Genomic DNA, 57,671 nt, shown 5'->3' with positions numbered 1-57,671 from the left:
ATCAAGGACATTTCTTTATCCACCTTTAACTTCTTGCACAGCCAGAAAGCAAAATACCAAACGGAAAGTACAACAAGCAAGGCTTGAATTAAACCCAAAGCACCAGCTTCTAAAATATCACCAAAAATTACGGAAGTACCCAGCAAGATTAGACCTATCTTTACATAAAACTCAGCGTTTAAAACAGCCTTGAACCAATCCGGTAATTTAAATAGATTACTGATCAGCAAACCAATGGCTAGGCTAAAGATGACCGCTTCCAAATTAAATTCCTTGACAACACTATTCCCCGCAAGAAACAAAGCAAAAAGCGAAAGGGTAAAGACAATAGGCACCACAATCAATGTTGCGCGTACACTTTTACCAAGCAGCAATGCTCCAATAACAGCCGTAAGAAGCACCAATAGAAATTGGAATCCTATAGCTTGTACGTTAGCTGCATGGATAACTGTGGACTGAAATTCGTCAACGTTACTCCAGTTGAAATTAGGTTTTGGCACAATGAGGCCTAGTAAACTTAAGAAGATGGTACCTAGCCCTAAAAGGACAACGACCCAGTCTTCTGGAAGGGTTATTTTTTGTGTAGACATGTTTTTAATGGTGTGTCGTATGTACAATGTGTATGTTATCTTGATTGCATTTCGGTATCGATCGCTATGGCTTTATTTCGAAATGGTCGTACAAGGCTGTCTTCGCTGCATGAAAACCGCACATGCCATGCACGCCACCTCCCGGAGGCGTTGACGAGGAACAGATGTATATGTTGTTCTTGGATGTGCGGTAGGGCGTTAAGCTAAGCGTCGGCCGGGTGTACAACTGCGCCAAATTCATTAAGCCGCCATTGATATCGCCGCCGATGTAATTTGGGTTATACACCTGAAGCTCTCTCGTATTGAATGTATGTGTAGCCAAGATGGTATCCTTAAAGCCTGGCGCAAATCGCTCGACTTGGCTTTCGATAGCCGCGGTCATATCTTGCGTTGATCCATGCGGTACATGGCAATATGCCCATCCCACGTGTTTGCCTTCCGGCGATCGACTGTGGTCGAACAGACTGGGCTGACTGAAGAGCACAAACGGCTGTTGAACATGCCGTCCTTTACTGCTCCGCCACTCGTTTTCGGCAATCTCTGCAAATGTATTGCCTAAATGCACCGTTCCGGCTTGTCGTGTATGCCCATTTTTAAATGGCGTTGGTTCCGCTAAGGCCCAATCCACCTTAAACACGCCCATGCCATACGTAAAGCGTTCCAGTTGTCTTCTATAGCTATTCGACCATTCTACTCCATTTAACGCTAGCAATTGCTTGGGTGTGAGATCCAGAATCAACACGTCATGCTTGGGCAATGCACGAACATCCTCCAACCAAAAGCCTGTTTGCACATCACCACCTAATGTGTTGTAGTAACTGAGCAATGCTTTGGCGATGGACTGCGACCCGCCTTTGGGTACGGGCCATCCATACCGGTGGCCTACGGCCGACAAGACGATGCCTATGGCGGCCGTAGTAAAGTTACTCAGCGGCTGTATACCGTGCGCCGCCATACCGCCCCACAATGCCTTTCCCTGTGCCGTAGAAAAACGTTTTGCGATCCACGATGCCGGTTGTAAAGCGTTTAGTCCAAATGAAGCTAGACCTAGCGGATCTTTAGGAAAACGTAATGGCCCCATGGTGGCATCGGCCAAGCTTTCCCAGTTGTCGACGACAGGCCGTATCAGTCGGCGGTAAGCACCGGCGTCTTTACCAAGGTGTTCTTGCGTTTTGGACCATTCTTGATACAGCAGGCCTGCACTTCCATCATCCAGCGGATGGGCGGCGGCTATTTCCGGAAAAAGCAATTCCAAACCATGGTCTTTTAAGGGCAAGGTGCGAAAAAAAGGAGAGGCCATAGCCATGGGATGAATGGCTGAACAAACGTCATGGCGATAGCCGGGCAAAGTTAGTTCCTTCGTGCGCAAGCCACCACCGATGTCTTCGGCGCCCTCGAGGAGCAGCGTTGACTTCCCGGCGCGTTGAAGCGTAATGGCCGCAGCCAAACCGTTAGGACCTGCCCCTACTACGATTGCATCATACTGTTTTTCTATTCCCATCAAAAATGTATCAATTTATGTCTTCTACCTTGGCCAAGTATGCGCTGCCATTTTTGTCAATATCCCAGCCCACTATCGGATTAAAATGGTAACCGCCCTTAGACTCCCGCGCTTCGACCAGCTCGTTGTATGTCGGCTGCACATATCCGGTTTCGTCGATGACCTTGCTTAATATCCGGGTCGGTTTGCCATCCCAATTCCACATAAACCGGAATGCGGTATGTGCTTTTTCCAAGACAGGTCCCTGGATATGTGCTTCATTCCAATGTACACCATTATCTGTACTCACCAATACCTGCTTCACCTTTCCGCGGCCGCTCCAGGCAATTCCGCGAATCTCCTGCCAGCCCTTCTCAATTGTTTTCGGATAAGCTGGATAGGTAATTATGGATCGCGCATCCATTACTAAACTAAACATTCTAATCTTACCATCTTTAATTTTTTCGGTATATTTTGATGTTTCCTCACGCGTCATGACAGGCTTATCGGTTAATTCAATGCGTCGTAACCATTTGATCTGCGTATTGCCTTCAAAGCCAGGAATCACTAAACGCATTGGATAGCCCTGTTGCGGGCGAATAGCTTCGCCGTTTTGTCCGTACGCAATAATAGCTTCGGGAAGGGCTTCTTCGAGCGGAACACTGCGGGCCATCAACGCGCCATCCGCGCCTTCGGCCAGAAACCATTTGGCCGAGGATTTCACACCCAAATCTTTCAATATGGTAGATAGTAGCACCCCCGTCCATTCACTTTGACTGGTCAAACCGCAAACTTCTTGCGGTGTCATCTCCCGTTTGCCATAGCGAAAATTTCCAGAGCATTCAATAAAGCAAATACGCGACACGGAGGGGTAGCGCTTGAGATCGGCTAAGGTCAACCGTATGGGCTTAGCCAACAAACCGTGAATCAGGAGTTCATGCTGCTCAGGATCGATTTCAGGTATTCCCGCATGATGCCGTTCGAAATGCAAATCTGCTGGCGTAATGGTGCCGTACAAATCTTGCAGCGGCGTCCGTGCCGAAGTTGTCGAAATCAGCTTTTTGGGCTTTTCGAAAGGCGATCGGTAACCCACTTCTGCCGTAGCCCGCCCCTGAACCTTACTGGGATCGACTACGATCTGCGAGGGTACATCAGGCTCGATGATCTGCTCGTGAGATTGTATATAAAAATAACCAGCAAAACCCATGCTTGCGAGCAAAATGATTCCTGCCACGATCTGTAAGCTACGTTTTGTTCGCGTTTGTATCCTTTCTTTCATTCGTTTTATCTAATTTCCTGGCCACCCTTCCGGTCGTCGATGACATATCGTTTTAGCGCCGGCATTTCAATTTGTGGAAGTGTTTCCGAATTGATCACGTCATCGGCTTTAATGATTTCATTGCTATAAAGGAGATAGGCCGTTATATCATATACCTCTTGATCGGTCAACGAACCCGGTGCATTAAAGGGCATCGCACGACGCACATAATCAAAAATAGTGCTGGCGTAAGGCCAATAATTGCCTATGGTATTTTTGCCGGTGCTATCGGTAACCAGCTTGTCGTAGGGTCCTTCATAACCATTTACACCATGACAAGCGGCACATTTTGCCTGGTAAAGCACGGCGCCTGATTTTACCGTTCCAGCACCTTCTTTGGGTAATCCTTTGCCGTCCGGACGCACGTCGATATCCCATTTTGCTATAAATTTGGCATCGGCCGGCTTTCCCATGTCGAACCGGCCTGGCCATGTCTTGCGGTAATCTTCTAAACCATCATCCCAGCTCGTATGATATGCATGCAAGCTATCTATTTCTACTGTTTCTTCTTTGTTGAAGGAGCAGCGCGCTAAAAAGAAGCTCGACAGGAACATCAGACCAAACGCGTATAAGCTAGTTAGTATATTGCCCTGCATCCAATTTTCCTGGAGATATTTTATAATCCTTCTTTACTTTATCCAGTACGACATACAACGAATCGCGATTTTCATCAATGCCGGTCAACACGACCCTATTTTGATTGTCTTGTATGTGGTAAGATACGATAAAACGTTGCCGAACTTCTTTTTCCGCCATTTCATCTGCCTTTCCAAACTCGCGTAAGCGCCGCGCTGTTCGTGCGGGTGGGGCTACGTAGGTAGCCTCGTCGCCTAGCCGTGCTTTTACATCGGCCGGAATCCAGTCTGCTAACGATAGCAACGGTGTATGTCCTTTTGTATCGTTTTTAAGACGGTCTAAATAATTTTTCACGCCTCCATCCCCGCCTTCACCCGCCGTCACATTACGTTGATCAGGAATTAACTTGTACTTGTCCTCTAAGTAAAGCGTTTGGGTTTGCGTATCAGCGTAATAATGAAACGCGCGTTGTCCGCCAGCAACACCGGAAATCTCAAATGTGCGGTTAACGTCACGCTTCGGATCTCCCCCGCCATTGGATAAGTCCAGTTGCAAAGGCCTGTTGACCTTGAACGTCATGGTAGACCATTTTTCGAACGTTACCGATTGCCAGCGTATGCTATCATATGGATTGTAGGGACGTGTTACACCATTGATCTTAAATTCGGATACCAGATAGTTTCCCCGCAGCGCGGCAACGCCGCTGCTTGAGGGCTGCTTGTAGGGGTCATATCGAAAATCTACATATTGCAGATAAAAGAAAACACCTAGGAATAGAAAAATTGCTAATCCTTTTAAGCCGAAGCGGAGCACTTGCCCACGCCTGTTAAATATGGGGAACGAAAGGTTGACGCGAGCAGGGAGTTCTCGGATAAAAACATCATAAAAAGGCTTGAAATAGGGTACCAATAGAAACAAACTAAGCAGCACAAAATAAGAGCTATAGACATGCACGCCGCCATCATAAGCGAAGTTAACAGCTACAATCGCTCCTAACGCCCCTACTAATAAGGTCGAACCAATAGCGACCGTCTTTCGGAAGAAAAGTAAGGTGCCCGCTCCAACTTCCACAATACCAGCAAAAACTTGATACCAGGGCACAATACCAAACGATAGCCAAAATATTTTTTGGGTTGTCAAGTCGCCGTAATCCGTATCCAAAATGCCAAGCGACGGATAAGGCATCTGCACCGGAAATAATTTGGTAAAGCCAAATCCAATAATACCGAGCCCAGCACGATAGCGCACCACCACGTTTAACCAATAATACAGCTTGTTGTATTCTTTCCGCTCTTTTTTTAATAACCGAGCGACAACGGTCCACAGCACACCCACAGCCGCAGCGAAGAACAGCGTATTTACCCAAATGCTATACCCTTCGAGCCTGGAGCCAAAGGTCGTTCGGCCAAACCAATTGACGCCAGAGCCAAAACGACATATGTCGTAAAGATCCCGATAGTCTAGGTTTAGCCAATCGATGGCCAGCACATGCTGGTACCAGAGTGGATTATTGGGAATCGATATAATGATAAAGAATACAAAGCTTATACGGAAAGCCAGTAGCTGCCAGGACGGCCAGCGCTTGGCTGATGGATGAACGGACTGTTCTTGAACAGCTTCAGTTCTTGTTTTTTCAAGTACAAACATAGCAATTAGTAATCAGCGTGTGAATAAATTATAACGTAAAACCTAGTTTCCGACGTCCTTCTTTTTTAATTTCCTCAAGAAGGTAACGCTTATCCGTCTTTCGAAGCTCAACAAAGAGCGAGTCGCCCTGCGCATTCTTCCCACGTAATGCAACGCGGCTGCTGTCTGGACGTGTCACGGAAAAGGTATATCGATCATTCGCGTAGTGCGGATTTGGATTCTGTAAAATGACCTGTTTCTGATCGCTAGAGGTATCATATCGGTAGTACAAGCGATCTCCTACTTGGGCGTACTCATAATCACGCTTGCCGTCCTCTCGCTTCAAAAAGCCTTTGGAAGTGGTCGTTTGTATGCTGTCGTTTACGCGCACACTTAAGGTATTCCACTTTTCAAACACCACGTCTTTCCAGCGCGATTTATGCGTCGGCGAAAAGTCGATACGATTCCCGTTCAACACGTAGCTTTCGACAATATATTTGCCGGCAATATTGCTGAGCCCGCTTTCTTCGGGGTAATACAAACTTGCGGTACGGCTGATATCGAAAGAGCGCACGCCGACGAGTAAGCCAAACAACACGACAAATAATAGCTTGGGAATCCACTTCCACTGCCCCCAACCAACTTGCTTCCAGTCGAACGCCCAACGTTCGGGAACAGTGGCTTGAAGGTCGATAACGAGCCGGGACAAACGGCCTATATCATAAAGAAATATAGGCAAAGTCAACAGCACAATGTAGGCCGAGGCAAGATAGTAAGCACCGCCGTAAGCAATGTCGGCTAGAAACACATTACCATAGAATGGGATGATAATGATCGTAGCTAGAAACGATGTACGACGGAATAGTAACAACACAGCGGCAAGTAATTCTACCGTGCCCAAAAAGACCAAATACGCCGGCGCGGCAGAAAGGCTTAGGTACAAATGTTTCCAATCCTCAAAATAACCATAGCCTGTATTAAGATGGCTTAGTGATAGTTCTGGCGCGAAAATGGCAAAAAACTTGGTGAAACCAGCCACAAACAAGATTGACGCTAAACGAAAGCGTACGAAAATGCGCAACACGTAAAAATATAAGGCATCCCGCTCCACATTTGGCGCTTCCCTTTTGATCCATAACAATGCGCCGATTAGCGCTATACCGAGGCCAAGTAACCAATCATAGATTTGCGGCTCATCACCAAAATAATGCGGTAGAAAAACAAGCAAATTGAATACATCCGTTATAAAATATGTCCATTCTATCGCAAAGAGCGTCCGATAGAAATCCGCTTGCAGGGGTAAGCTTAAAAAGAGAATAAAGAGTATGCCTGCACGAAGCGTATACCGTTGCCAAGGGGCATAAAGTGGGATTTGAGGTGTTCGCTGTGTCATCATGTCATGAGATTAAAAGGAATAACCGGGATTTTGATCTAGAACAGGGTCTGCTAGTATCTGGCTGTAAGGAATAGGCAATAAGATCCGAAACGATTCACTAATGCCCAATACATCTTGCGCTCTTTTGGTGCGCACCAGGTCAAACCAACGGTGTGCTTCAAAAGCAAACTCCAATCGACGTTCGTCTTCTACAGCACGCAGGATCTCGGCTTGATTTTGTGAAGTGGGCTTTGGCGTTAGCAGTGCCCTCGCCCGCACTTTATTGAGATCGGCGACGGCCTGATCGAAATTTTGCGTGTGCGCACTCGCTTCCGCGCGGATTAAATAGAGCTCTGCGATCCGGACGATGTAGGTTGGGTCGCTAGCAGGGCTGCGGTAATACAAGTTACCATACCAACGGTTTTGATTATCGCGCGCGATCAACTCGCTTCGGGCGCCGCCCGTAGCGGGAGTAGTTAACAACGACACGAGAGCCGCATTTGGCGCCCACTGCCGTGTTCCCCCATTCGTTTGTGGTTGCCATTGACCGCGGTGCGGATTTAGTTCATTGGCATTATAGTAGAGCTCAAATACAGACTCTCGTGTGCCTGTCACATTATTTTTAAAAAAGCTGTAGTAGGGATTTAGAAGCTCGTAGTCTGCATCGGTTAAAAGTCGATTGGCAAAGGCTATTGCCTGTGTCCAGTCTTCACGATATAGGTAGAAACGTGCCTTTAATGCCCATACGGTTTTCTTTGTAAAAGTAAACCGGTTGGTCGCTTGCGGCAACAACTCTTCCGCAGCCGACAAGTCTTGCAAAATCAACGCGTACGTTTCATCGCTACTGCTGCGCGCTACCCCTGCATTCTCGCCTACTCGCGCTGTAGGTTCCGTGATCAACGGCACACCACCCCAAACGCGAAGCAGGTCGAAATAGCTTAGCGCACGTATGGCGTAAGCTTGTCCCAGAATAAGTGCTCGCTCGTTTTCAGCTATACCCAGCTGGTCATTTTCGCTTAAAACCTTAATAATGTTATTCGCTCTGTTTACGGATTGATAGATGCCGTTCCAGGTTGCTGCAATGGTGGAATTCTCTGGATTGACGCGATGGTTAATAAATTCTTGGATTTGTGATTGAGATCCTGTCCACTCCACATTGTCTCCAGAGAGATAGGCGATGGATTGGAAATTGACGCTGTAATAATCCCGCAGCGCTACGTATGCGCCGTTTAATGCTGCCTGTGCTGATGCTTGGTCATGGATCACATCTTCGCCAGAGATGGAATCCTTGGGGTCAACCTCCAGAAAGGAAGAACAGCTACTACTGGCTAGGAGCACAATTATATATAGGAAATAATGTCTTATCATTTTTTTAGAGCGTTAAGTTGATACCTAGTTGAAAACTCCGGGGCTGGGGCGGCGTGCCTAAATCTATCCCTTGTTGGTTTGGCGATCCATTGGCCGCCGATTCAGGATCCAATCCGCTGTATTTCGTCCACGTAAATAGGTTAGTAGCTTGCGCGTAAATCCTTAATCTTGAAATAGATAAACGATCGAGTACCTTGCTCCCGACATTATAGCCTAGGCTAAGTGTCCTGAACCGAAGGTAAGATCCATCCTCAAGCCACCTGCCGCCGCCATCCTTGTAATTATTATTGTTGACGCCATCGGACCGCGGTACATCTGTAATATCGCCCGGCTGCTGCCAACGATCGAGATTGGATGCGAAAATAATACGTGCTGCATCCCGCGCCCCACCAGCTTCGCCAAAAAAGCGGTTGTGGTTGTAGACTTCATTTCCAACGGAAAACGTTAAAAATGTTTGTAGGTCGAAACGTTTGTAGGTGAAATTGTTGGATAATCCGCCGAAATAGTCTGGCCATATACTGCCTAAAATCTGCCGATCGTCCGTCGTAATTTGTCCATCGCCATTTACATCCTCGTAGACAGCGTCGCCCGTGGCCGCATCAACATACAGTTGATTATACACCCAGAAAGAGTACATCGGGCTACCTTCCTGAAAGAGAATGAGATCCCTACTTCCAAAGTTCATCGGCTTGGCCAATTTTTCGATGTTATTAACGTTACGTGCCACATTCAAGGAAGTGCTCCATGAAAAATCTTGGTTTTGTATATTCACTGTATTGAGCGTAAGCTCAAAACCTTTGTTACTTATTTCAGCAGAATTGTTTAAGTACTCACCAAAGCCTGTCGTTCCGGGTAAAACTTCAGTAAGCAAACCATCTTTCGTGTATTTGTAGTAATAATTCAGCGCAAATGACAACCTATTTTTGAGCAGGGCAGCATCCAAACCGATGTTAAACTGCGCGGTTTTTTCCCAGCTTAACTGCTGATTGGCCAGCTGCTCGGGTATGATACCGGGAAGCCCTTGGTAGGCTGTGTTAACACCAGACCATAATTGTCGTGAAGCGAAGGAATTAATGCCATTTTGGTTGCCTGTGATGCCGTAGCTACTTCGTATTTTAAGGTCGTTTATAAAGCTTAGGTCTTGCAAAAAACCTTCTTTGTTCAGTCGCCAAGCGACCCCTACGGCAGGGAAATATCCCCATTGATAGCCCTTGTTGAATTTCGAGGAGCCATCCGCACGCAGCGAGAAATCAATTAAGTAGCGGTCATCAAAAGCATAGTCTACCCGTCCAAAGAACGAGGCAAGCTTGTATTTGTCCCAATCCTGCGTGCTCGTCGAGTTTGCCGCGGCGCTGATCAACGTAAAGTCATTCGTGGCAAAGCCCCTGCCTGTAGCCGAGGTAAGCGAAAACGTTGATCCTTGCAGGGTATTCCCGACGAGTAATCCCAAGGTATGCACTCCGGCAATTTTTTTTCGGTAGGTAAGTGTTTGTTCGTTGATCCACGTTGTCGCCTGACCGATTGCTGAAGTGGCCAAGCCATCCGGGCTACCCGCAATTAGTAGGTTGTTCCAATACTCATGCTCATCATATTGATTATAATCTACACTAAATGTTGAACGAAATCGCCAAGATGGCGATAACTGGTATTCGCCGTACAGATTGCCGATGTAGCGGAGACTGACGGAACCGACATCGTAATTATCAAGCAATAAAGTTAAGTTATCAAAACCAGCTCGACCAACCAACACCCCTTGTTCATTGTAGGGCGATAAGTAGGTAGGTGTATGCAATGCAGCCTGTAAGATTCCACCTTGCGGGCCATCGCCTGCCCGCCCCTGATTGCGACCGGTACGACTAATCGAGTTGCTCGACCCGACCTTTATTTTGTCGTTTACCTTCTGATCTAGGTTGAAGCGAAAGCTCGACCGATCAAAGGAAATCGGCCGAAGAATAGACTCCTGTTTGTTATAACCACTACTGAGGTAATAAGCGGTATTGTCACTGCCCCCATAGAGGGCTATATCGGCGTTATGTACGCCTGCCGTACGAAAGGCTTCCGAAAGGCGATCGTACGTTTGCTGTTCCGACGGCAGCCCCCGACCACCCTCCGTAACGGCGGTAAAAGGCTCAGGGCGACCAATGTTGCGGTTGTATTCGTTGACCAATAGCGCATGCTCCTCGCCTGTAGTGAGATCCCAAAGCTTAGCGGCTTTTGCCCTTCCGCTATAGAGGTTCACATCGACCTTTGTCGATTGACCATTTTTACCGCGTTTGGTCGTAATTAAAATAACGCCATTCGCCCCTCTTGATCCATAAAGGGCTGTCGCTTCCGCGTCCTTAAGCACTTCCACGAACTCAATGTCCGATGGATTAAGATCTGCGATGGGCGATGTTGCTTTTCCGCCACTATTAATGGTCTGAAGGCTTTCTGAATTGACAAAGACCCCGTCAATGACGTACAGTGGATTGTTATTCGCATTGATCGAGGTGGCGCCACGAAGCCGGATGTTCAACGCCTCACCGGGCACGCCGGTATTGGTAGCTACCTGCATACCGGCTACCTTTCCCTGTAGTTGTGCGTCGAAACTCCCGGTCGGAATACTGCTTACTTCCTTTAATGGAACTTTCTCGATCGACCCTATAAGGTTTTTCTTTTCTACAGTGGTGTAACCGACGACGACAACCTCATCCAAGTCTTCCGAAGAACGTTTCAGCTTGATGAGCGCGGGCGATGTATTGATAACGATCCGTTGCGGTTCGTAACCTACATAGGAAAGCAGCAAGGTAAAGGGTAATTTTTGACCCGTAACAAATTGAAAGCGCCCTTTTTCATCCGTTTTCACGCTATGCGTGACGGCTTCCAGCTGAATGGTAACGCCCTCAATAGGTTGTTGCGTTTCCTCATCTACTACGACCCCTTGCAAAGTCGCGTTAATAATGGGTTTTGTTTCTACCTGCGCCAGTGATAACTGAGCAAATAGTATACAGGTGAACAATATACAAAGTATACCATACTTTGATAGTTCCGTTTTTTTCATACAAAAACAATTTAATAGTGATAACTACAAGTGCCAACGCCAATTGATTACTTGCTAAGTATACATTAGTAGGGGAAGCTGTGCCTCCCCTTACTAATTATTTAGAGAGAGAGAAATTACATACAGCTACACATTCGTCCCGATACAACAAACTGTTTATCGCTTAAAACACATTGCTTGTAGGGAATGAAAGGGTTCATACTTCTTTTCATGGTGGTTTTTTTTGAGTTAAAGTGCCCATTTTGCAGGATCACTATAGCCTTGTGGCTAATGCTGATACAAACATAATAAAAAAAGACGACTATATTAGTAGTCTTTTTTATTATTCTTTTATTTTTTTTGCCCGAGAAGATTTGAGAATAGTAAATCTGCCCCTCCCGGTACCTCCTTACTTACTTCCGTAGGCTACCATCTCTTTCGTGGCCAAGGCCTGCATACTCGCCCGTACTCGTTGATCCTGCGCCATAGATTTCTTTTAACTTTTGTTGAAGCTCCTTCCCCTTGATGTTTTTCGCAACGATGGTGCCATCCGGCGCAATTAGGAAATTGCTTGGAATAAATCGTACGCCATATAAGGCCGCGGCTGCGGTATCCCAAAAGGCTAAGTCTGACACTTGTGTCCAGTGCAGACCATCATCTGCTATTGCTTTTAACCAGGCAGATTGTTTTTTATCCAAAGACACACCAAATACAGAGAAGCCTTGCTTGCTATACTGCTCAAAGGCTGCCACGACATTTGGATTTTCCTTTCGGCAAGGGGGACACCAGGCCGCCCAAAAATCAAGCAAGACATAGCCTTTACCTACATGGTCAAGAAAACGGACTTCCTTGCCCTCCGTATCTTTAGAGACAAAATCTGGCGCTTTCTTACCGATAGCAACAGCACGCTGCTTTTGTACCAGATCGCGCAATATCTTCACATACTGCGTTTCATGGAGTGCGGGTGATAGCAAGTCGAGATGCCGTTCAATCTCTTCAGGTGATAGCGAATACGAATAGTTGCGGAAAAGTGCATACGCCGCTACAATAGACGCCGGATCTTGTTTGATAAACTCCTCTGCACTTAGCTTGCGGGAATTTTCGCGAAAATCTTCAAAGTGCGCCTGTGCCTTTGAACCGCGAACCTCCAATCGAGGACTATTTGCGTCTCCATCTATCGCTACCTGTATGGCTGTGTTTTCCAAAAATACGGGAAGCGGGGTGGCCTCGACGTCCGTACTGAGTGCATAAAGTTCGGGAAGTGGTACAGCGCTTGAGAAGTGAAATTTTCCATTTTCGATTTTGGCGGAGTCAACAAGCCGATAGACTTTATTATCATATCGCTGCAGGTATATCGTGCCGTTTCTAGGATTGTTTACGGTTCCAGAAAGATCTAAGGCGGTTTGCTGTTGACCGTAACTGCATAGGGTAGCAGCAAGGGCAGTTGATAGGGTAAATAAAAATTTATATTTCATAACGGTAGTGATTTAACGAGTACATTTTTGAAAATTTGATCAAGGCGTTCCTGAGATGATGTGTGCGGGCAGCATAGGTTTTTTGCTGTTGAATCGAGTTGGCATGCGCGCTAGCGCATTCGGTAAAAAGCTGTGTTATGGTATTGTTTACACGCCTTGCGGTGGTCTGGAAGAACTGGATTCAGCTTGCTCATGTGATTGTATTACGTTTTATAGCGCTAGGTTCCCCGACAATTCGGAGACGATTATTGATGCGAATATAGCGATTAAAATCAAAAGTCTATTAATTCTATAGATTTTATTTGATGAATAAAAAAGTGCGCCACTCACGGGTGTAAGTAGCGCTGAAACTAGCTTCTAGCATTGCCTATGTAATGGCATGTGCTAGCTCGATGAAATCTTTATCTCCTGGCCGTCCAGATCTTCCTTTAGTGCTTCCAGAAATTGCCCTCTAAACTTTTCAATGTAGCGTATATGCTTAATACCAACCTGAACCGTAAGCACATAGTTGTCTGCAGTAACGTCTTTGGTCAATACCTTGATAGGAATACTTAAATCTACCTCATTAAATGTTCGCAACTTATCCTCGACTTGCTTTTTGATCGCATCAATGCTTCCTTTATTTTCTACGGTGAGTTGCATGTTCATTCGGATATCGGAATCCGAGAACGTCCAGTTGACTAGACGCCCCGATAGCAGATCGCCATTCGGTATGATAACGCGTGCTCCTTGATCGGTTAACAAGGTGCTTGATCGAATACCGATCTGCATCACTTGTCCTTTTTTATCTGCCAACTCTACATAATCTCCAATCTTGAACGGCTTTTCGAAAACCAGAATTATTCCAGATACGAAATTGTTGATAATGTTTTGCATGCCCAGACCAATACCCACACTCAACGCGCCTATGATGACCGTCAGTTTATCCAACCCCAAACCTAAAATGCTAATCCCCATAAGAAAGCCGATGACAAAAATGAGTAAACGGAACAAAGGAAAGAGAGTCATCTTTCGCGCGTGTAATTCATCATTTGCAGGATCGTTGACTAGGTTTTTTAAATTCTTTTGTAGCCAGTTTGCTATCCAAACCACGGCAATGGCTAATAATAGATCGCCATAAGTGAAGGTGATGCTGCCCACTTTGTGGTTTGTCGTCAGCAATTTTTCAAAAAAAGCTCCTGCTTCTCTGGTGATGTGCAGATTATTGATAAATACAATAACAATCAAGGCGACACATAGCAAGCGAATCAGCCGATCCACACTGCTTAACATCTTCTTCAAATCAAAACGTCTAAACACTGTCTCCGCTTTGGCGCGCTCGTATTGCTTTGCTAAGTCATGCAATATCATATCCCGAAAAGCCCGTAACGACATGGCTTGTAAAAAACCAATACCTGTCGCCAAACTCCACATTCGCGATACGGAGATATAGTCAACGGCATTCAGAACGATCGCCAGCAAATGCCCCAACATAATCAGTACCCGGGCATAGCGATGCAGGTAACCCACGGGATTGTCGACATCTGTCCGGCGGCCCATAAGGTACACCAACGCTATTCCCGATAAATTGGCCAGCATAGCAAAAATACGGCTCCACCAGAGCTCCGAGAGCAATAAATTTGACACGATGAGTAAGACATAATACAGAAATACGAAGTGCAGGGCCCTCCGCTTGAACGTGCTCAGCTCTTTAAATAAAATGATGTATAAAAATATGAAGATGAGGAAATAGCTAAATTCCAATACGAGCACCGGGACGGTAAATGTAACAAAGGGCAGCAGGATAAGAAAAAAGATACTGCATTTTAATAGGGGAATCCAGACAGGATCGTTCCGGTGTAAACGCAGCTCCTCCCCTTCTTGATCTGTTTCTCGCCCTAAGCGAAACATCCAATAGAAATAAAGTAAGCTGATCAAGATTAAAAATATCCGACTGCTCCATGCCGGATAGTCGAAAAAAGCAGTCGAAGAGCCATCTCTTCCCATGTTTGTGCGCACAGTCTTGATCACGCGACGCGGCACAGGAATAATTTCCGAGATCGCCGAATCAACGGCCGTTGCCGCTACTTCTTCGCGTTGCCTTCCAGCCGATTCTTCGAGGTAGAGAACATCTGTCAGCAATCGTTTTAACGTGCTTTCCATACGATCCAAGCTATCTCTCGCTCCGGAGAATGCCTGCCTGATGGAATCATTAGCGGCTAAATCTTCTACCAAGTTGCTATCCAGACTGGCTGGTGCCCGTTGCTCAGAAAGCCATACGGTACGCGCAGACTTGATGGTTTCCGCCAAACTGCTGATATCTTTCTTCTTTACGGCCAATATACGCAGCGCACTATCCAGTTGCAGCGAATCGGGTCGGGTTCGGCTCCAGGAGATTAAACGCTTCGTACTATCCACTTGCTGAGATACGCGATCAACCAGGATTGACCATTCCTGAACCTGCACCCTTCGTTCCTGCAGTTGCTCCAGCTTATTATGTTGTTCAATAGAGTCTTGAATCTGTGCGCTTAGTCTAAACGGCATTGCCCATATCAAAACGATCAATAACCGAATCCCTGCCGTAAAATTTACATGTTTATCAACCATACCATCATATAACGGTAAGATTTGTCAAAGGTTTTTTTCTGTTAGCCGCTAAAGTCGGATCATAGGTAACACCGCACAGGGATTGACAGCGGTTATGCTCCTTATTTACAGACCTAAAACATGGTAGCCGATACACCAGTCCCGATAGTAAAGTCGCGTATTTTATCAGGTGCAATACTAGGAAAATAAGCGGCCGATGAGCAGCCCTTAGCGCCACTAGGTCATATTCAAAACAAAAAAAGCACCACGCTAGCAGATATCGCGCTTATACGCTACGCTTTACACCAATTTAGCAAATCACGCATATGCCGATGGAAGTTCTCCCGATATCACGGAAATAATATCGGCAATATCAAAGGGCTTGGCAATGAAGCGATTGGCTCCCGCGTCCATCGCTGTTTTTTCGCCATGCATACTCGCTGAGATACAGACAATGTATAAATCGTCGAATGATCGATCAGCCCGTAGCTGGCGAATGATCTGGTCTCCGGAAAGCACGGGCATCCACAAATCAATTATCAAAACCCTTGGTTTTACTTCTTGAAGCTTCTCGTACAATACGGTGCTATTGTTTTCAACATATACAGGGATACCCGTACTTTCTATAATAAGGGCAAGCATATCTGATATGCCCGTATCGTCGTCGCAAACGAATACAATATTCTCTCCCATTTAAAATACATGCTTGTATCTAGCATAGCAACAATAACACCAAAAAAGGTTAATTTCCTGTTGTAACACTTAAATACCGTACATACCGCAGAGAAATAAAATATTAAACACACATTAATATACTTTTTATTTACCGAAATAAGCATGTTTCATGGTTTAAAATAATACAACGTGCAGTTGACAAATGCACGTTGTACTGAAATGAGGACAGCGGACCTCCTATTTGCGACATGCTGTTGCGGTGCGCTATCTAGAAACTGTAGCGAAGCCCAAATTGCATTTGCCATCGCGATGCGAAAAAGTCCCGGGCATAACCAACGTTATTATCTTGTTCGAAGGCGTATACCGGATAGGTCGTCGCTGTACCTGCGGTAACCTGCCGTAAGCCGACACTCGACGTGGAGTTAAACGTATTTGGTGAAAAATACTGAATACCCCAATTTTTGTGCAGCAGATTGGTCAAATTAATAATATCGTAGGTAAAGGTAAGTGTATGCGGACGTTTGCCTTCACGCTTTATATTAAAGTCTTGAGTAAATCGGAAATCAGCTTGATAATTCCAAGGTGTACGAGCGCCATTCCGTTCGGTAAATTGCCCACGACGTCTTGATAGGTAGTTATTTCCATCGATGTAGGCATCAAACGCTGCTGCTTGGTTGATACCATCTTCCGTCTGCGCAAAGAAATTGGCTGTTTCCCCAACGTTTGGAATATACACCAAGCTTACATTTTGCGCCGAACCATTTATCACGCTATTTACAAACCCAAGCGAGTAAGGCAAACCAGATTGTGCCGTAAAAAACAGCGAGAAGCTAGAGATGAGGCGCCCATTACCGCCCCAGTCTTTACGATAGTTCACAGTGGAAACAAGGCGATGGCGGATATCAAAATTGGAATAAGCCAATGCAGGATCATTCGGATTGAGGGCTTGGTTCAGCTGCCAATTGGACTCCATCGAATTTCGGATGCCATTGGTTATGTCTTTTGATTTTCCATAGGTGTAAGCAGCAAAGATGTCGAGGCCTGAAGCAAAGGATTTGGACACCTGTCCCGTAAGGCTGTATCGATAACCTTTATCTGTATTTGTTAGCAAGTACGCATTTGTGTATAGTGGGTTAATTGCGCGCGAGCCGTCAACAGGTTGATAGATGGGTTGCTGTTGTTCCGTATCATATGGCATATAAATTGGGTTGTCCTTCAGGTTGATAAACTTGAACTGAAGATCATGAATCACCTTTGTATAAATGCCTTCTATCGTGAACTTCCATTGATCTTCGGTGGTATAATCAAATGCTAAGCTGCTTCGCCAGGCCTGTGGCATTTTAAAATTATTATCGATCAAGTCTACTTGGGTGGCTCCATTTGCATCATTTACATTCACGCTTTGCCTTTCCACAAAGCCCGCCGCGCCGTTACCAGTCAATGCATCCTGGATTGGATCGCTGTCTGGGGCCGGCAGAGCCGGATTTTGCCGCGTATAGCTATACCGCCTGTCAAAAGCGCCATAACTATCTCCGTTATTGTAATAGGCATAACCTAACCAAGCGAAAGGTATGCGTCCGGTAAACACACCTGTACCACCCCTCAACGGCAAGCGTTGGTCTCCATGCATATCGAAACTGAAGCCCAATCGGGGCGACACCTGTACTTGTCCTAAGAAATTATTTCTAATGGCGTTCGGACGCGTGTAGGTAAAGGTGGTGCCGTATAAGGGATCTGTAGGTGCGTTGCTGGTTTTACTACTTAAAGCTTGCTTGTTTGGCATATCAGCCATATCAAATCTCAATCCGGGTGATAGTTTCAGCTTATCGCCTATCTGGATTTCATCCTGCACGTATAAGCTGTATAGGTTCACCCGGAACTCCGCCGGTGGATTGGCAAGGATATGTTCACGGCTGTTGTTTGCATAATTAAAATTGGTTCGCACACGATTAGGCTGGTTGTTTAGAAATTCGTCTATACTTCCGTAGGAAACACGACCGTTCCACGCATTGACAAAACCATAACCAATATTATAAAATTCATTGTGTGTTCCGAAGATAAAATTGTGGTTTCCTCGTATCCAAGTAAAGTTATTGGTTAATTCAAAAGTCTTTTGTCGCATATCAAATATGCTGGCCTCTCGATCCGTCCCTAAGAAAATTGTTCCTCTGTTTGACGCAATTTCAATCTGTGCAATAGCCGGGTCTGACAGTGGCCTACGGTAATCATGTATGCTGGAATACCCAATAATGAAACTATTCGACAGCGCATTGTTAAAGCGGCTTTTGAGTTCGGCAACTGTGGAGTTCTGGTTATTGACCTGCTGGAAGTCTATACCACCGAACCTGAAATTCTGTTGATCGCGTTCGAGATTTGTTGCCTGTGATGTTATCGTGTTATTACGAATCGACAAATGATGTTGATCATTTATTATCCAATCTAAGCGGTTAAAAAACTTGTTAGATCGAGAATAGGTCGTATAATTTCCGTACGTACCGGCATCAAGACCATACGCCGTACGAAAATGATCACTGATTTGGCGAGCCTGCCCTTCAGTCAGTATAGGCATATCAGCCGACCCTGCTGACAGGATCACGGGATCTTGGCGCCGGGTGATCTCCTCATTCGTAAAGAAAAACAACTTGTTCTTGATGATCGGAAAACCCAAGCGGAAACCCGTTTGGTATTCGTAGAACGATGACGGTAGTTTCGTATTGTCGCCGGCTCGGTTTCGACCCGTTATTGCTGCGTTTCTGCCAAAACCATACACGGAGCCCGATACATCATTTGATCCGCTTCTGGTAACAGCATTAATGCTTCCGCCCAAGAAATTACCTATTTTAACATCAAATGGGGCAAGGTACACCTGAATATCTTGGATAGCATCCATCGATACAGGGTTTGTTCTTGTACTACTTCCGGGTTGACCCGAGGTGTTGCCCTGTCCACCGAGAGATGGACTGAACCCAATCGCGTCGTTGTTTATCGCGCCATCCAGCGTTACGTTGTTGTAACGAAAGTTCGTGCCTAAAAAAGAGTTGTTAGCACTTTGCGGTGTGGTTCGTGTAAAATCTTGTAAACTTCTATTTATAGAAGGCATTTCTTTAATCATCTTCTCATTGATGCGATGGCCGCCCCTGCTTCGCGATGGGTTCTGCCGGCTCACGACCACTTCTTCCATCATCGAACTTTCTGCCGTCAGCACGAAGTTTACAGTGCTTGCACCCAGCCCTAGATTGAGGTTTAATACCTTATCGGTTTTATACCCAATAAAGGAGGCTTGGATAGTATAAGGGCCGCCGGGATTTAAATTAGCCATAGTAAAACGCCCATCCGCGTTCGAAGATGCTGTGTATTTGGCGCCAGTACCGTTGTTCAGCGCTTCGATAGTAACGCCGGCGAGCGACTGCCCTTCAGCGTCTACAATACGTCCGGATAATGTCGAACTCGTAATCTGCGCGTAGGTCGGCGTGTATACCCCTATCAGTATCGCAAATAATAAAAAACAATTTAACCTTTTCATCTGATCATAATAATTATGCACAAAGATGAAACACGTATGTTAACTAATCATGTGCTTCATGTTAATTTTATCACTAAACTAAATTTTGTTACTCATAATAGTTATTTAATAATACTTTAATTAAATTCTAATTATTCTCTAATATGGATCCATACCCGCAGGTCATATCTTTGTTTTTTAACTAGTATTTATGAAGGGTATACGTGTAAAACAACATCGATTGCTGGTGGAGGGACTACAAAATCTTAAGGAGATAGCTAAGCACGAAACGCTAATCGATGGGGAGAAAGCTATTGAAGAAAGTTTAGACATGCTACTACAAACCTTTAAACGATACGAGCAGCTGATCGAAGAGCTAACTGTGATGACTGGACAATACGAGAAGGTGCATCGAGATGTGCGTACGAAGATATTGTCGCCGGCACTGCGTGAGCTAAAGAAAATCAATAGTCAAGACTCTCCCTGCTATTTTCTGATCCGGGAGGTATTGATCAACACTAAAAATTTTTAAACACAGTTTGGTAGACTCCGTACTGAGCCAAGAAAACCATCAGGCCTGACGGCGTATTATATATAAGTTGCGACTATATACGAAGGCTCCGAAAATGTGACCAAAAAAAAGCACCGGATCTTTTCTCAGAACGGCGTATAGTAGAATGGCCATCGACCCTATTAAGCTTATTCCCCAAAATGCGTATGGAAGTACTGATCGTCTTTTAGATTCGGAAACAAGCCATTGCACAACAAAACGGAGGGTAAATAGCATCTGTGAAACAATACCTAAAATCAATAGTGGACGTGCGATATGCTCGTGATCGAAGAGCTTGGCTCGGTCATAGATTCCATTGTTATACCCGAAAACAATAAATAGCGCCGGAATGCAGCATATGATGATCCGCAATGGGAAGTAGATTTTTTTCCAATGTCCCTGCAAATCCATATTCCGAATATAAATGTAATACGTCAGCACCTGCCCCAGCATAATCGAGAAATCATCGCGTAGATATCCATAATAAAATAACAGGATGGATGCCAATAAACTTAGCTCCCAAAATAGGGCCGGCGTAACCACGCGGCGTTGCTTCTCGGTCAGGATCCATTGCACAATTAATCTACTGGAAAATAACAGCTGAGCGAGGGCACCTAGCAGCAATACCCATATACTATTTTGGTCCATGCTCTCCTATCCGATACGATATATACTTACGTTTCATCCAGAGGTAGGCGAAGCAATCGGCCAGCGGCCCTAAGAGACGATTCCAGGTATTAAATTTTGATTCCCCGGAAATCCTAGGGTAATGTCTTACGGGTATCTGTAACACCTTCCCGCCTTGTAAGATAACCATTGCAGGAAGAAAACGATGAAGTCCCGAAAACATGGGGATCGCTTGGGCAATATCCGTTTTGAGAATCTTCAACGGACATCCGGTATCATCCACACCATCGTTGGTAAATAGACGGCGAAACTTATTGGCAAAACGTGAAGAAAATCTTTTCGAAAAAGAGTCTTCCCTCTTGGATCTAAGCCCCGTTACGATTTCGTAATCGTTCATGTGCGGCAGTAGTACATTAAAATCCTCTGGATTCGTTTGCAGATCGGCATCAATGTAGCCAACGAGCAGTGTATCGACATGATCAAAGCCCGCCTTTATTGCAGCGCTTAATCCGTAATTCTTGTCCAAGAAAAGAAAGGAAAAGCGATTGTTTTGTGCACACACACACTTTATTTTTTGTTGACTTCCATCCGTTGACCCATCGTCCACAAAAAGTACACGTGTTTCTACCAAAGCCATTTCGAGATATTCCGATAAACTGATGTAGAGACGTTCCAGCCCAGCTACTTCATTATAAATCGGAACGATAATAGTAAATAGGGCTGCCGTTTGTTTCCGATCACTTCCAGTTAATACATCCATGATATTACGCTAGCGTTTTTAAGGTCCATAAAAGCTGCCGGTGCAAACCCTCTGATAACGATATCTGAGGTACAAAGCCGAGTAAGGAATTCGCTTTGTCGATTACCGCCGCCGTTTGCTGTTGATCGCCCGGACGCTCTGAAACCTCTCTGACCTTAATACGTTTTTTTATAAGCTTTTCTACCATTTCAATGCCTTGTCTGGTAGAATAAGATTCATTATTACCAATATTGATAATTTGGCCGGAAACGAGATCTTCCTTGCCTAGTACCGCGATAATTCCACGAATGATATCGTCGATATAGCTAAAACTACGGCTGTGTTCTAGGCTGCCCTTATAGAGCATAAATTCTGAATTTCTTAAACCACAGGAGATTAATTTACTATATAGCTTATCCGGCCGTTCTCGCGGACCATATACCGAATAGAGCCTTAACGAGCAAGCCTGGACATATCCGTTGGCATGTGCAGCGAGCACAAGTTGCTCCGCGGCACTTTTGGTGATGCCGTACCAGGATATAGGACGCACGACAGACTCTTCCGATTGTGTTGCATTTAAACCATAGACAGAGGACGTGCTTACGTTAACAAAAAGCTTCAGTGTGGGAGAACCCTTGGCAAACGAAATTAGGTTCTCGGTGGCTATGATGTTATTGCGAACATAATCTTCAAAAACACAGGCTTGGTCCAGGCCAGGCTGTGCCGCGAGGTGAAAAATATACGCATAGCCCTGCGGTATCGGATCTTGCATGCGCGACAGGTCCATCTCGATAAATTTCAAACCTTTCTCTTTGAGCAAGCGCAGATTAAGCAGCTTCTGATCCTTGGAATAGAATGAAGAAATATTGTCTATTCCCGTGACATCATATCCCCGATCCAAAAAAGCCTCCGCAAGATGAGAGCCTATAAATCCGGCAACGCCGGTTACTAGTATTTTCATACCTTAAGATTTCTAATGCGTTAATTTATACGCAGCGTTCGTTGCTACAACTGTATTTGGCATGCCATGCAGATATTCCTGAAAGGATTTATCAGCCTCGGTCCTTTTATGATTTAAGAACAATATACAACCCTTGTATTGCCCGCTAAGGACGGTTTCTTTGGAAACGGATACGACCGGTGCATCAAGGTAAACATCCATATTTTCAGATCGCTTTATCTCTAAACTTATATAACATCGAGGAGCATGCGATGCGTTCAGGTTCTTACCGGCAGCCGCTAAAGCGCCATATCCTAATTCGCCATTGTATTTGCCGACAAAACAGCCGGCGACGAATACCGTGGCTAACATCCCGCCGCTTAGGGTTAACACACTCCGTTTCATCGTACGGCTAAAAACAATAAAATATAAAGCTACAATTCCTGTCAGGTTTAACAATCCACAGCAAAGTAGTACAGGTAGCGTATAAGCAACCGGTGCTATCGATGGCACGAAGAACAGGACTGGTGCAGCCAGGGCTAATATTAGCGCAGGAATGGCAAGACAAAATCGTAGAAACCTCGTTTCTTTCATCCGCGCTTGTAACAGCGCGGCTAAATACACCAGAAAGGGTAAACAAGGAAGCAAATAAATATCGACCTTTGAGCTAACAAAAGATAGAAATATCAGTGTGCTAATGGAAACAACGGCAAAGAATGTTTCAAGACTAGATAAGCGAATTTTGTTTTTCACCGCTTGCCCATATATAGCAAATAGCGTCAATGACCATGGCGCCAAAACATACCAAATGCTTATCCCATAAAAATAGAATGGTCGCTTGTGGTGGAATGCATCGACGGCGCGATCTACGGTTTGATGAAACAGTAAATTTTCGAGATAGCGATATCCTCCTTCCAACCACACGAAGTAAAACCAGATGATACAGGGCATCACGATAACGAGCAGGGTGCGCCAGCTCCAATACCTTGAAAACGTGCGTAGTTTACGGCTAATCAATAAAAAGACCAGCGATGACAAAAGCGGAATAATGATTCCCATTGGGCCTTTGGTGAAAATCGCTAGGAAAATGAATATCCCGAATATCCATTGCCCCTTTCTGATCGGGATTTCGCCTATATAAATGCGGTAAAATGTATGGAGCGCCAATACAATAAAGATCGTCATTAGCATATCCATGCGCAGCACTGCAGCGCCGCCCATATAAAAAATACTGGAAAACAATATGCATGGCGCCATCAAGCGCCATGAAGCAGATAGGTGCGCGGCCACCCAACGATCTAGGGTGTAAATGATCCCTAAAGCCGGGAGCACAGAAAATAAACCTAATAAAAATAGGTGATGCTGCCCCAGCACTTTTTTTGCGAGCATCACCAACCATAAGTAAAGCGGCGGTTTGTCGGCATAAGCAACACCATGGTGCAAAAAGGCGAAATAGCGCTGCACAGCCAGGTTTTCATTTGCTATACTGAGATATCGCAGCTCATTATCGGGTGTAAAATCACGCGTAATAAACGAAGGCAGCAATGCTAGCAGAAACAGTAGAAAATACGTGTATTTCATTAAAATAAAGTAAACATCGCCTTTTCAAGGGGCTAAACCAAACACTATTAGTTTATCCGAAAATAAAGAAACATCAAAACAAATCCAAAAAACTGCGAGTTAATCTATGTTTTTCGCGTGTAAGGAGTTCCAACCCTCATAATGAGGATTGCGTACGCGATTACCTTTGATTACAGCACGCTAAAATTGGGAAACCTCATTATCCCTTCTTATAAGCCAACAGTCTTAACGCGTTGCCCACAACCAACAGTGTGGAACCCTCGTGCACGATTACCGCAGGCCCAATCGTCGTGATTCCTAAAATCGTAAGTGGAATAAGAACAGCGACAATACCCAAGCTAACCCAAAGATTCTGTTTGATAATAGATTTAGCTTGACGACTGAGGCCAATGGCAAAAGGCAAACTATCTAGTCTATCACCCATAAGGGCAATGTCGGCCGTTTCCAAAGCCACGTCAGACCCCGCGGCGCCCATAGCAATACCTACGGTGCTTTTGGCCATAGCCGGCGCATCGTTAACCCCATCGCCTACCATAGCCACCATGCCCTCACGGCGATCTAAGCGCTCGACTGCTGCGACTTTATCCTCGGGCATTAAATTGCCCATGGCTTCCGTAATTCCAATCTGCTTGGCAACAGCCTCAGCCACTTGCTGATTGTCGCCTGTTAACATGACCATCTTTTTGATGCCTATTTTTGCCAATTTTTGCAAAACGGACTCTGCCTCGGGCCGCGGTACATCCATCAAAGACAAAATACCGATATATTGATCATCCTCTTTTACCAACATGCTGGTGCGCCCTTCTTGTTCCAGTTGTTGAACACGTTCTGCTATTTCCGAAGGTAAATGGTCGCCGGCAAATAGTGCTTTATTACCTATAAGCAATTTTTTGCCATCTACAACAGCTTCCACGCCACGGCCTACAATACCTTTTACCTTGCTGGCTCCGGGCAATTGAATCCCGCCCAATCGCTCCAAGCCGCCTGTAACAATAGCCTCTGCAAGTGGATGGTCACTCCATTTTTCCACCGCGACAGCCATTTGTAACACATAATCTTCTGATCTGTTGTGCAGGGGAATAACGTGCGTAAGTTTAGGTTTACCTTCGGTCAACGTTCCTGTTTTATCGAAAGCGATCGCTTCCAGGGATCCCAAATCCTCCAGTGGTCGACCACCCTTGATCAATACGCCTCCTCGCGCGGCACGCGCCACGCCGCTAAGCACCGCACTCGGCGTCGAGATCGCCAGCGCACAAGGGCTGGCAGCTACCAAGACGGCCATTGCACGGTAAAAGCTCTGTGAAAACGTTTCATCTCGTATCAAAAAAGCAAAGCATAAGGCTATAGCCAGTAACAGGACAAACGGCACAAAGTATTTTTGAAATTTATCGGTCAGCAGCTGCGTCGGCGACTTTTGCTTTTCGGCCTCGTTGACCATTTTTATCAATCGCGAGATCGTCGAATCTTTGGCTTCTTTTAATACCTTAACTTCCAGCACGGCGGCGCCATTGATCGTTCCGGCAAAGACGCGGTTTTCCGGTTTCAGCGTATTGATATCCATCGTATCGGACAACGCAGCTGTTACGGCCAGCTTATCGACAGGAACACTTTCTCCCGTGATCGGAGCTTGGTTGACAGTGCCCTCGCCTTGCACAATCAGGCCATCTGCCGGAATCTTGCTGTTGGGTTTGATCACGATCAAATCGCCCATGACGAGATCCTCAATACGCAATTCTAGGGTGTTGCCATCCCTTTTTACGAAGGCTGTTGGCGGTGCGAGGTCTGTTAGCGCGACAATCGATTTTTTGGCTTTTGCCATCGCATAATGTTCGAGCGCATGGCCTATGCTAAAGAGAAAAAGTAGAAGCGCCCCTTCGGCCCACTCGCCTAAAACGGCGGCACCAATCGCTGCCACAAGCATCAGAAAATCGATTTCAAAGCCTCCTTTTCGAATAGTATGCACCGCTTCATTTGCCGTAAAAAAACCACCTAAAAAGTATGCGATTACATAACATACCAAGGATACCATAGTCGGCAGGCTATTCAAAAACGATAATCCCCAACCTACCGCCAGTGCCAAACCACAACCCAGTGCAAATACCAATTCCGTTTTTTCTCCAAAGATCGCTAGATGTCCATCCGATTCGGTATCTTCTGTTTTCGGTATTTTTATTTTATTTGCTTCCATAACTGTTCATTAATGTGCATGCCCTCCGGTATTGCTTAATTTTGCGTTTATAAAAAAGCCGCCTCTAACCACAATCTTTGCTCCGGCTGGAATATCTTCAACCGCAGTGATGGCCGTGTATCCCATTTCTGATACCCCTTTTACCACCTCAATCTTCTCAAAATTTATGGTGTTATTCTTCTTCTTTTCCCCAGGATTATTTTCATGGCTGTGCGTATGTTCTTCACCTTCTCTATGATCATGTCCCTCCTCGTCATGGTGTTCTTCACCCTCTTTATCTGTCTGCACAAAAACATAAAACTTGCCATCAGCTTCCACAATGGCCTCATTAGGCACAGCGGGCACCGTTTTGTGATATAAACTGATCATTCCAACGGTATTCATACCATCTATCAAACCATCTTTATTGCCCATCACCATACAATGCACTGCTACCGATTTACTATCGCCCTCAAAGGAAGCACCAATGCTGAAAACCTTCGCCGAAAAGCGGTTTGCCGGATTGTTTGTTACCGTAAAGTCGACAAATTGCCCAACCTTTATTTGCGGAAGGTCTTTCTCGAAAACCTGCAGATCGAGGTGCAATAGGCTATTGTCTACGACTTCCAATACCGGCGAAGAAACATCCACATAACTACCTATTTTTGCAAAAACATTGCTTATCGTTCCACTAATTGGGCTTGTCACGACTAAGTTAGCCCGTAGATTACCATTGCTGATGCTGGCGGGGCTAATCCCCATCAGCTGAATCTGCTGTTGCAGAGAGGCTCTTCGGGTGCGCAACGTGCTCAACGTTGAGCTTGCGGTCTCCAAATTCTTGCGCGTACCTGCATTACCTGCATTTAGCTCCTGCTGCCTTTGCAACTCCTGTTCGGCCAGCACAATCTGGCTGGAAACGGTCAGGTATTCTTCTTGCACCTGAATAAACTGTGGATTGCTGACTGTGGCAATTACCTGCCCCTTTTTAACCCTATCGCCAACTTGCACAGGCATCGTTTTGATCACACCGCCATAGAGCGACGCTGCATTCGCTTTATTGTTGTTCGGCACGCTGAGCACACCGTTTACCTTGATCATATTGGTTAGACTTTTCTGCTCTACCGTACCCAACTGGATATCCACCGCTGCAATTTGTGCGGCAGTCAGCGAGGCGATGCTGGCAACTTCTTCGTGCGACTCTTCCCCTTGCTGTGCGCTGGACGCCCCGTGGGCATGCCCATCGCCTTCGCGATGCTGCTGCCCACAGCTCGAAAGCATAAATGCTACTGACAACGCGTAAAATATATGTTTATTGACTTTCATGTCGAGGTCTATTTATTGTTATAAAAATTGAATTCTATAGCCGACTGGTTGTAGACATTAAGTACATCCAGGTAGTTTTGACGAATACCAATCGCCTGACTTAGAAACTGGCTGAGCTCCGCAAACCCTATTTCTCCTGTATTGTAGCTCAGTGTTGCCGCTTTGATAATTTCTTCTGCCTGGCGTAAACCATCGGCTTCATAAAACTGAAGCAACTCCACATTTTTTTGGATGGATGCCTGTGCATTCATTTGCTGCGTGCTAAGTTCTTGCTTTCGCAAAGACAAGGTTTCTTCCTGTACCTGCATTTCCGCGCGTGCGGCACGCACTTTATTTCTATTGGCCGCCAGGCCAAAGATTGGAAAAGCCGCTGTCACCGAAAATCCCGTAAATGGCTCGCGCGCGCCCCACAGGCGTTGGGAAAAGAAACGACCGCTAAAATCAGGCATGTTGGCTTGCTTCTGTAGATCAATATTTTTTTCGGCAATGGCAATGTTTTGCTCTTGGAGGGCGAGCAAGGGATGCGATGCGGATAGCTCAAGGAGACTGACATCGATCTTTTCGAGTGGCACATCCATCGGTAGCATCCACTGGTTAACGTTCATCAATAACATCAACTGCTGCTGCTGGATGACCATTTCTTTCTTATTCTGTTCTACCTGCGCTCGTATTTCACTGGATTTTGCTTGCGCTGCAATTTTGTCCAAGGCAGCAACGTCTCCCGTCCGAAGGCGGAGATCGGTGGCATTAAAAAGCGAGGTATAGATGCTGTCCAACTTGTTGTAAAGACGTTGGCGGTCTTGAAGATACCATAACTGGTAATACGCGGTCCGAACATCGCGTTTGATGCTAGCCTGCAACATCTCTTTGTTCATTTGCGCAAACTTCAATTGTTCTTGCAAGTATCTCCGCCGAGCGGCATACAGTCCTGGCCAAGGCAAATCCTGCGATACGCCAATCTTTAAAATCCCAATATTATCTGAAGGTCGGTAGTCTTCATTTTCGACGAAGAGACCTGTTTTCGGCACATCGTTGGCCGTTTTAACTTGCAACCCTGCCGATGTCACCTCGGCATTATTGATTTTAAATTGCCGATTGTTTTGCATAGCCGTATCGATAGCGCCCGCTATCGTCATGCGCTGCTGTGCCTGAAGGCTGGCTACGGAAAGGCCCAGGATCAGCAATGTTGTTGCTATATTCTTCATACTTCTTCCTTTCGCTTTGTTAAATGTACTATTGAAAATGATATAGAGCAAGGGCAATACGAACAGTGTGAGGAAGGTTGCAGTCACCAAACCACCGATCACTACCGTTGCTAAAGGTTTTTGGACTTCTGCGCCGGCACTCGTGCTGATGGCCATGGGCAAAAAGCCCAGAGATGCGACGGTCGCTGTCATCAATACCGGCCGCAATCGCGTTAACGTACCCTCTTTCACACGTTGGAATAAGTCGGTCATGCCTTCCTTTTCCAACTGGTTGAACGTTCCGATAAGCACGATCCCGTTTAATACCGCAACGCCAAACAATGCAATAAACCCAATGCCGGCACTGATACTAAAAGGCATATCGCGTAGCAGCAATGCAAACACGCCCCCTATGGCGCTCATCGGGATTGCCGTAAATATCAAAATAGCCTGTTTGAAAGAATGGAATGTGAAAAAGAGCAATATGAAGATCAACAATAATGAAATCGGCACGGCGACCATCAACCGCGCACTCGCCTCTTGCAGATTTTCAAACTGCCCACCATAGGTAAAGTAGTAGCCGGATGGCAACTTCACTTTTTGGTTCAGCTGCGTCTGAATATCGCTCACGACGCTCTGCACATCCCTTCCCGCAACGTTAAAGCCGACGACAATTCGACGTTTTCCGGCCTCGCGACTAATCTGCGCTGGCCCCAGTTTATAACTGACATGGGCAATCTGATACAACGGGATTTGTCCGCCTCCGCCGATGGGAACTAAAAGATTGCTAACATCGTCAATGTCGCCCCGGCTCGAACTATCCAAGCGGACTACCAAATCAAAGCGGCGTTCATTTTCGTAAACCTGTCCCGCTGCCTTCCCAGCAAATGCTGTACTGACGATATCATTGACCTGCTGCACGGATAGGCCGTAGTTAGCGATCTTCGTGCGGTCATACGCGATATTGATCTGTGGCAGGCCACTGACCCGTTCGATCTGCGGGGTGGTCGTTCCTGGAACGGCTTGCACCACAAGTCCCACTTCGACAGCCAGATTGGCCAAACTATCCATATTTTCTCCAAAAATTTTAACGGCTACATCTTGCCGTACACCCGTCATCAATTCATTGAAGCGCATCTGTATCGGTTGGTTTTTTTCAAAGAATACCCCGGGTATAATCTCCAGGCGTTCCATAATCGCGTCGGCTAGTTCGTTGTAGCTCCGGCCGGATGTCCATTCCGACTGCGGCTTTAGCACCACCATCATATCGGTGGCTTCCGGCGGCATGGGATCGGTAGGTACTTCTGCGGCACCCGTTTTCCCAACCACCATCTTGACCTCATCGAACTCCTTTATAATGCGGGAAGCCTTCATCGAGGTTTCGATACTTTGGCTGAGTGAGCTGCCTTGCGGCAAAATACAGTGAAAGGCGAAATCCCCCTCCTGCAATTGTGGGATAAATTCACCACCCATACGACTGAACACAAAGATTGACAGACCAAAGATCAGCACGGTAACCGTAACGATGATATATTTAATACGAATTGCCTGCTGCAACAGAGGAGCGTACAGCTTTTGAAGCCTTTCGATAAATCGGTCACTAAAAGTCTTTTTGTGATGTCCTGTTTTGGGAAGAAACAGGGCGCACATCATAGGGATGTAGGTAAGCGACAAAATTAGGGCACCTAAAATAGCGAAACCTACCGTTTTCGCCATCGGCGTAAACATTTTACCCTCCACCCCAACCAATGTCAATATCGGGATATAAACAATAAGGATGATGATTTCGCCAAAGGCAGCACTCGTCCGGATCTTCGACGCAGACTCGAATACTTCTGTGTCCATTTGCTGCTGCGTCAGCCTTTCGGTAGATTTACGAAGGCCTAGATGATGTAGCGTAGCTTCCACAATGATAACAGCGCCATCCACAATAAGCCCAAAATCTATCGCGCCAAGACTCATCAAATTGGCGCTTACACCAAAGACGTTCATCATGCCGAGCGCGAAGAGCAAAGATAATGGTATTGCGGAGGCGACGATCAGTCCGGCGCGCAAGTTTCCTAGAAACAAAACCAGTACAAAGATGACGATCAAGGCGCCTTCTAGCAGATTTTTTTCCACGGTACTGATAGCCCTTCCAACCAGCTCTGTACGGTCTAAATACGGTTCGATCACCACATCATCAGGTAACGATTTCTGTATTGTTGGCAATTTTTCCTTGACACGCTTTACCACTTCGTTACTATTTTCGCCCTTCAACATCATGACCACACCACCTACGGCATCAACTTCCCCGTTGTAGGTCAATGCACCGTAGCGCACCGCACTGCCAAATCGCACATCCGCGACGTCCCTCACATAGACAGGGACGGTGCTGGTCGTTTTCACAGCGATATTTTGGATGTCTTCAATAGACGTTACCAAGCCAATACCGCGGATGAAATAAGCATTTGGTCGCTTGTCAATATAAGCACCACCTGTGTTTTGATTGTTCTGCTCCAGAGCGGTAAAAATCTCCGGAATGCTTACATTCATCGCCTTGAGGCGGTCAGGGTTTACGGCGACTTCATATTGTTTAAGCTCACCGCCAAAACTATTTATTTCTGCAACGCCGGGCGTTCCATACAGTTGTCTAGCAACAATCCAATCCTGCATGGTGCGCAGATCCTTTGCGTTGTACTTGCCTTCGCTGCCCTTTTTGGGGTGTATAATATATTGGTACACCTCCCCAAGACCTGTACTTACAGGTGCCAGCTCCGGTGAACCAATGCCTGCAGGAATAGCTTCGACAGCTTCTTTCAGCTTCTCACCGATAAGCTGCCGCGCAAAATAAATATCTACATCTTCCTCAAAGACAACGGTTATCACGGACAATCCAAATCGGGATATGCTTCGTATTTCGTCGATGCGTGGAACATTCGCAATGCTTTGTTCAATGGGAAAAGTAACCAGCTGTTCTACTTCCTGGCCCGCCAACGTGGGACAAGAGGTAAAGATCTGTACCTGGTTGTTCGTTATATCCGGAACGGCATCTATAGGAAGTTTTGTGGCACTCCAAGCCCCCCAGATGATTAGTAACAAGGTCATTAAACCAATAATAATCTTGTTGTTTATACTAAATCTTATAATCTTATCTAACACAATACATCTTATTAATTGTCAGTATTTAGGCCTTCACTTGGATGAAGACCAACATATTCCGTAGTATGCTGGCGCGATAGATAGCATTGTGCATACCTAGCACAACACAGGTCATTCCATCCACTCCTGAAAAAACTACAAAAACATCGTGAAACCCCACATCGGCAGACTCCAATTGGGCAACAAAACGATTACTAAAATTAGGCGATGTATTTTGGCGGTTGCCAGACTCGGTTTGGGTAATTATCTATGCTGGGAGCATCGATCTCATATTGGACGATAGAAAGCTTAAATACCGGCTTTCTGTCAATGCATGCTTCAAACAAGGGCAAGGATTCGATTTTTACGCTGCAGCAGTGGCAGGAACAAAAGGGAGAACAGCCATCCTGATTGTGATCGTGCTTATCCTCGTTTTGGTTGCCGGCATCTACATCTTGATGGGCCATCGCTGATGCTAAAGGGCGCAACAGATCATCTCCACCATCTCGGCAAGGGAGGGCCGAAAGGACAAGGAAATAGATTGCCAATATGCTTAAAACCAGCTTCATCAATGCAAATGTAAAAAAAGTTTACCATTTCAATTCATTTAATGAGCAAAAAAAAGACTGATAATCGAGAAATATTTGATTGATGGTAACCGAGAAATCGATCATAAAATATGCAACGGTCTTGTTTTTCACGGCTTATACAAGTACTCTACTACAGGCGTAGCTGAGGAATACTCACGTCATGAATAATTTTTCATCTATAGCGCTTTCTACCAGTACCTTCTCCGTGGCGAGTATAATATCGTGATGTTATCTGAAGCATTGTAGGGGTGGAATTTTAATATTTGTAAACTTTTGTTTAATATTACAACTATTTAGTATAGGGTGCCATTGGGCAAGTTGCGTGCGGGTATTAGCGGTTACGTTCTACATAGCGATTGACTCCATGTGCCCCCTTGTCGATGCAAATATTAGCGATGTTTACACGAAAAGAATTTTTAAAGGTTGCTGGCACAGGTGCTATTAGTCTTTTACTGCCGAGCGATGATCTAAGAGCCTGCGCAGTGCAACAAGTTCAGCGCAAGGGGTTGCGTTTTGCTGTAATCAGCGACGTACACGTTGATCTAATGCACGATGGCGAGCGGAGGTTGGCACTTTTTATCAACCAGATACAGCAGGACAAACCAGATTTTATTATCCAACTGGGTGATTTTTGTATGCCCCATGCGCGAAACCAAAGGGCGTTGGATATATGGAATAGCTTTCCTGACAACTATCATGTTCTGGGAAATCATGACACGGACCATGGTTTTACACGCGATCAGGTCATGAAATTTTGGGACATGCCATCACCTTACTATTCATTTGATAAAAATGGTTACCACATTGTTGTTTTGAATGGGAATGAAAAAGTTGCTGGGACGAAACTAGAAGGATACCCAAGAGGCATCGGAAAGGCGCAGTTGGAATGGCTGAAGAAAGATTTGATGGACAGTCGTTACCCCACGGTTATATGTTGTCATCAGGGCTTGGATAATGAAGATGGTGGATTAGAAAACGGGATGGAAGTTCGTTACCTCTTGGAACGGGTAAATGCAAACCCCGCGGCTAAAAAAGTAAGATTGGTGCTATCGGGCCATCATCATCTTAATTACCATAATGAAATAAACGGCATACACTACGTACAGATCAATAGCGCCTCTTACTATTGGGTCGATGACGAGAATTATAAGGGTGAACAATTCGACGATGCTTTTTACCAGACATACACTGCCCTGAAACATACGATGGTTTATGAAGATCCAATTTGGGCGACTGTCGAACTAACCGACAATAAAATTCAAGTATCCGGCAAGGAGACCTCCTTCGTCGGCATGCACGGAAAAGATTTAGATATGGATCGATACAAGAATGTATACCCGATTACGGCGCGTATTGATTCCAGAACGTTGAGGAAGCGAAAAGCGTGATCATGAAGAAAAGCCTTCGCAAAGAGATAAGTAGATAGCTCATCTTCCGCCGTTAAAAGGATTAGTCGTTAGTTGATGTGGATCTCCACGACAGCTGTACACCTGCTCCGACACGTATACCACTGGCGTTGACGCCGTTTAGGCGGGTGTTTAACACTTGTCCGTCGACGCGGTACAACTCGTCACTTCCATTGCGCATGACCAGTTGGCTGTAGCCAGCGTAAAGAAACGGCCTGATGGCGGCATTCAGCCGATAGCCCGCCGTGAGGCTGCTCTCCCAGCCATTGCCTTTCGCGCGATGCACAAAGCTAACCGGCTGCCTAAAATCCTCTTGCAGATTCCAACTCGCCTCCGCAGCATATTGCATAACGCGCGATGCGGCGATGTCATACGATAAATCAAACCTATTCTGGCGGTATCTAATTTCCACGCCCAACAGCGCACCGTTCCATCGGGGTTCGTATGTGCTCCGCAGTTCCCTATCAGGAAGCAACGGTACATCTCCATCCAGCATAAAGAGTGTTTGACGGCGGCCGAAATAGCCAACCTGCGGCCTTACCGAAAAACGGCCGTTAGACCAAACTTGATAAAGTAACGCTAGACGGTAATTCAGGGTATGTCCTTGGTTGGCACGCAAATCAAACCTTGCCGTTTGCCAAGTCCGATCGTCTTCCGCGTAATCTGTATCACTAACCCTCCCCACCGTAATCCGTTGGTACGCCAGTTGGCCTCTGATGGACAGATTAGGAAGCAGTTCGATTCCGGAAGCAATTTCAAAGGCTGGCCCTCGTAGCTCCTCCCAGATTAACTCGGATAATACACTGGGGTTGTTGCCTTGCTCATCGCCCGCAATGTTCCAGTTCAGCTTTTCCTGCGCCCAACCAATACGCGGGGCAACGAAAAAATTCGTCATGCGCTGCTGCGCTGACGCGTTATAAATCAGGAGCGTTAACAACAATACGACAAATCCCTTACACATGTTGGCGTTATATGCTTACGTAAAAGAATCGTGTACCCCGCCTTAGCCAGATACACGATCACATGGTTACTTTGTTTTTTAATTCTTCGGATAAGCCTGAGCGATAAACTGCTTATCTGTATCGGATAATTGGGTATTCCAACCCACACTAAAGCCATTGGTTGTCAAAGCGCTGCTAATGGAGTAGTGCATAATGGACCGGGGATCATATGCGCTAAACTGTGTTTGTGCTCTGGAATACAGGTCGAAAATGTTAACGTCAACTTGAGCTCGACTCCATCTGTTAGGCGGGGCTGCAAAATACGCGTAAACAGCCTCTTTATTCCACGGAATAGCCGCTTCAGGATGTTGCTGCTCGTGAATCATCCCCAAGGCATGACCGAATTCATGCAACGTCGTCGCCCGGAAATCTTCTTCCGAAGTATTATCATTAAACCAACCGAAGTTCATTGTTTCTTGGTCAGGCCTTCTATTCAGAGCATATGTTCCCATCATAGAATAGGAACCAGCCCCCTGTACGAATGTAACCCGAATTTGCGCAGTTCCGCTTTGAACGAAGCGGAAGGTGATGTTGGCGTATTGCGACCATTCGTTGGCATATTGCATTACTTTAGCACGCACCCTCTCTGTTCCTCCATATAGCCGAACAGTAATTACGCTTCCATTAGGCCATTTTGCAGCCCGAAAGATAGCACCTCTGGGATCCGTAACATTTTCGGGGTACATATCTCTACAAATATGGGCACCCTCAAATCCGGCTGGTATCGCGGCCTTTTGTATTTCGAGAATTTCAGGATCCTCCTGCGAAACTTCGCTTTGTAGATTTGTTCCTTTGTTACAGGATGCCAGTGCTGTTGAAATAAAGAGTCCGAGGAGGACCTTTTTTAAGTTTTCCATAGTTTAATTTTTATGTCGTCAATTAATAAAATTTGGTTAGTTTATGATGTGGCCACATCTAAAACCAACAAAACAACTGTTAAACCTATGACATAGAGTCTTATCAAAGATAAAAATATATTTCTTCCAAAAGTAATTTTAAGAAAGAAAATTTGAATTTATAATTTTATTGAAATATTTTACTTTAAAAAAGAGGCTTAATTGCCAAAAAAACTGGTTTTGTTGGTAAAAAAAATAGTTTCCCGATTACTTTCTTTACTATGAGGATCTGTACGTGCTATTTTGCACAGAAGCGATGCACTGCTGATCAGTATTTTGCTCAAGCTTATCTCTCGCCGTACGCTTCAATACGGTACAGTTGCCTAGTGAACGTAGTCCGTCTATGCATGTAAGTAGGTTTTCTACTCTATATAAGGCGCGACATGCTGTTACAAAGGAACGTTCAGTCACCCGTTCAACCTCAGAACCATAAAATTCTGTACACTTCAGCATACCCGTACTGCATACGAGTCATCTATTTCGAGCCGGCAGTAGAAAAAATAAATACCCATTTGGATAAAGTAAATACTTTTTCGATCATCCGCCCTATTCATCATGCAACCGAATTTATCACTGATTAGGCATCATTTCGCCCTGTTATGCGCCTTTGGATAATATACCTAAGCAATAGGTATTTTTTTTAAATCTGGTTTCAGCGGTTGCTATGCCAGTTTTTTCGCATAAAATAGCACCCTTATTGCTTTAAACAGTATATCATTCTTAAACATAAAAACGGAGCGTTATGAACAGTTTACAACTTAACAGACAAATTGAAGACAGCAGATCCATTTTAACAAATTTTGCTTACAAATTCACCAGTGATCCGGATGATGTAGAAGACTTAGTGCAAGAGACCCTTATCAAATCGGTAAAATATGCTGATGAATATACCAACAATCCAAAGTTGCTTTCTTGGTTGTATGTGATCATGAAAAACCTGTACATTAATAACTACCGCAGGAAACAGAAAAGGTCACAATATGAAAATGCGCAGATTGCAGAACTTCGCGATCAAGGTTGTACCGAGCCATTCGCTCGTAACAATGTAGAAGGCAAATTTACAATGGGCGATATCCAGTTCGCGATGAGTAAACTTTCCAGTGAGAATTACGAAATTTTCTCGATGTATGTAGATGGATTTAAATACAAGGAGTTAGCCGAACACTTCGATATGCCAGAAGGAACGATCAAAACACGCATTCACCATTCGAAGAAGATTTTACAAAAACATTTGGCAACGTATAAGAAAAGTGCATAATACCGTTCCAATGAAAAACAACGTGTAAAAACCACCACAACACAACAGGACTTAATGCGGGGCATGTATTGACGTACTGCTCCGCCTATACCGATTCACTATTTCATCCGCCAGGCATCTCGCCAGTTATACGACATCCACGCACGCCTCGCTGCCTCACTACGACAGCCACCCCCCATTGTTAATTTTCCAGAAAAAATCATGCAGTCGCTATCACAAAAACGGCTTCATTTCCTCTTCGATTTGCTTCCGGTGCACCATCAATCTTTTGGCGTACTCTTCTTGCTGCTTTTCTTCTTCCGTAACCGGAATCCATTTGGGAACTAAGGCGGGCTTATTCTCATCATCCATCGCTACGAAAACAATGATGCAATGCGTTTTCTTTTCAAATGCAGGACTTTTCAAGTCACGCGCAAAAACGTCTATTGCGATGTGCATGCTCGTCGACCCGGTATAGATCACATGCGCTTCGACCTTGACGATTTGCCCAATTTTGATGGGCTGATAAAAGCGGATCCCCCCCACATAAACCGTTACGCAATATCGACTGCTCCAAGTACTAGCGCAAGCATAGCCTGCTTGGTCAATCCATTTCATGACACTTCCTCCGTGCACCTTTCCGCCGTAGTTAACGTCAGAAGGCTCAGAGATAAATTGAAATACTAAGGGTGTATTCATAGTTTCTGCGCTGTGTTATCATTTTATACTAGTAACAAGTGCGGAGCCCGAATAGTTTGATGTTTACCATTTCCTGTTTGCTGGAAAATGCAGCAGGATCTTTCTTAATAACTGCCTGGCATGGTAATGAGCTAATAGGTCTTGGAAATGCTATTTCTGATGGTTATTTAGTCGTTTATTACCCGCATCTTTTGCTTCTGCCAGCTTTTCAAGGGAAAGGTATAGGCAAACAAATTATGGTATTATTACAAGAAAAATATAAGGATTTCCATATGCAGATGCTTACTGCTGATGCGGAGTCGATTGGCTTTTACGAAAAGGTAGGCTTTACAAGGGCTGGAAAAACAGCACCTATGTGGATTTATTCCGGCAATGACCATTGATATCAGCCTGTAAGTGAAGGCCGGACATATAAAAATTAATCAATATGGGAAATAGTGAAAGAGGCTGCATGATTTAATCATACAGCCTCTTTCAAAAAATATCGATATTTTATCAGATATCCTACAGTCGTCTTAGCTATTCTGGGCATCTTGCTCCCGGATATAAGCAGGATCTATCGCAAGAGTTACCGCTGAGTCTACATCATGTACGGTACTTTCAGCGCTGTGGCTATGCACTTTTTTTGCGGAAACAAGTGCTGCGGCGTCTACGCTATCAGCCATTAAGGAGTCTGTTGTATACGCAAATGTCGCTGAATCCAAACCGTTAGCAAATAACGAATCCGTATGGTAAGCATAGGCTGCCGAGTCTACACTATCAGCCATCAAAGAGTCTGTTGCATACGCAAACGTAGCCGAATCCAAACCGTTGGCGAATAGTGAATCTGTATGGTAAGCATAGGCTGCCGAGTCTACACTGTCAGTTACAACCGAGTCTGTTGCATACGCGAATGTCGCTGAATCCAAACCGTTAGCAAATAACGAATCCGTATTGTAAGCATAGGCTGCCGAGTCTACGCTATCAGTTAAAACCGAGTCTGTTGCATACGCGAATGCCGCTGAATCTAAGCCGCTGGCGAATAGTGAATCTGTCGCATAAGCAAATGCAGCGGAGTCTACGCTATCTGCCAATAAAGAGTCTGTTGCATACGCAAATGTCGCTGAATCCAAACCGTTAGCAAATAACGAATCCGTATGGTAAGCATAGGCCGCGGAGTCTACACTATCTGCCAATAAAGAGTCCGTCGCATAAGCGAAGGTCGCTGAATCCAGACCATTGGCGAATAGAGAATCCTTATGGTAAGCAAAGGCTGCCGAGTCTACGCTGTCAGCGAATAGCGAGTCTTGCGTGTTAGCGAACATTGCAGAATCTGTAGTCATTGAAAATCTAGCTGTTTTTTGATTGGCAACATTGGAATGGGCTACGAGTGTTGTACCAGCTGCCAGAAGTAGATTGAAGATGATTAATTTTTTCATGATATTTTATATTTAATAAAACCATTAACTATTAACTCTTATTTAACGTAAATGTACAGCGTATAGTTTGTCATTTGTAACATTCTTGTTGTTAAATATTTGTTAAACTTGAAAAAATCACTACTGAAGCACTTTTTAAACCGGTTTTGCTGTATCTTAAAAAAGTTACAATTAACATTTGTTAACATTTAAGCAATGTTAACAGCAATTTTTATGAGCAAGATCGACATAAACAAACCGCGAAAGACTCTCCGTCCACAATCTAGTGATACAGTACAGGAATGGGTGAGGATTGCCAGTATTCCTTCGAGTCCACATCCATGATTGTTAAACGTCCCTTATGCCCTGCTCCTGTATCTACATTCGTGATGTTAAATGCGGTCATTGGTTGGTCGACGCCCCACTTCGTTGTCGATGTATGTCCGATAAAAATTTCGTCAAAAGGTTCCTTACTCCAATGGGGCATGCCCCTACCCTCGCCTTTTTGTGCCCATAGCGTATCCATCCACAGCGAGCGGTCAAAATAGTAGTTATCTTCAGGCTGTCCATAAAAATCCATACCCCGGTCATATCCGGCGTGAATAAACAGCCGGTCTTTTGCATCGATATAATAAAGTTTCTGCCTTTGGAACAACTGCGCATGCGCATAAGGAATACTTGTTGCCCGAAGAGAGGTGCTATAGCCCTCGCGTTCTTCCGTATAAATTCCATTAGGCTGCATATGCCTTAAGTACGATCGAAGCGTTGCGATTCCGCCGAAATTCCACGAACGCGCATGCTGCCCCCGATCAATAAAGCTCTTGAACCAAACGTCGTGATTTCCCTTAATGGCTATTAAATTTTTAATCTTCAGCAACTCTTCGACACATTCAAAGACTTCGTCTTGCCCGTCGGTAATATCGCCTAACTGAATCAGCGTGTCTCGCTCATAATTGAACTGGGATTTTGCTAAACATTGTACCAAGGCTTTGTAGGCTCCGTGTATATCACCCATAACGAAGGTGCGCGCGTCATTTCTATCCATACCTTTACTAAACGTCGATCGGTAAATAGGAGTTTTTCAAATTGTGAAAATTTTACCGGAGGTAGGCTGAACCGGGAAAATAACACCAACTCTTTAAATACAATTTATTGCCGTGGAGAACTTTATGCTCCAAAAAGCGTCTTTAAGGTGTAAAACGTAAGCACAGATGAATTTTGATAACATAGCATTAAGCGATCTCACACAGGATGTGCAGATTCCTAATACAGTGGATGAACAGGTTGAAGAAACCTGGTTCGTAAAATACGGTGAAGAAATTATCGGCGTAGGGCTTTTCCTACCGGACAGCAAGTCTTGCATATTAGCCTTAGTGGGTGACGATGCCGAACAGAAAAAGATAATTGGTTCTTACAGCAGCAGTGATGAGCACGAGGGCCTGGTATTGAAAGGCCTCGAAATTGCCTACGAAGGTTATCTAAGATCCATCAAAGGCGATACCGTCATTGGAAAATTGGATATTAGCGAATAGTTCGGAATCAATATCTTCCAAAAGATGTTGTCTTTTGCGAAAATATGATCTTTTAAAGAGGTGCGATCCTGCACCTCTTTACGTTCTCTCGATCACAAAAGCCTTCAGTGCAAACAATTTGCCCTGTTTCACCTGCCAAACGTCACAATAGTCATATACTGTTCTATTTTTATGGGCATCGGTCAAAGTAATCTTGCCGACGGCCGTTACATAGTCGCCTTCAGCAATCAGTTCATCCACGTCAAAGACGGGCGGCTCGATATACGTTTTTTCCATGTAACTCCGGATCAGATCCTTACCTTCCAATATTTCGTCTCCCACAAACGTCCATATGCTCTCTTCATCGCAGTATGATAGAAACTCCTCGTACCGCCCCGCAGCGACGGCCTCGTTTGCACGAATTAATAGGTCTTTATTTGTTTGCATCGTGTGTATGTTTTTGTTTAAGTGAAAATTCAAAAGTTAAAAGTGAAAAGTTAAAAGTGAAAAGTCAAAAGTTAAAAGTCAAAAGTTAAGATCTTTATGCTAACGTCTAGGTACTATTATCTAAGTACTATTATCTACATACTATTATTAACATACTCACTACCCAATAACAAACCCATCCCACCACCTTTCCGTCCTTGCCAGGACAGGGCTTCCCTTTTTTTTCTAAAAAAAGGAAACAAAAAAATCGTCGCTGAATTTCTGCTGCATCCCTGTTGGGCAGTGCAGAGGCAAATGAGTACATACGCAACAGAAATAAGGCGACATTTTCCGTTAATCATGGAGGGAAGCAATACATGGATAATTTCCCCTTCGCATTACGCAATACTCACTACGCCTCAAAGCCATCTAAGTACTATTATCTAAGTACTATTATCTACATACTAACTACGCACTACCCCTAAATCGTATCTCCCTCTGGTGCAGGACTGACAGATGTCCAGCCGCCGTCTACCACCAAATTTTGACCTGTAATGTGTCGTGCTTCTTCAGAAAGCAGAAAGTTCGTCGCATAGGCTATATCTCGCGGATGGGCAACTTTACCCAATGGTGTCACTTCAGACCATGCTTCTTCGTATTGCTCGTCTTCCAATGTTCTTTCCGTAAAAGTAGCACCTGGAGAAACGCAGTTGATGCGGATATTATAGGGCGATAGTTCGACAACAAGATTTTTAGCGAGCATATTGATTGCAGCTTTTGTCATGGCATACGTACCCAGGTGTTTATTAGCCTGCTCACCGTTTACCGAAGACATCAGCACGATACTTCCTCCATTTTGTTGCTTACGCATTTGTAGCGCCGCTGCCTGCACGAGGAAAAATGTTCCTTTTAAATTGATATCCATCGTCTTTTGGAAATCCTCCTCTTTATAGCTGAAAAAATCCCCCGGAATGGTTACGCCCGTATTCGCTACAGTGAGCGTTAGTCGTCCAAAATTGCTGACAGCTAGGTCGACCATTTCCTGAATGAGCTTTCGATCGGAAGAATCACCAGGCAACCCAACACAACAGCCCGGGATAATCGCATTCAGCTTCGCTACAGCCTCATCATTAGACTCTTGATGATAACTATTAAGTACAACCTTTGCGCCGTTTTCTATCAATAAACGAGCGATCTCAAAGCCTATGCCCTGCCCTGCCCCTGTAACAATGGCCACATGGCCCCAAAGTTTCTTTTCCATATCTCCATTATTTATTCAAAATGAAACATTCTTTTACTTTGCTACGCGTGATAGCTGTTTATCCAATTCCAATGCTGCACTAATCAATCCCAAATGGGTGAATGCCTGTGGGAAGTTGCCCAAATGCTCGCCTTTCTTGCTGATCTGCTCGGCAAAAAGACCAAGGTGGTTTGCATAACCGATCATTTTCGCAAAGTTTTCTACCGCTTCTTCGACGCGCCCTCCTTTCGCTAAACATTCGATATACCAGAACGAGCACATGGTAAACGTTCCTTCTTCACCTTCCAGTCCGTCCAATTCTGCTTCGTGGTTATTATACCGATATACCAATACGTCGAGTCGCAAATCCTTATCTACAGCTTCCATCGTTTTTATCCAGCGTGGTTCTTCTGGCGTGATGAAGTGTAAAAGCGGCATCAAAAGCACACTTCCATCCATCGTGTCTGATACTTTTCCATCTTTTTTAAACTGGCACCATGCCTGCTTATCCTCGTTCCAGAAGTTTTCAAAGATATCTTCATAAATCGCATTACGCGTTTCGATCCATTCTTGTACCGGAAAAGGAAACGAGCGGTGCTCGCCTATTTTAATAGCCCTATCCATCGCTACCCAACACATTAAGCGGGAGTGTAGAAATTCATGCTTCTCGTTTCGTATTTCCCAGATGCCGTGATCAGGCTCTTGCCAACGCTTGATCACGATCTCAATCTCCTTACAGATGATCTGCCAAAGTTCAAACGTGATGGGTTGATGGTATTGGTTGTATATGAATATCGTATCAAGCAGTTCGCCGTAGATATCAAGCTGTAGCTGATTGTTCGCTTCGTTACCGATTCGTATGGGCGATGAACCCTTGTACCCCTCGAAGTGCGATAAAATTTTCTCTTCCATATCCCACTCGCCATCTATTTTATACAGCAAATGAAGATCTCTGTTTTTATCCTGTTCGATGATCCAATGAAGAAATTGCGATGCTTCACTGGCAAAACCAAGCTTTAAGAATGCGTACATGGTGAAGGCCGCATCGCGGATCCAGGTGTATCTATAATCCCAGTTTCGATCGCCACCGAGCTCCTCCGGCAGTCCAAACGTCGCCGCAGCGACTACCGATCCATATTTTACCGAGGTCAGCAATTTTAGCGTGATGGCCGATCGCTGCACGACCTCTTTCCAACGTCCTTGGTAGGTAGATTTGTTTATCCAGTTTCGCCAAAACCCAATGGTATCAAAATAGGTTTGCTTGGTGTAATACGATATATCGTTAAAGTTCGTAGATCCGTTGGATTCCAGCTCTAAAATGACAAAGGCCCGTTCGGATTCTTTAAGCGCAAATTCGGCGTACAAATCGTTGCCATCGATTTGTACATCGAAGCTGGCTTGCAAACGCATATTGTCGTTTTCAGCCTCCGCTGTTTTAAAAATAAAGGTGTTCTCTTGTTGATTGATGGTATGCTTCTCGGTCGCATAACCGAAGCGTGCCTGCAGCTTCATGATGCAGGTAACATCACCGCGAATGGATTTGATTTTTCGAACGATGGAGTTGCAGTGGTGCCCCGGATCATTATGCACCGGCATATAATCGGTGATCTCTACAATACCTTGTTCAGAAAAAAAGCGCGTGATCAAAACGGCCGTTTCTGGAAGGTACAACTGCTTGGTCGTCACATTCTCCATCTGCGGCTCGATTTGGAAAAAGCCCCCACCATCATGATCGAGCATACGCGCGAAAACGCTAGGCGAATCAAAACGTGGACTACATAAAAAATCGATAGAACCATTCATGCCCACTAAGGCGCAGGTTTCCATATTTCCGATGATCCCGTAATCCGCGATCGCTTGGTATCTTTGATCTCCACTCATACAATTAAAAAATAAGCATGTTTTTATTTCACTAATTACAACTGGTTTTTAACCGAGCTGTGCCCGCGCACTTGTTGTAGGCTAGTACAGCACGGTTATATTATTACAAACAGCGCTGCGCTTTAGAAGTTTCGTTTTTTTGGAATTTTCAGAAAAATACATGTTTAAACACAAGGTGAGCAGCACATGATTTACAGCAATTTAGGTTATTGATTTAGTAAATACTGACACCAAATTTGAATCCTCTACGTTAATAGAGGATGCGGGTTTGTTGGGTGGTGCGATCCTGCTACGTAATGAATTATTTGCCAATAAATTGCTCATCACTTAGGGTTTCCAAAAAGACAAGTATCGCAGACTTCTCCTTCTCGCTGAGCGGAATACGGTTGCCATTTGCCTTTAAGAGTGGATCCAAATTTTCTGCGTCCAGCACGCCTTTATCGAAGTAGTCCAAAACATCCCTCAAGGTTGCAAATTGCCCAAAGCTGCCATAGGGCGCGGTATAGGCAATGTTCCTCAACGAGGGTACTCGAAAACGCATGTAGTCGGCTGCCAATCCTGTAACACGAGCACGGCCCGCTTCCTGCGTATCAGAATTGACCGGAAAGCCGACATTTCTAAAACTTTGATCTGAAAAGAGTTCAGTTGCATGGCAACTCGCACATTTCTGTTGAAATATGCGGTAGCCTTCGGCCTCTGCTTCCGTAAATTGTTCGCCTTCCCGCCGCTTTACCCGATCATACTTACTGTTAGCCGAGATCAGTGTATATTCGTATTGTGCTAAACTTCGGTAGATTCTTTCGGGGGTAATTTCATTATCGCCAAAAGCTTTACGAAATAATTCCCGGTATGTGGGTACCTGCTCCAACTTACCAATGACTTCCAAAATTGAGGACGCCATCTCTTCATGGGTAATGATGGGTACCAAAGGCTGTTTTTCCAACTCGAGGATATTTCCATCCCAATTGTAAAACTGCATAAAGGCCATATTTTGTATGGGGGGCGTGTTCCGCAGTCCGACACGATTACCGATTCCTATTGCTTTGGCCTTGTCGTCGGCAAATGCACGCGATGGGTTGTGGCAGCTCGCGCAGGAGATCGTATTGTCGCCGCTGAATTTGGGTTCGTTGAATAAGCGCTCGCCTAATACTACCCCATATTGCGTGGGCTTATTCGCATAAAATGCGTTGTTCAATGCTGGGAAATCTGTGGGCTGTTCAAAAGCAAGCTCCAGGTTCTCGAAACGAAAGCCTTCGTCGTCCTCTTGTTTTTCACAGCCACAAAGCAAGAATATGAAGGCCATGATACCGACGCTATTTTTTAAGCTTGATTTCATCGTGATACAGGTTAAGAAAACGAGCTTATCTAAAAGATAGTGGGTATGGAAGATCACGTCATTCTAGACAAGCTCGTCATCTGTTATTAATTATCTACCTTGCTAACCGAAAAGATTCCAGAAAGATCGTTAACGCCATTTCCGCCTAAATTATCCACAAATTTTAGCATCTGTACGGCCGTATGTATGTTTGGTGTGGCATTATCATTTGACGTGCTGCCGGTGGACAAGGTGATCGTATTCGTTTTTCCGCTTAATAGCTTGTCAAAATCAGCTTTAATCGTAATTCGAGGTGCCCTTGCCCCCACCTGTGCAGGCGTCGTTAAATCCAAGGTAATCTCGCGGTAGGCATCCACCCCTTGCGTATAATTGCCTTCAGGGCCTGCCACGGTACTGCCCGTATGAATGGAAAGGGGCTTGTTATCCGTATCATAGAAGCCTTCTATTTTTGTGAAGCGGTATCCTGTTCCCCACTCCCACATCATCTTGGTATCATTGGCCCCGGCCGTGTTATAGAATGTCGGGAAGCGCAGCTGATCCAGTGTATTTAAATCCGTTTTTACACCCAAACCAAATTTCAGCTGTTTATATGCAGCAGCTGGCACATTGCTCAGCACGTAAAACAGGGAAGCTGGCTTTGCCTGATCGATAACCGTGGCTCCTTTATCCAGATCATTGATGTGGTAAGGAACCTCCATCCCATCCGCTTTGACTAAACGGATGTTACTTAGTACATATTTCAGCTCGGAGAAGTGGTGAACCTGCCCATTGGCGGATGTATTTTTTGTGGCTGATCCGGCATTCGCATCACCCAAAACAATGGTCTGCTCTTTGAACGTATTTTGGAACTGCAATTCCAAGTTGTTGGCAACGCTACCCTCATCATTTTTGTTACAGGCTACTAGTGCTAGGGTGCACAAGGATAAGACAAGACAGTTTTTTAAATTTTTCATCGTGTGTGTGTTTGAAGTTGTATGATTATAGTTTTTTATAAGTAGTATCAGAATAAAGCATAGTTTTTCACTTAGAAATTGACCTTCAACGAGGTGAATATATTGCGCCCCATTCGTGGGATGTTTCCCCAATCCGCATAGGTACTGTAATAGGTATTCCCTATATTCTCTACGCCTACCTGAATGGTCGCTGTACAGGGCTTAAAAGCAAACCGATAATCTGCAGAGACATTCCATATGGTATAGGCCGCTGTGCGGTCTTCGCCAAACTCAGGGCTGAAATGTGCCTGTGCAAAATCTCTGTTTAGGGATGTTTGTATACCTAATTTTTTCCGCGAATAATGCAGCGCAGTTTGGTAACTCAATGGGCGTATAAACGGCAGGTTCCCACCGCGGTCGTCCTGCCCCCGGGCATAGGTTAGCAACGCGTTCCAATGCACGTTATGCGACAGATGGTAATCGCCCTTTATGGATACATTGAATAGTGTGGCATAATCTAGGGAGGTATAGCCTTTTACCCCCACGGATTGGTAATTCATCGGGCTACCCAAACTCAAAATCCGGCCGATGATATACTGATCGATATGAAAATAGTTAGCCTTTACATCGATCCCAAACTTTTCCTTTCGATAACCTACACTGGCATTCACCTCATAGGACACTTCGTTATTCAAGTCTGGGTTACCGATATAGTCATAGCGGTCGAAGCTGTTGTAGATATAATAGCCGTACCCCTCAGAGACGGATGGCGCGCGATGCCCATACCCTGTTCCGGCAGAAAAGTGGATATGGTTAAGCTGCAGCTGGTAGCTGGCATGGATACTGGGCAACGCACGCGTCTTCTCTTGCGGTGCGCCCGGATGAAAGATCCTGTTAAATTCGACATATTTTGATCGATTATAATGTAGGCCTAACGATCCACCCAGGTTGACCTGGCTCTTATCGGACAGCGCCCAATTATTATCGAGCGACAGACCAGCATAGCGTGTGGTCACCCAAGGCCAGCTGTAGGCAAACATCGTTCGGTTACTGCGGTCTTGCGGGTACATCCGCATTTCCGCGATCGATACATTGTCGTAGATATTGAGCTGCACTTCTGAAGAATAGCGTCCGCGTTGGAGCTGCAAATTACTCAGCAAACCGTACGTTGTGCTCCAGCCGGGCATGTCCATATGCACGAGGTTTTCCGGGCGTGTGGTATCATCCATGTAATGCTCCACCGCATTGTAGTATACTTTAGAATCCCAGGCTTTCACAATACCGTCGTCAAAAAGTTGTTTGTATGCCGCTGAGGTAATTAAGGCGCGGGAAAGCCATAGATCCATCGGTAGCGCCGGAAATCCGACGTCTTTGGCTTGGTCAAAAATGGCGTCCACTCTTACCGAGGATAGCCGCCCTGTTTTATAGGCCATACCTACGGCGCTGTTAAGCTTAGTATATTGGGAATGACGCACCTCATTGCCGAGGCCGTCGCTGTAATTCCCGGCCTTCCGAAAGGAAGCGCTTCCATCAAACACAAATCGCTGATCGGCAAACGACACATTTCCTAGGTTAAAAACCTGCTTGTTGTTAAACTCAAATCCGGTTTGATAGGCTCCAGACCAAGTCGGTCGCTCGGCAAAGGCCGTATTTCTGCGCTTCAGGTCAATACTGCCACCTACTGTTGCCCCATGCATATTTCCGGACTGTCCGGATGCGATGTCGACGGTAGCGAGGTTATTGACTTCCAAATAAGAAGTAATCGGATCCATTTTGTCTGTACAGGCACCGAAAATGTGCATACCATCAATCGTTAAGTTTGATCGTTCCATGCCCATGTTATTAAGCAAAGGCTCCCAAGCATATGCACCACGTTTGATAAAACTAATGCTTTCCGAGGACGCTAAAAATTCGTCTACGGAAACCGATATTTTCATATCCGTTTCCATCTTTTTTTTAGCCTTGCCCCGTACGGTCACGGCTTCTATATGCGTGGTACTGTCGGTCTGCGCAACAGCTTTGATGCAAATCAACAGCAAAAGCGAACTGAGCGTTAATCTTTTCATCAGCATTAGAATAGGATATCGATATGCAACGCACTCTTCACGCCTACTACGCCCGGTGTGAAATCGCCCGGCACCACCGTACCTTTTATGATTTGCCCCTTATCGTTCAGCATAATGAAGTTCAGCGTCCAGTTGCCGGTCATGGTATAGTTCACAATGCCGCGATACAGCCCATTGGCCTGTTGCAGCAGGTCTTTATTATTGGGCGAAGAATGATTGCCCATCGACGGTTCCGGCATTCTCGGATCCAATTGTAAGGTGTAACCATTTACAGGCGTGTAGGCAAATTCCAGCCGATTCGCAGAAGCGGCATTCGGCTCGTTGTACTTGTAGATGCCCGCCAGAAGTTCGTTTTCCGAAACCGTAGGTTTCTGCGGACCGACAAGCGCTATTACGTATTGCGCGTTGTCGTTGCCCACGAAACTCGTCATGCTTAAATTTTTATTTACTTGGGGCCGTACCGTGATGGCTTGACGTGCCGTCGATGTTTTGCCAGCTACCGTAAGGCTGATCTGCAGTTCCCATACATGCACGTTTTCCGATGTTTCCGTAAACACTGCATAGCCTGAAAAATAGTCCTGTTCCGCATGGTAAAGTAAGGTATGCTGATGCGGACAGGTGTTTTCCCTGCCATCGGAAGCCATGTTGATGGGCAGGAAAGTTACTGCGGAAATATCGTGTTCCACACTGCCCGAAGCGTTCGTGACCTGCAGACGAACCTCATTATATCCTTTGTAAAATGTTCCGTTTAGGGCTTCCACACGAATGTTGTAACCTTCGCTACTGATGGTTACCGCCTCTTGAAACTCGACATGTTCAATAACACTGTCGTCCAGTTCGGCTTCGTAGTCTGTTTTATCTTTTGTGCAGGAAGCGATAGCTAAGCATATCGCTAGCATGCAACATAGGGTTCCTTTCATGGTAGAAAAAATACGTCGTAGAAAATAGTTTACGTTGCAGCGGAAGCTTAAAACCGATTTGAACAGATACCGATGTAGCCGTTTTGCCAAGTATGGTGTAAAAACAGGTAGCCGCGCAAAGGCGTGCATACGTCAATTACTTTAATAAAATGGTATACAGAAAGTGCTAAATCGTGCTTCCGAAGAGGGCTTTAGGCCGCAATGGGCGGACGGAAGAGAAAGGTATTAGGGGTAAATACATAGGAAGACAATCCATGCGTAAAGTAAGGCGTTGACAAGAACGTTTCCCGATTTTCGGAAGTAAAATCAACAGCATCGTTGTGCAGATAAAGAGCACTATATTCGAAAACAAGAAGGTTTTTCTGCGCCTGTTTCTTCTCCCCGTCTTTGATTTTTTTCATCAGTGCACATTGGCCATCACAATGGAGTTGTGGTTTATCGAGATTGATACATTTGGCTAGATAGTCGGGCAAATGCAGCTGATAATCTATCGTCATGACAATGCGGTAGAAGGACTGCAAAGTCAGTGCGGCTAATAGAAAATATGTGAAAACTGCCCTCAAATCTGTTTAGTTGATTAAACAATGATGGCCAAATATACGTAAAGCACACCCTATTTGTAAAAAAAAATGAACTTTCTATCAGAAATCCTTCCACTCAGCATTAAAGTCGTCGTTATCTATGCTATTCATATCCCGCTTCATGGCACCTATGAAACATTTCGCGCCTTATCGCTGACATCCCAGTATGTCGAAATCGATCTACAAAATTTAATTTAAACAAAATATAATCTAAATAGATAGATGTGATTTTGCAAATACTGTTTACCTTACGCAATATATTATTGTTTTCGTATCATCGAAGTTAATATGTACGGAGACACCGAAACGTGATCGTGTTTACATCTTTCAAAAATTAAATATGAAACGGAATTATATCCATCTAATGGCTGCCTTCCTGCTTTGCTCGGCCTGCGTAGGTAAGAGTGAGAAACATGACAGGTCAAAAGCGCAAACAGACTCCACTTCGCCCACTACTATTCTCGTTGTTCCGGATTCGACTTTACAAAGTGTTCGCAGCTTTTTACAAAAAGAGCTGGAGGTCGACTTAGCTATTATGGAGAAGGATGACCGGAATTTCAGCTTCTATGCGGTTGACCTGAATGCTGATGGCAAAGCCGAATACCTTGTTAAACCGGAAAGCCGTTATTTCTGCGGCACCGGTGGATGCACTTTTTTTCTGCTCAACAGTGATTATTCGCTAAACACTAAATTTACGGTCACTACGCCCCCATTTTATGTTGTCCCGCGCAAAACCAATGGTTGGCATGACCTTGCATTGGAGGGCGACCTTGATCAAGCCGGAAAGCCCCGAAACTACATTTACCTGAGCTATCAAACAGAATTAAAGAGCTATCCGGGTAATCCATCCTTAATCAGCAAAAGTGGTACAGCCCCAGGCTCGATCCTCAACACGTATTGGCCAACAGGCCAGCAAGTAACCACGCACAGCTTTTAATGAGCTATGCGTGGTTAGCCACTGTGCCGATACTATATTAAGGCATTCGTTGAGCCCTAAGGCATAGCCGACCTACATGACAGCTTGTTTCATCTGCCCTATAGCATCAGCGCATTGACGACGCGTAGCGACGCTTCTTCGGCAAAGTCCAAACCGGAATAATCGGGGTTATAGCCACCAATAAATGGCACCGCCAAAAGGTAGATGGCCGTATTGGATCCACCGTAGGCATCGGTTACCTGAAAGCTATCGTTTATGGCTATGCCGGGCACGGATAGGTAGTATTCGCCATCCACCCCAACTTGGACCGCTTTTGAATCGTCGGATAAGGATTGCTGGCCGCGTTCACGATCACGAAATCGTATTTTCGCAGGTACGACGGTATCGTCTTGCTTCAAACCGCCAAAAGGAAAATTAGTGTAAGACAGTGCAGGCTGACCAATGCAGTCTACAAACATATCAAAGTGCTTGCTTATTTCCTGGCCATCCTGATCGGTATAGTAATAGTCGACCCCGCGCGAACCACTTGGCTCTACCCGACTATCATCGCCTACATCCACCAGATTTAGAACGCCAGCGCGGTGCAAAGCTAAAATCTCCTCGACCGATTTTTGCGGAACGAAAGCGATAATTAAACTAATCAACGGTTTCAGCGTGGATGTCAGGCGAAGCATATCCTCGGCCGAGAAATATTTTGCTGGATAGTTTAGTGCAAAGCTTAGTACCGCCAATAGTTCTTTCCAATGGATAGACTCCCTACGTTCGATAGATGTGGCAGCCTCCTCATATTCCCATTGCAGCAGCGCGAAGGCATCTTTGTTCCCCCGTTGCTCCAACATCTTCGCGACGAAGTCCTCCATACGTAAACCCTTTACCGATGCATATAGCTCAGGCTGCTTCTCGCGGATACCTTGTAGGAACACATGCTCATAGACGTAGTCCAAAGGCACGAAGCCGTCATTATCGATTAACAGCCGGTCGATTTCATCTTTACGGAGCAATGTGCTGCGCCCGAGCTGCGGATCGTCCAAATGAAAGCGTACTGCGGGTAGCAATCCATTTCTGGAATGCAAGGTCATTTTAAATCGTGGCGAAACACAACTGAGCTCAAATTGACGCACACCGGCCGCATCCGTATAAAAGTAGCCGTTGTTTCGGGCAAGCGTGCGTACAGCATCAATAGCGGTTAGGGAGGCGCCGCGAACGGCAATATTATAGTTAGTTGATTTCGCTAGCTTAAACGGTGGGTAGGGCGAGTCAAAGTAATTGGGTTGCTTGCCTTCCAGCTTTTTCGGCCAATGGTGGCCCGTGCAGATCACAACTTTATCAACTTGCTGTTTGCCTCCTTTATATATAAGCGTCACCGATCCGCCAGCAGCATAGTGTATATCTTTCACTTCCGTTTTAAAACGCAGGTCAACAGTAATACCGCGCTGCTTAGCCTCTTGTAGCACTTCCTTAAATTGCGATTCCAGGTAATCGCCAAAAAGCAGCCTCGGCAAGGCCTTGTAAGCATTAAAGTGCGCCGCTGAAAGATGAAAACGGTCTAGTGTTTCCGTTTGCAGACCTGTCACCCAGTCCTCCAAAGGATCAAGCACTTGCGGAATTTCATTCCCAGATATATTGGTAATATGTTCGTCATTCGCACCGCACTTGCTGTAGGGCATACCTGCACCTACCCGATCCGTCTTCTCAAAGATGATAACTTCCAATTCTCCGCGATATATATCCACCAATCTACGCAATAGGAGCAACGCCGTTGGCCCACCACCAACGATGGCCAAGCGCGTAAAAGATGATTCTTTTTTCATAGGAAATTATGTATAGCCTTAGGACAATTAAAAATAACGTTCGTTCTCTCCGCTATAAAAATTATTTTTTGATTTTCGCAGCGTGTCGGGCGTAGCGGGTCAAACCGGCAAGTAAACCGAATAATGAATGTACGATCCCTTATTCCGAAACTCAGAAAACTTATGCTTGAAAAAAGGGTTTAATACAGTAGTAACATCATTTCGATTTTTCAATCCATCTCGCAACGATTAGAGATTTAATAAATTACGTATACATGCTGTGTTCCATTTTTACTTCTAAAAGACATCTATCGTTTAACCACATATTACTTATCTTTTTCTCGCTGCTGCTACTTGCACCTTGGGATAGTGCTTCAGCACAGGTATTACCCGCTGATACGGCGTCGGCGCCGGCGGCACCAAGCTGGCCAGCAGATTCACTGAACCGACGCACGCCGCGGGGCACCGTATCGGGCTTTATCAGTGCAGTAGCACAAGAGAATTACGACAGGGCCGCGCGCTACCTGCATTCGGATCCTAAACTTCGTAAGAAACGAAACAAGCAAAAGCTAGCACAAGGACTGCAGCAGCTTCTTGATCAAAATGGTAGCATCCTTCCCTACGCGCTGATCAGTGATCGTTATGAAGGGCAAATGAATGATAACCTCGGACCGAACGTCGACAAGGTGGGTACCGCGATACTAAACAATGAATCGTTTGATATTATGGTGGAAAGCACACAGGATAAGAATGGTGCCCCGCTCTGGTTGTTTTCTACGCAGACAATCGAACGCATACCCTTGCCCGTCGAAGAGGAGCTTGTGACGCCCTTGATCACGAAAATTTTGCCGAAAGTGTTGATTGAAAAAAAATGGGGCGGTGTGCCGATAGGTCATTGGATCATCAGCTTCTTTTTGATGTTCATCGCGTATTTTATAGCTTGGGCCGTAACCAAGGCATTGATTTTTATCTTATCGAAGGTTTGGAGAAAAGCAGAGCAAGATGCACAATCACGCATTATCCGTGCTTTTTTCAGACCGGTGCAATTGTTTTTGGCGGTATGGATTTTTGTCTTTGCTACGGAGCAAGCGGACATCTCCATCATTGTGCGTCAACGCTTAAGCAGCCTAAGTGTGATCTTTTATATCTTAGCCACGTTACTGCTAATCTGGCAATTGCTGAATGCCGGGAGCAACATTACGCAGCGTAATCTCGCCAAACGCGGCAATCAGGCAGGTGTTTCGGCAATATTGTTTTTGCGCCGGGCAGCTAAAATTGCGATGGTATTTGTCGCTATTATCGCGGTGCTGGATACTTTTGGTTTTAATGTAACGACCGGAATCGCGGCGCTTGGGATCGGGGGTATCGCACTGGCGCTGGGTGCGCAAAAAACGGTTGAAAATTTTGTGGGTAGCGTGACGTTGATTGCAGATCAACCGGTGCGTGTCGGCGATTTCTGTAAGGTGGGTGATGTCGTCGGCACGGTGGAACAAATTGGTATGCGGTCCACGCAAATCCGCACCAACGAGCGCACGGTGGTCACGATTCCGAATGGGGAGTTCGCCGCGCTTAAGATCGAGAATTTTACACACCGAGATAAATTTCTGTTTGCGCCAAACTTCTACTTTAAGCTGGATAGCACCCCAGAGCAGATCCGCTATCTGCTGGTCGAAATGCGTGCGGTTTTGTATGCGCATCCGAAGGTGGATGCCATTCCGGCACGTATCCGCTTTGTAGGCGTTAGCAAAGATGGGTTGAAGTTTGAGGTTTTTTCCTACATTAACGCCGTTGATTTTGACATGTTTCTTGCCGTACAGGAGGATGTATACCTGTACTTGCTGGATGTTATCAAAAAGAGCGGTACGGAGTTAGCCCGACCGGCACAAAACGTATACATGCAGCCGGCCAATCTCGCGGATAAGGCGATGGAATCGAAAATTGCGGAAACCGTCACAAAATGGAAAGAACAAGATGAGCTGCAGATCCCGGACTTTGAAGAAGAGGCTATTAAAAAATTAAAAGGTACGATTGTCTATCCGCCAGAGGGATCTTCAGCGCATAAGCGTACCTAATGACCAGCGTAGTAACCGATAATCTCTATTACTGAATACTGTATCCGTCATCGGCTAGTCGGTTCTGACTAAATAAAAAGGCTGGCAGCATCAATAGAGAGAAATTAGTTTAATCTTTTGTTAACATAACCTTTTTCTGTATCTTAGGTTACTTCGTTTAAATGTTAAAAAAATAATAATTATGCGTTACTTTCTGGTTTCATGTGCATCGATAATTATGCTGTTTTCTTGCTCTTCGGAGCGATTAAATAGCAATAGTGACAGTGCTTTTTCGGGTTCAAAAGTAAAGGTTTTTTCTTCATGCAGAGAGATAGAAACCATTGTTACCGAAATTTTGTATAAAAATCGCTTGATGGATGATGATAACTCGCAGGTAACCGGTAATCCTTATTTTTTCAAATGTAACTGGAAACAAGAAAATACGTACAGCCCAAATGACGTCTTTATTCTTCGTACAACGAGTGTAAATTACTTCGATGACGTATTAATGAACGCAACTCCGGAAGAAATTTTAGGACGAGTAAATTCCAGGAAAGTAACTGACTCGCGATTGTCAAATAGAATCTACGATAATATACTGATAACGAAAGGCTTTGACCAGATTTTAAAAGCTAATACGTATATCCTTTACGTTTGGAAAGATGGAGGAAGAATAGATCAAGTCGTTATACGGGATACCAATTGGGCTGAAAACGTGCCTGACTTACTCGAAGATTCATCGGTAACGAATATCTTTCTGGCAATGCTGGAATCTAGCAGCTAACCCCTTGTTGTACCGATGCATAGTATCGTCTTGACATCATTGATAAGTAACCTATCTGGACTACGCTGTTGCATATATCGAAACCGCTAAATTTTAAGGCAACTGCCTAAATGATCTGATCGGAAATTTATGACCCTATTATTCGTCAGAAAAAATATGCAACTCTCGCACTATTTTTCGCGAAATGTGATAACTTCGCAAGCAAGCTTAGCCATATCTGTAGCGAGGATCATCTTCACACCACAATAGCGTGAAAATAAAGGCGATTGCATTGGCTGGAAAACGAGTAGCTGTAAAAATTTCTATATGAATCTAATCAAATCACTTAGAACCTATCTATCAATAGGCGCATGTATTACATTATTCTACAGCGCTAACGCGCAGAACCTAGAAAAGATGGCGTGGTATAATGAACCCGACAAATGGAAGGTGGACAACAATGTTTTAACGATGAATGTTACTCCCAAAACCGATTATTGGAGGATATCGCATTATGGCTTTACAGTCGATGATGCTCCATTTTATTATACGGAACGCGGGGGTGAGTTTGAAGTGAAGGTAAAAGTATCAGCAAAATATAATACACGCTTTGACCAGGCAGGACTCATGATTAGAACGGACCATGAAAACTACATTAAAGCGGGTATTGAATACTTAGATGGCAAGTATAACTTAAGTACGGTAGTAACCCATAAAACAAGTGACTGGAGCATCATTCCAGTAGAGAAAGATGTTCCGTTTGTATGGATCAAAGCGTTGCGACGATTAGATGCGATAGAAATTTTCTATTCATTCGATGATGTCAATTATACCATGATGCGCAACGCTTGGATGCAAGATAATTCTCCGGTAAAAGTAGGTGTAATGGCCGCTAGTCCTGACGGCGAAGGATTTGAAGTCAAATTTGAACATTTTACAATCAAGCATCTACCGGATCAAAAACGCTCTAACTGGTTAAAAGTTAATGCCAACTAGCTTTTATTTCATACCATTTCAGGTAAGTATGCACAAATTGGTAAGATTCTCGTACCCGAATGCCCTTACGATAACAGTTAGGGACAGTTCTTAATCAGAACCCCTCTTGGCAATTTGTCAGCAAGACCGCGGTAGATGTAGCCGAACTATGGTTACTTATTTTGACAGATTTTTCAAGCTTTTGCCAGCATAAATTTATTGGCTATGCGTTTGCTTTTGATCAGTAAACCAATTTCTCATTTCTTTTTCAATAACGAGATCATCGCTGGGGTTTGATAAGAGCTGTGCATAGGTGAATTGTTTAACCTCTAAACAATAACGAACCATCAGCTGATAGTGGTAAAGTTCTCTCGGTGCGATCGTATGGTCCTCAAAGGTTATTTCCCAAGAGTCGCTATCGTCATTTTCCAAGCTGCCCAAACTCTTCCGTAGATCATCGTGTAGCGGACCTTGCCTTGCGATATACTCTGCATATCCCTCCCACATCCACTTTGGGAGATTGGCTACAGGGTTAGATTTCCAAAGTCCAAGGTTATCATACTGCAGGCAGTGCGTCATTTCATGTACTAGAAGTTCGATTAAATTCCATTTGTAGCCATTCAATTCCACGTAATTTTCTGCGCAGTTCATCTCACCTTGAAGAACCACTTTATTATCAATGGCCCAAGCAAATGCCGGCCCCAGAATCATTTTTACAAGTTTGGGGTAACTGGATCCGTCATTGAGGCAAATAGTAAGGCCTAAATCTTCTTTATAAAACTCACTTTTCTTTAATAGCGCCTTTGCTTTGTCCAGCGCATCGGGAAACTGCGGATTGATCGTTTTATTATGGTATATGGTAAAACCGTTGTACGTTGTTCGGCTAGCGTATAATAAAACAGGATTTAAGATAATCGTTACGAAAAGTAGGATAAACAGCAATCCTGATACAGCTAATCCTAAAATCCATTTTTTAAGTTGCCTTTTCATATGTAATATAGATTGGAGTTATGTTTAATCCGAAGAAACAAAAATCGTTAAAGCTTCATTTTTAGCTCCTTATCAATTTGATAAAAATAGGTCATCACCGAAGAGAAGATAACAAGATCAGCATAAAGTCTAAAACAGAATAACTAATGTCCGATAAAGTTGTCTATTGTCATACCCAACATAATGGCTGCAAACATAAAAAGGACTGCGCCCAACACATATGCAGCCAACGCTTTACCATAGCTC

46 protein-coding genes (2 of these 46 cut by a window edge) are annotated in these 57,671 nt (G+C 44.9%); 10 read left to right on the top strand and 36 right to left on the bottom strand.

The annotated features are described in order from the left end of the window. The 12 genes from B0I21_RS10765 to B0I21_RS10710 all read right to left on the bottom strand — a co-directional run. On the bottom strand, positions 1 to 590 hold the 5' end (the start) of the coding sequence (locus B0I21_RS10765) for a YeiH family protein (RefSeq protein WP_133640485.1). 661 nt of this gene lie to the left of the window's left edge; the window shows 590 of its 1,251 coding nt (coding positions 1-590); it begins with the start codon at positions 588 to 590; the stop codon falls past the left edge of the window. Between the two features lie 64 nt (positions 591 to 654). Further along, the gene (locus B0I21_RS10760) at positions 655 to 2,091 is read right to left on the bottom strand and encodes a phytoene desaturase family protein (protein WP_133640484.1); all 1,437 of its coding nucleotides are present in this window, start codon (positions 2,089 to 2,091) and stop codon (positions 655 to 657) included. 10 nt (positions 2,092 to 2,101) lie between these two features. Continuing rightward, positions 2,102 to 3,349, bottom strand: coding sequence for a sulfite dehydrogenase (gene soxC, locus B0I21_RS10755; RefSeq protein WP_133640483.1), 1,248 nt, complete (start codon positions 3,347 to 3,349; stop codon positions 2,102 to 2,104). 5 nt (positions 3,350 to 3,354) lie between these two features. Next, a complete protein-coding gene (locus B0I21_RS10750) occupies positions 3,355 to 3,984 on the bottom strand; it encodes a c-type cytochrome (RefSeq protein WP_243836040.1) in 630 nt (209 codons plus the stop codon). Beyond that, entirely contained in the window at positions 3,962 to 5,611 is a 1,650-nt protein-coding gene (locus B0I21_RS10745) for a hypothetical protein (RefSeq protein ID WP_208292322.1), read from the bottom strand. Before B0I21_RS10745 ends, B0I21_RS10750 begins: the two co-directional genes overlap by 23 nt. A 28-nt stretch (positions 5,612 to 5,639) precedes the next feature. Next, positions 5,640 to 6,986 carry a hypothetical protein gene (locus B0I21_RS10740; RefSeq protein WP_133640482.1) on the bottom strand — a complete coding sequence of 449 codons (1,347 nt, stop codon included), beginning with the start codon at positions 6,984 to 6,986 and terminating at the stop codon, positions 5,640 to 5,642. A gap of 9 nt (positions 6,987 to 6,995) precedes the next feature. Continuing rightward, on the bottom strand, positions 6,996 to 8,333 hold the full coding sequence (locus B0I21_RS10735) for a RagB/SusD family nutrient uptake outer membrane protein (protein WP_133640481.1): 1,338 nt from the start codon (positions 8,331 to 8,333) through the stop codon (positions 6,996 to 6,998). A 4-nt stretch (positions 8,334 to 8,337) separates the two neighbouring features. Beyond that, positions 8,338 to 11,373: a SusC/RagA family TonB-linked outer membrane protein gene (locus B0I21_RS10730; protein ID WP_133640480.1), complete on the bottom strand. Its 3,036-nt coding sequence runs from the start codon at positions 11,371 to 11,373 to the stop codon at positions 8,338 to 8,340. A gap of 392 nt (positions 11,374 to 11,765) precedes the next feature. After that, on the bottom strand, positions 11,766 to 12,827 hold the full coding sequence (locus B0I21_RS10725) for a TlpA disulfide reductase family protein (protein ID WP_133640479.1): 1,062 nt from the start codon (positions 12,825 to 12,827) through the stop codon (positions 11,766 to 11,768). Positions 12,828 to 13,211: 384 nt separating this feature from the next. Next, entirely contained in the window at positions 13,212 to 15,413 is a 2,202-nt protein-coding gene (locus B0I21_RS10720; RefSeq protein ID WP_133640478.1) for a mechanosensitive ion channel family protein, read from the bottom strand. 297 nt (positions 15,414 to 15,710) lie between these two features. Next, positions 15,711 to 16,085: a response regulator gene (locus tag B0I21_RS10715; protein WP_133640477.1), complete on the bottom strand. Its 375-nt coding sequence runs from the start codon at positions 16,083 to 16,085 to the stop codon at positions 15,711 to 15,713. Positions 16,086 to 16,335: 250 nt separating this feature from the next. Further along, positions 16,336 to 19,590: a TonB-dependent receptor gene (locus B0I21_RS10710; RefSeq protein WP_133640476.1), complete on the bottom strand. Its 3,255-nt coding sequence runs from the start codon at positions 19,588 to 19,590 to the stop codon at positions 16,336 to 16,338. Positions 19,591 to 19,780: 190 nt separating this feature from the next. Here B0I21_RS10710 and B0I21_RS10705 point away from each other — a divergent pair, with 190 nt between their 5' ends. Then, positions 19,781 to 20,101: a hypothetical protein gene (locus tag B0I21_RS10705; protein WP_133640475.1), complete on the top strand. Its 321-nt coding sequence runs from the start codon at positions 19,781 to 19,783 to the stop codon at positions 20,099 to 20,101. A gap of 39 nt (positions 20,102 to 20,140) precedes the next feature. Here B0I21_RS10705 and B0I21_RS10700 read toward each other — a convergent pair whose 3' ends face one another. The 8 genes from B0I21_RS10700 to B0I21_RS10665 all read right to left on the bottom strand — a co-directional run bounded on the left by B0I21_RS10700 (position 20,141) and on the right by B0I21_RS10665 (position 32,369). Continuing rightward, the gene (locus tag B0I21_RS10700; RefSeq protein WP_133640474.1) at positions 20,141 to 20,767 is read right to left on the bottom strand and encodes a lipid-A-disaccharide synthase N-terminal domain-containing protein; all 627 of its coding nucleotides are present in this window, start codon (positions 20,765 to 20,767) and stop codon (positions 20,141 to 20,143) included. Continuing rightward, positions 20,754 to 21,506, bottom strand: a complete 753-nt coding sequence (locus B0I21_RS10695) for a glycosyltransferase (RefSeq protein WP_133640473.1) — start codon at positions 21,504 to 21,506, stop codon at positions 20,754 to 20,756. The genes B0I21_RS10700 and B0I21_RS10695 overlap by 14 nt, the downstream gene beginning before the upstream one ends. A 4-nt stretch (positions 21,507 to 21,510) precedes the next feature. Continuing rightward, positions 21,511 to 22,446, bottom strand: a complete 936-nt coding sequence (locus B0I21_RS10690; protein WP_133640472.1) for an NAD-dependent epimerase/dehydratase family protein — start codon at positions 22,444 to 22,446, stop codon at positions 21,511 to 21,513. Positions 22,447 to 22,458: 12 nt separating this feature from the next. Beyond that, positions 22,459 to 24,006, bottom strand: a complete 1,548-nt coding sequence (locus B0I21_RS10685) for an ArnT family glycosyltransferase (protein ID WP_133640471.1) — start codon at positions 24,004 to 24,006, stop codon at positions 22,459 to 22,461. A gap of 199 nt (positions 24,007 to 24,205) precedes the next feature. Further along, positions 24,206 to 26,194 (bottom strand): heavy metal translocating P-type ATPase, encoded by a 1,989-nt coding sequence (locus B0I21_RS10680; RefSeq protein ID WP_133640470.1) that lies wholly within the window; start codon positions 26,192 to 26,194, stop codon positions 24,206 to 24,208. Positions 26,195 to 26,203: 9 nt separating this feature from the next. Beyond that, on the bottom strand, positions 26,204 to 27,496 hold the full coding sequence (locus B0I21_RS10675; protein ID WP_133640469.1) for an efflux RND transporter periplasmic adaptor subunit: 1,293 nt from the start codon (positions 27,494 to 27,496) through the stop codon (positions 26,204 to 26,206). An 8-nt stretch (positions 27,497 to 27,504) separates the two neighbouring features. Next, on the bottom strand, positions 27,505 to 31,767 hold the full coding sequence (locus B0I21_RS10670; protein WP_243836039.1) for a CusA/CzcA family heavy metal efflux RND transporter: 4,263 nt from the start codon (positions 31,765 to 31,767) through the stop codon (positions 27,505 to 27,507). A gap of 254 nt (positions 31,768 to 32,021) precedes the next feature. After that, a complete protein-coding gene (locus B0I21_RS10665) occupies positions 32,022 to 32,369 on the bottom strand; it encodes a DUF6660 family protein (protein WP_133640467.1) in 348 nt (115 codons plus the stop codon). A 416-nt stretch (positions 32,370 to 32,785) separates the two neighbouring features. On the opposite strand from B0I21_RS10665, the gene B0I21_RS10660 reads away from it, so the two are divergent. After that, positions 32,786 to 33,778, top strand: a complete 993-nt coding sequence (locus B0I21_RS10660; RefSeq protein ID WP_133640466.1) for a metallophosphoesterase family protein — start codon at positions 32,786 to 32,788, stop codon at positions 33,776 to 33,778. A gap of 61 nt (positions 33,779 to 33,839) precedes the next feature. Here the strand turns inward: B0I21_RS10660 and B0I21_RS10655 are convergent, their stop codons facing one another. Together B0I21_RS10655 and B0I21_RS10650 are read right to left on the bottom strand one after the other, a co-directional pair. Further along, positions 33,840 to 34,757: an omptin family outer membrane protease gene (locus B0I21_RS10655; protein ID WP_133640465.1), complete on the bottom strand. Its 918-nt coding sequence runs from the start codon at positions 34,755 to 34,757 to the stop codon at positions 33,840 to 33,842. Positions 34,758 to 34,835: 78 nt separating this feature from the next. Then, positions 34,836 to 35,654 (bottom strand): M12 family metallopeptidase, encoded by an 819-nt coding sequence (locus B0I21_RS10650; RefSeq protein WP_133640464.1) that lies wholly within the window; start codon positions 35,652 to 35,654, stop codon positions 34,836 to 34,838. Positions 35,655 to 36,435: 781 nt separating this feature from the next. Between B0I21_RS10650 and B0I21_RS10645 the strand changes: the two genes are divergently transcribed. Beyond that, complete coding sequence (locus B0I21_RS10645) at positions 36,436 to 36,951, top strand: RNA polymerase sigma factor (protein WP_133640463.1); 516 nt, start codon at positions 36,436 to 36,438, stop codon at positions 36,949 to 36,951. Positions 36,952 to 37,164: 213 nt separating this feature from the next. Here the strand turns inward: B0I21_RS10645 and B0I21_RS10640 are convergent, their stop codons facing one another. Next, a complete protein-coding gene (locus B0I21_RS10640) occupies positions 37,165 to 37,629 on the bottom strand; it encodes an acyl-CoA thioesterase (protein WP_133640462.1) in 465 nt (154 codons plus the stop codon). A 59-nt stretch (positions 37,630 to 37,688) separates the two neighbouring features. On the opposite strand from B0I21_RS10640, the gene B0I21_RS10635 reads away from it, so the two are divergent. Then, a complete protein-coding gene (locus B0I21_RS10635; RefSeq protein WP_133640461.1) occupies positions 37,689 to 38,012 on the top strand; it encodes a GNAT family N-acetyltransferase in 324 nt (107 codons plus the stop codon). 132 nt (positions 38,013 to 38,144) lie between these two features. Here the strand turns inward: B0I21_RS10635 and B0I21_RS10630 are convergent, their stop codons facing one another. Continuing rightward, positions 38,145 to 39,047 carry a hypothetical protein gene (locus B0I21_RS10630; protein WP_133640460.1) on the bottom strand — a complete coding sequence of 301 codons (903 nt, stop codon included), beginning with the start codon at positions 39,045 to 39,047 and terminating at the stop codon, positions 38,145 to 38,147. A gap of 262 nt (positions 39,048 to 39,309) precedes the next feature. Then, complete coding sequence (locus B0I21_RS10625; protein ID WP_133640459.1) at positions 39,310 to 40,071, bottom strand: metallophosphoesterase; 762 nt, start codon at positions 40,069 to 40,071, stop codon at positions 39,310 to 39,312. Positions 40,072 to 40,237: 166 nt separating this feature from the next. Here B0I21_RS10625 and B0I21_RS10620 point away from each other — a divergent pair, with 166 nt between their 5' ends. After that, positions 40,238 to 40,558: a hypothetical protein gene (locus B0I21_RS10620; RefSeq protein ID WP_133640458.1), complete on the top strand. Its 321-nt coding sequence runs from the start codon at positions 40,238 to 40,240 to the stop codon at positions 40,556 to 40,558. Positions 40,559 to 40,636: 78 nt separating this feature from the next. Here the strand turns inward: B0I21_RS10620 and B0I21_RS10615 are convergent, their stop codons facing one another. The 8 genes from B0I21_RS10615 to B0I21_RS10580 form a co-directional block, all read right to left on the bottom strand. Next, a complete protein-coding gene (locus B0I21_RS10615) occupies positions 40,637 to 40,984 on the bottom strand; it encodes a nuclear transport factor 2 family protein (RefSeq protein WP_133640457.1) in 348 nt (115 codons plus the stop codon). 460 nt (positions 40,985 to 41,444) lie between these two features. After that, the gene (locus B0I21_RS10610; protein WP_133640456.1) at positions 41,445 to 42,224 is read right to left on the bottom strand and encodes an SDR family NAD(P)-dependent oxidoreductase; all 780 of its coding nucleotides are present in this window, start codon (positions 42,222 to 42,224) and stop codon (positions 41,445 to 41,447) included. A 33-nt stretch (positions 42,225 to 42,257) separates the two neighbouring features. After that, positions 42,258 to 44,084 (bottom strand): glycoside hydrolase family 15 protein, encoded by a 1,827-nt coding sequence (locus B0I21_RS10605; protein ID WP_133640455.1) that lies wholly within the window; start codon positions 44,082 to 44,084, stop codon positions 42,258 to 42,260. Between the two features lie 301 nt (positions 44,085 to 44,385). Continuing rightward, on the bottom strand, positions 44,386 to 45,420 hold the full coding sequence (locus B0I21_RS10600) for a cytochrome-c peroxidase (protein WP_243836037.1): 1,035 nt from the start codon (positions 45,418 to 45,420) through the stop codon (positions 44,386 to 44,388). Positions 45,421 to 45,506: 86 nt separating this feature from the next. Further along, a complete protein-coding gene (locus tag B0I21_RS10595; protein WP_133640454.1) occupies positions 45,507 to 46,373 on the bottom strand; it encodes an MbnP family protein in 867 nt (288 codons plus the stop codon). A gap of 71 nt (positions 46,374 to 46,444) precedes the next feature. Then, complete coding sequence (locus B0I21_RS10590) at positions 46,445 to 48,418, bottom strand: TonB-dependent receptor plug domain-containing protein (RefSeq protein ID WP_133640453.1); 1,974 nt, start codon at positions 48,416 to 48,418, stop codon at positions 46,445 to 46,447. A gap of 5 nt (positions 48,419 to 48,423) precedes the next feature. Beyond that, the gene (locus B0I21_RS10585; protein ID WP_133640452.1) at positions 48,424 to 49,317 is read right to left on the bottom strand and encodes a hypothetical protein; all 894 of its coding nucleotides are present in this window, start codon (positions 49,315 to 49,317) and stop codon (positions 48,424 to 48,426) included. Between the two features lie 212 nt (positions 49,318 to 49,529). Beyond that, complete coding sequence (locus tag B0I21_RS10580) at positions 49,530 to 49,835, bottom strand: hypothetical protein (RefSeq protein ID WP_133640451.1); 306 nt, start codon at positions 49,833 to 49,835, stop codon at positions 49,530 to 49,532. 132 nt (positions 49,836 to 49,967) lie between these two features. Between B0I21_RS10580 and B0I21_RS20135 the strand changes: the two genes are divergently transcribed. Together B0I21_RS20135 and B0I21_RS10575 are read left to right on the top strand one after the other, a co-directional pair. After that, positions 49,968 to 50,117 (top strand): hypothetical protein, encoded by a 150-nt coding sequence (locus B0I21_RS20135; RefSeq protein WP_166637834.1) that lies wholly within the window; start codon positions 49,968 to 49,970, stop codon positions 50,115 to 50,117. A gap of 142 nt (positions 50,118 to 50,259) precedes the next feature. Further along, entirely contained in the window at positions 50,260 to 50,856 is a 597-nt protein-coding gene (locus B0I21_RS10575) for a hypothetical protein (RefSeq protein WP_133640450.1), read from the top strand. 98 nt (positions 50,857 to 50,954) lie between these two features. Here the strand turns inward: B0I21_RS10575 and B0I21_RS10570 are convergent, their stop codons facing one another. Further along, the gene (locus B0I21_RS10570; RefSeq protein WP_133640449.1) at positions 50,955 to 52,667 is read right to left on the bottom strand and encodes an FAD/NAD(P)-binding protein; all 1,713 of its coding nucleotides are present in this window, start codon (positions 52,665 to 52,667) and stop codon (positions 50,955 to 50,957) included. A gap of 254 nt (positions 52,668 to 52,921) precedes the next feature. Between B0I21_RS10570 and B0I21_RS10565 the strand changes: the two genes are divergently transcribed. The 3 genes from B0I21_RS10565 (at position 52,922) to B0I21_RS10555 (ending at position 56,456) form a co-directional block, all read left to right on the top strand. Beyond that, complete coding sequence (locus B0I21_RS10565) at positions 52,922 to 54,718, top strand: mechanosensitive ion channel family protein (protein ID WP_133640448.1); 1,797 nt, start codon at positions 52,922 to 52,924, stop codon at positions 54,716 to 54,718. Positions 54,719 to 54,899: 181 nt separating this feature from the next. After that, a complete protein-coding gene (locus tag B0I21_RS10560; RefSeq protein ID WP_133640447.1) occupies positions 54,900 to 55,481 on the top strand; it encodes a hypothetical protein in 582 nt (193 codons plus the stop codon). Between the two features lie 306 nt (positions 55,482 to 55,787). Beyond that, on the top strand, positions 55,788 to 56,456 hold the full coding sequence (locus B0I21_RS10555) for a DUF1349 domain-containing protein (protein WP_133640446.1): 669 nt from the start codon (positions 55,788 to 55,790) through the stop codon (positions 56,454 to 56,456). Between the two features lie 195 nt (positions 56,457 to 56,651). Here the strand turns inward: B0I21_RS10555 and B0I21_RS10550 are convergent, their stop codons facing one another. Both B0I21_RS10550 and B0I21_RS10545 read right to left on the bottom strand, forming a co-directional pair. Further along, positions 56,652 to 57,425, bottom strand: coding sequence for a hypothetical protein (locus B0I21_RS10550; RefSeq protein WP_133640445.1), 774 nt, complete (start codon positions 57,423 to 57,425; stop codon positions 56,652 to 56,654). A gap of 143 nt (positions 57,426 to 57,568) precedes the next feature. Beyond that, positions 57,569 to 57,671: the end of a DUF3667 domain-containing protein gene (locus B0I21_RS10545; RefSeq protein ID WP_133640444.1), read on the bottom strand. Its footprint extends 614 nt past the window's final position; only the last 103 of its 717 coding nucleotides appear in the window; its start codon lies off the right edge, out of view; the stop codon is at positions 57,569 to 57,571.

It is taken from the genome of Sphingobacterium paludis (genome assembly GCF_004364125.1).
Lineage (GTDB): Bacteria > Bacteroidota > Bacteroidia > Sphingobacteriales > Sphingobacteriaceae > Sphingobacterium > Sphingobacterium paludis.
Note: the sequence above shows the minus strand (reverse complement) of the source record. Positions and strands in the feature narration are given on the sequence as shown.

What these genes read in the sequence shown, in the direction of transcription:
- B0I21_RS10760 (WP_133640484.1), bottom strand. Translation starts at nt 2,091, where the DNA reads ATGGGAATAGAAAAACAGTATGATGCAATCGTAGTAGGGGCAGGTCCT.
- soxC (WP_133640483.1), bottom strand. Translation starts at nt 3,349, where the DNA reads ATGAAAGAAAGGATACAAACGCGAACAAAACGTAGCTTACAGATCGTG.
- B0I21_RS10750 (WP_243836040.1), bottom strand. Translation starts at nt 3,984, where the DNA reads ATGCAGGGCAATATACTAACTAGCTTATACGCGTTTGGTCTGATGTTC.
- B0I21_RS10745 (WP_208292322.1), bottom strand. Translation starts at nt 5,611, where the DNA reads ATGTTTGTACTTGAAAAAACAAGAACTGAAGCTGTTCAAGAACAGTCC.
- B0I21_RS10740 (WP_133640482.1), bottom strand. Translation starts at nt 6,986, where the DNA reads ATGATGACACAGCGAACACCTCAAATCCCACTTTATGCCCCTTGGCAA.
- B0I21_RS10735 (WP_133640481.1), bottom strand. Translation starts at nt 8,333, where the DNA reads ATGATAAGACATTATTTCCTATATATAATTGTGCTCCTAGCCAGTAGT.
- B0I21_RS10730 (WP_133640480.1), bottom strand. Translation starts at nt 11,373, where the DNA reads ATGAAAAAAACGGAACTATCAAAGTATGGTATACTTTGTATATTGTTC.
- B0I21_RS10725 (WP_133640479.1), bottom strand. Translation starts at nt 12,827, where the DNA reads ATGAAATATAAATTTTTATTTACCCTATCAACTGCCCTTGCTGCTACC.
- B0I21_RS10720 (WP_133640478.1), bottom strand. Translation starts at nt 15,413, where the DNA reads ATGGTTGATAAACATGTAAATTTTACGGCAGGGATTCGGTTATTGATC.
- B0I21_RS10715 (WP_133640477.1), bottom strand. Translation starts at nt 16,085, where the DNA reads ATGGGAGAGAATATTGTATTCGTTTGCGACGACGATACGGGCATATCA.
- B0I21_RS10710 (WP_133640476.1), bottom strand. Translation starts at nt 19,590, where the DNA reads ATGAAAAGGTTAAATTGTTTTTTATTATTTGCGATACTGATAGGGGTA.
- B0I21_RS10705 (WP_133640475.1), top strand. Translation starts at nt 19,781, where the DNA reads ATGAAGGGTATACGTGTAAAACAACATCGATTGCTGGTGGAGGGACTA.
- B0I21_RS10700 (WP_133640474.1), bottom strand. Translation starts at nt 20,767, where the DNA reads ATGGACCAAAATAGTATATGGGTATTGCTGCTAGGTGCCCTCGCTCAG.
- B0I21_RS10695 (WP_133640473.1), bottom strand. Translation starts at nt 21,506, where the DNA reads ATGGATGTATTAACTGGAAGTGATCGGAAACAAACGGCAGCCCTATTT.
- B0I21_RS10690 (WP_133640472.1), bottom strand. Translation starts at nt 22,446, where the DNA reads ATGAAAATACTAGTAACCGGCGTTGCCGGATTTATAGGCTCTCATCTT.
- B0I21_RS10685 (WP_133640471.1), bottom strand. Translation starts at nt 24,006, where the DNA reads ATGAAATACACGTATTTTCTACTGTTTCTGCTAGCATTGCTGCCTTCG.
- B0I21_RS10680 (WP_133640470.1), bottom strand. Translation starts at nt 26,194, where the DNA reads ATGGAAGCAAATAAAATAAAAATACCGAAAACAGAAGATACCGAATCG.
- B0I21_RS10675 (WP_133640469.1), bottom strand. Translation starts at nt 27,496, where the DNA reads ATGAAAGTCAATAAACATATATTTTACGCGTTGTCAGTAGCATTTATG.
- B0I21_RS10670 (WP_243836039.1), bottom strand. Translation starts at nt 31,767, where the DNA reads ATGACCTTGTTACTAATCATCTGGGGGGCTTGGAGTGCCACAAAACTT.
- B0I21_RS10665 (WP_133640467.1), bottom strand. Translation starts at nt 32,369, where the DNA reads ATGAAGCTGGTTTTAAGCATATTGGCAATCTATTTCCTTGTCCTTTCG.
- B0I21_RS10660 (WP_133640466.1), top strand. Translation starts at nt 32,786, where the DNA reads ATGTTTACACGAAAAGAATTTTTAAAGGTTGCTGGCACAGGTGCTATT.
- B0I21_RS10655 (WP_133640465.1), bottom strand. Translation starts at nt 34,757, where the DNA reads ATGTGTAAGGGATTTGTCGTATTGTTGTTAACGCTCCTGATTTATAAC.
- B0I21_RS10650 (WP_133640464.1), bottom strand. Translation starts at nt 35,654, where the DNA reads ATGGAAAACTTAAAAAAGGTCCTCCTCGGACTCTTTATTTCAACAGCA.
- B0I21_RS10645 (WP_133640463.1), top strand. Translation starts at nt 36,436, where the DNA reads ATGAACAGTTTACAACTTAACAGACAAATTGAAGACAGCAGATCCATT.
- B0I21_RS10640 (WP_133640462.1), bottom strand. Translation starts at nt 37,629, where the DNA reads ATGAATACACCCTTAGTATTTCAATTTATCTCTGAGCCTTCTGACGTT.
- B0I21_RS10635 (WP_133640461.1), top strand. Translation starts at nt 37,689, where the DNA reads ATGTTTACCATTTCCTGTTTGCTGGAAAATGCAGCAGGATCTTTCTTA.
- B0I21_RS10630 (WP_133640460.1), bottom strand. Translation starts at nt 39,047, where the DNA reads ATGAAAAAATTAATCATCTTCAATCTACTTCTGGCAGCTGGTACAACA.
- B0I21_RS10625 (WP_133640459.1), bottom strand. Translation starts at nt 40,071, where the DNA reads ATGGATAGAAATGACGCGCGCACCTTCGTTATGGGTGATATACACGGA.
- B0I21_RS10620 (WP_133640458.1), top strand. Translation starts at nt 40,238, where the DNA reads ATGAATTTTGATAACATAGCATTAAGCGATCTCACACAGGATGTGCAG.
- B0I21_RS10615 (WP_133640457.1), bottom strand. Translation starts at nt 40,984, where the DNA reads ATGCAAACAAATAAAGACCTATTAATTCGTGCAAACGAGGCCGTCGCT.
- B0I21_RS10610 (WP_133640456.1), bottom strand. Translation starts at nt 42,224, where the DNA reads ATGGAAAAGAAACTTTGGGGCCATGTGGCCATTGTTACAGGGGCAGGG.
- B0I21_RS10605 (WP_133640455.1), bottom strand. Translation starts at nt 44,084, where the DNA reads ATGAGTGGAGATCAAAGATACCAAGCGATCGCGGATTACGGGATCATC.
- B0I21_RS10600 (WP_243836037.1), bottom strand. Translation starts at nt 45,420, where the DNA reads ATGAAATCAAGCTTAAAAAATAGCGTCGGTATCATGGCCTTCATATTC.
- B0I21_RS10595 (WP_133640454.1), bottom strand. Translation starts at nt 46,373, where the DNA reads ATGAAAAATTTAAAAAACTGTCTTGTCTTATCCTTGTGCACCCTAGCA.
- B0I21_RS10590 (WP_133640453.1), bottom strand. Translation starts at nt 48,418, where the DNA reads ATGAAAAGATTAACGCTCAGTTCGCTTTTGCTGTTGATTTGCATCAAA.
- B0I21_RS10585 (WP_133640452.1), bottom strand. Translation starts at nt 49,317, where the DNA reads ATGCTAGCGATATGCTTAGCTATCGCTTCCTGCACAAAAGATAAAACA.
- B0I21_RS10580 (WP_133640451.1), bottom strand. Translation starts at nt 49,835, where the DNA reads ATGACGATAGATTATCAGCTGCATTTGCCCGACTATCTAGCCAAATGT.
- B0I21_RS20135 (WP_166637834.1), top strand. Translation starts at nt 49,968, where the DNA reads ATGAACTTTCTATCAGAAATCCTTCCACTCAGCATTAAAGTCGTCGTT.
- B0I21_RS10575 (WP_133640450.1), top strand. Translation starts at nt 50,260, where the DNA reads ATGAAACGGAATTATATCCATCTAATGGCTGCCTTCCTGCTTTGCTCG.
- B0I21_RS10570 (WP_133640449.1), bottom strand. Translation starts at nt 52,667, where the DNA reads ATGAAAAAAGAATCATCTTTTACGCGCTTGGCCATCGTTGGTGGTGGG.
- B0I21_RS10565 (WP_133640448.1), top strand. Translation starts at nt 52,922, where the DNA reads ATGCTGTGTTCCATTTTTACTTCTAAAAGACATCTATCGTTTAACCAC.
- B0I21_RS10560 (WP_133640447.1), top strand. Translation starts at nt 54,900, where the DNA reads ATGCGTTACTTTCTGGTTTCATGTGCATCGATAATTATGCTGTTTTCT.
- B0I21_RS10555 (WP_133640446.1), top strand. Translation starts at nt 55,788, where the DNA reads ATGAATCTAATCAAATCACTTAGAACCTATCTATCAATAGGCGCATGT.
- B0I21_RS10550 (WP_133640445.1), bottom strand. Translation starts at nt 57,425, where the DNA reads ATGAAAAGGCAACTTAAAAAATGGATTTTAGGATTAGCTGTATCAGGA.